Raw genomic sequence first — 55,394 nt, forward strand, 5'->3', positions numbered from 1 at the left:
GGTTCGCAGCAGGCCTGTATCACAGGCCGTTTGCATCTCAGCGCATCAGCACACCCCGGAGCAGGCGCGAGTATAGGTCAGATGCCGCGTTCGAGGATCAGCACGGCGAAGAAGACCCCCGCCGCGATCAGCGTCCACTTGAGGACGATGAAACCCAGCCGCTTGTAGCGCGCCTTGCCCGTGCCGGCGTAGAACGCGAAGCACAGCGCCGCCACGAACAGCAGCAGCATGACGAGCCAGCGGAACAGCAACATGGGCAGGCTACCAGGCGCGCGCGGGTTGCGCGAAACCGGCGGGCGCGAGGCGCTCGTTGTCGAAGGTCACGATCTCCCAGGCCTCGGGCCGGGCTTCGAGTTCGCGCAGCAGCAGGTTGTTGAGGGCATGGCCCGAGCGGAAGGCGCTGTAGGCCGCCAGCAGCGGCTTGCCCACGAGGTACAGGTCGCCCATGGCGTCGAGGATCTTGTGCTTGACGAATTCGTCGTCGTAGCGCAGGCCATCGGCGTTGAGCACCTTGTAGTCGTCCATGACGATGGCGTTGTCCAGCCCGCCGCCCAGCGCCAGGCCGCTCGAACGCATCATCTCCACGTCCTTGGTAAAACCGAAGGTGCGGGCACGCGCGATGTCGCGGCTGTAGCTGCCCGTGCCCAGGTCGAACTCGACGCATTGCCCCGTGGAGTCGACCGCCGGGTGGGCGAAATCGATCTCGAAGCGCAACTTGAAGCCATGGTAGGGATCGAGCCGCGCCCACTTGGCCTGCGCGCCCTCGCCCTGGCGCACCGCCACCGGCTGCTTGACGCGAATGAAGCGCCGGGGTGCGTTCTGCAGCACGATGCCTGCGCTCTGCAGCAGAAAGACGAACGAGGCCGAGGAGCCGTCGAGGATGGGCACTTCCTCGGCCGTGATGTCCACGTACAGGTTGTCCACCCCCAGACCGGCGCAGGCCGACATGAGGTGCTCGACCGTGTGCACGCGGGCGTTGCCCGTGGAAATGGTCGATGCCATGCGGGTGTCCGTCACCGCCAGGGTGGAGACCGGAATGTCCACCGGCTCGGGCAGGTCCACGCGCCGGAACACGATGCCGGTGTCGGGCTGCGCCGGCCGCAGGGTCAGCTCCACGCGCTGACCGCTGTGCAGGCCCACGCCCACCGCGCGGGTGAGGGACTTGAGGGTACGTTGCGCAAGCATCCTGCGATTTTAGTCGGCCAACCCCCAGGCCGCAGCACTAACGTCGCTATGGCCTTGATAGAAACAGCGACGTATGCACCGACGCGGCCCAGGCCAGCGACCGCCGCGCAAGGGCCGCCCCGCCGCGCTGGCGGTGCCCCCTTCCCGCGCTGCACAGCAGCGCGAGAGAAGGGGGGAGCGGCAAAGCCGCTCGGGGGGTTGTTCCCTATCAATCCGCCTGCTTGCGCAGGAAGGCAGGGATCTCCAGGTCGTCCATGCCGCCCGAGGACAGCGCGTCGACGCGCGCAGCCGCCTGCGTGCGGTTGGTGCGCCAGACGCTGGGCACGGCCATGTTGCCGTAGTCGGCCGCCGGGGCGGTCGTGGAACCCATCGCCGTGGCCACGCCCGTGCCGGCGCCCACCATGGGGTAGGCCATGTTGTCGGTGCCGGTGCGCAGGCCGCCCTGCACCACCGAGATGGGCTGGCGGCGCGCGTTGGCGCGCGACAGGCCGGTGGCCACCACGGTCACGCGGATTTCGTCACCCAGGGTGTCATCGTATGCAGCGCCGTAGATCACATGCGCGTCGGGCGAGGCATAGGCGTTGATGGTGCTCATGGCCAGGCGCGATTCGGACAGCTTCAGGCTGCCCTTGGCGGCCGTCACCAGCACCAGCACGCCCTTGGCGCCCGACAGGTCGATGCCTTCGAGCAGCGGGCAGGCCACGGCCTGCTCGGCGGCGATGCGCGCGCGGTCGGGGCCGCTGGCCGTGGCCGTTCCCATCATGGCCTTGCCGGGCTCGCCCATCACGGTGCGCACGTCCTCGAAGTCGACGTTCACGTGGCCGTACTCGTTGATGATCTCGGCGATGCCGCCCACGGCGTTCTTCAGCACGTCGTTGGCGTGCGCGAAGGCCTCGTCCTGGGTGATGTCGTCGCCCAGCACTTCGAGCAGCTTCTCGTTGAGCACCACGATCAGCGAATCGACGTTGGCTTCGAGCTCGGCCAGGCCGTTGTCGGCGTTCTGCATGCGGCGGCCGCCCTCCCAGTCGAAGGGCTTGGTGACCACGCCCACGGTGAGGATGCCCATTTCCTTGGCCACGCGCGCGATCACGGGCGCGGCGCCCGTGCCCGTGCCGCCGCCCATGCCGGCGGTGATGAACAGCATGTGCGCGCCGGCGATGGCTTCGCGGATGTCGTCCACGGCGGCCTCGGCGGCCTCGCGCGCCTTCTCGGGCTTGCTGCCGGCGCCCAGGCCGCTCTGGCCGAGCTGGATCACGCGGTGCGCCGCGCTGCGGGTGAGGGCCTGCGCATCGGTGTTGGCGCTGACGAACTCCACGCCCTGCACGTTGCGGGCAATCATGTGTTCGACGGCATTGCCGCCGCCGCCGCCCACACCGATCACCTTGATCTGGGTGCCCTGGTTGAATTCTTCGGCTTCGATCATTTCGATGGTCATGTTGGAGCTCCTCTTGCTAATTTGTCTGCGATGAATGGCGATGAATGGAAACGTGAATGGCGCCGGGCCATCGGTGCACGCGGGGTGGGCCGGTGCACCGCCATCGTTTTCGGGGCGGCGGGTGGGGAAGGACCAGGCTGAACATGGTCAGAAGTTCCCCACGATGAAATCCTTGAGGCGGCCGAAGGCGGACTGCACCGAGCCGCTCTTGTGCGCCACCTTGAAGCCGCGCATGCGCGCCAGGCGGGCTTCTTCGAGCAGGCCCATGACGGTGGCCGCGCGCGGCTGGGCCACCATGTCGGCCAGCGCGCTGGAATACTTCGGGATGCCGCGGCGCACGGGCTTGAGGAAGATGTCCTCGCCCAGTTCCACCATGCCCGGCATGACCACGCTGCCGCCCGTGAGCACGATGCCGGACGACAGCACTTCCTCGTAGCCCGACTCGCGGATGACCTGCTGCACGAGCGAGAAGATTTCCTCCACGCGCGGCTCGATCACGCCGGCCAGCGCCTGCTTGCTCAGCAGGCGCGGCCCGCGGTCGCCCAGGCCCGGCACTTCCACCTGGGCCTCGGGGTCGGCCAGCAGCTGCTTGGCATAGCCGCTCTCGACCTTGATGTCCTCGGCGTCCTTGGTGGGCGTGCGCAGCGCCATGGCGATGTCGCTGGTGATCAGGTCGCCGGCGATCGGAATCACGGCCGTGTGGCGGATCGCGCCGCCGGTGAAGATGGCCACGTCGGTGGTGCCCGCGCCGATGTCCACCACCACCACGCCCAGCTCGCGCTCGTCGTCGGTCAGCACGGCCTGGCTGCTGGCCAGCGGATTCAGCAGCAGTTGCTCCACTTCCAGCCCGCAGCGGCGCACGCACTTGATGATGTTCTCGGCCGCGCTCTGCGCGCCGGTCACGATGTGCACCTTGGCCTCCAGGCGGATGCCGCTCATGCCGATGGGCTCCTTCACGTCCTGCCCGTCGATCACGAATTCCTGCGGCTCCACGAGCAGCAGGCGCTGGTCGCTGGAGATGTTGATGGCCTTGGCCGTCTCGACCACGCGCGCCACGTCGGCGGCGGTGACTTCCTTGTCCTTCACGGCCACCATGCCGCTGGAGTTGAGGCCCCGGATGTGGCTGCCGGTGATGCCGGTGTAGACGCGCTGGATCTTGCAGTCGGCCATCAGCTCGGCCTCTTTCAGCGCCTGCTGGATGCTCTGCACCGTGGCGTCGATGTTCACCACCACGCCGCGCTTGAGGCCGTTGCTCGGCGCCACGCCCAGGCCGGCCAGCTTGAGTTCGCCGCCGGGCAGCACCTCGGCCACCACGGCCATGATCTTGGCCGTGCCGATGTCCAGCCCCACCACCACGTCTTTGTATTCTCTTGCCATATGCCAGTCCGTCCCTCGTATCTCTGAATGCCGCTCACCGGCGCGCGGGCGTGTCCGGGCCCGCCACCACCGTCGTCACGCCGCGCAGGCGCAGGGCATAGCCCCCGCTGTGGCGCAGATCGGCCGATTCCAGCGCGTCGGCGCGTCGCCCGTAATTCGCCGCCACCCTGGTGAGCGTGCGCACGAAGCGCTGCGTGCGCTGCAGCACCTCATCGGCCGTGCCGCCGCCCAGCTCCAGCCCGGCGCCGCTGTCGAGCGTCAGGCGCCAGCCGCCCCGCCCCGTCAGCTCCAGCTCCTGGGCCACCATGCCCAGCGGCTCGATCACCTCCTGCAGCTGCCGGTGCATCCGCAGCACCTGCGCCGACTGGCCCTCGGGCCCACCCAGCCGGGGCATGCCCTCGTATTCAGGCTCGTCGGCGTTGGCGTCGAACACCTCGCCCTCGCTGTTGACCATGGCCGTGCCCGATTCGGGACCCCAGTGCGCCACGGCGCGGTGCTCCTGCAGCACCACGCGCAGCGTGGCTGGGAACTCCCGCCGCACTTGAGCGCTGCGCACCCAGGGCACCTGCTCGAAGGCAGCCTGGGCCGCACGCAGGTTGATGGTGAAGAAATTGCCCGACAGGCGCGGCGCCACATTGGCGCGCAGCGTGACCGCGTTGTTGTGCACCAGATCGCCCTGCACCACGATGCGCCCGATGGCCAGCGCCGGATGGCGCAGTGCCCACCAGGCGCCCGCCGCCAGCACCAGCGCGACGCAGCCCACGAACAGGACCGACGCGGTCAGGTTCATGAGCTTGACGTCCAGCGGCGCGGGCAGCGTGGGGTTCATGCAGCCACTCCTCCCACGGCGCCCGGCGGCGTGTCCAGCGTGGCGCTGGCGAGCAGGCGCAGGCACAGGTCTTCGTAGCTGATGCCGGCCGCGCGCGCGGACATGGGCACCAGCGAGTGCCCGGTCATGCCGGGCGAGGTGTTGATCTCCAGCAGGAAAGGCTGGCGGTCGCTGGCGCGCACCATGATGTCGGCGCGCGACCAGCCCCGGCAGCCCAGCGTGCGGAAGGCCTGCACCACGAGACGCTGGATGGCCTCTTCCTCGGCCTGCGGCAAACCGCTCGGGCAGTGGTACTTGGTGTCGTCGGTGAAGTACTTGTGCTGGTAGTCGTAGTTGCCCTGCGGCGCCACGATGCGGATCACCGGCAATGCATGCGCGCCAGCACCCTCGCCCAGGATGGGGCAGGTGGTTTCGTCGCCCTCGATGAACTGCTCGCACAGCACCTCGAGGTCGTAGCGCGAGGCCAGCAGGTAGGCCTGGGCGCACTGCGCGGGGTCGGTCACCTTGGTCAGGCCGATGGTGGAGCCCTCGCGCGCGGGCTTGACGATCATGGGCGCGCCCAGCGCGGCCAGGGCGGCCTCGGTTTCCTCGCTGCTGGCCACCTGGCGCCAGTCGGGCGTGGGCAGGCCCTCGGCGCGCCAGATGCGCTTGGTCATGGTCTTGTCCATGGCGATGCTCGACGCCAGCACGCCCGGGCCGGTGTAGGGAATGCCCAGCAGCTCCAGCGCGCCCTGCACCGTGCCGTCCTCGCCATGGCGGCCGTGCAGCGCGATGAAGCAGCGCGCATAGCCGGCGCGCTTGAGTTCGCACAGCTCGCTCTGCGACGGGTCGAACGCATGGGCGTCGACACCGCGCGCGCGCAGCGCCTGCAGCACGCCGGCGCCCGACATCAGCGACACCTCGCGTTCGGCCGAAGAGCCGCCCATGAGCACCGCCACCTTGCCCAGCGCGCGCACATCGATGTTTTGATCTTTTTGGCCCATTACGCCCGCCCTCCTTGCGCTGCAAGCTCTTCTTTTTGTAGCATTTCAACCAATTTTCCAGGCACCGCGCCGATCGATCCGGCGCCCATGCACAGCACCACGTCGCCGTCCCGAGCGAGGTCGGCGATGGCCTGCGGCAGCGCGGCCACGTCGTCGACGAACACCGGCTCGACGCGGCCGGCCACGCGCAGCGCGCGCGCCAGCGAGCGGCCGTCGGCCGCCACCACGGGGGCCTCGCCAGCGGCATAGACCTCGGTCAGCAGCACGGCGTCGGCGCCGCCGATGACCTTGACGAAATCCTCGAAGCAGTCGCGCGTGCGGGTGTAGCGGTGTGGCTGGAAGGCCAGCACCAGGCGCCGCCCGGCGAACGCGCCGCGCGCCGCGGCCAGCGTGGCGGCCATCTCCACGGGGTGGTGGCCGTAGTCGTCGATCACGGTGAAGTGGCCACCGCCCTGGGCGGGCAGATCGCCATAGCCCTGGAAGCGCCGGCCCACGCCCTTGAACTGGGCCAGCGCGCGCAGCACGGCTGCGTCGGGGATGTTCAGCTCCACCGCCACGGCGATGGCCGAGAGCGCGTTGAGCACGTTGTGCTCGCCCGCCAGGTTCAGCACCACGTCGAGGTCGGGCAGCGTGACGCCGTTGCGCCGCTGCACGGTGAAGTGCATTTGCGCCCCCACGGCCCGCACGTTGACGGCGCGCACCTGCGCGTCTTCCGAAAAGCCGTAGCTGGTGATGGGGCAGGACACCTCGGGCACGATCTCGCGCACGGCCGGGTTGTCGATGCACAGGATCGCCGTGCCGTAGAACGGCATGCGGTGCAGAAAATCGATAAACGCCTTCTTGAGCCGGCCGAAGTCGTGGCCGTAGGTCTCCATGTGGTCGGCGTCGATGTTGGTGACGACGGCCATCACGGGCAGCAGGTTCAGGAAGGAGGCGTCGGACTCGTCGGCCTCGACCACGATGTAGTCGCCGCTGCCGAGCTTGGCGTTGGCGCCCGCGCTGTTGAGGCGCCCGCCGATCACGAAGGTCGGGTCCAGCGCGCCCTCGGCGAGCACGCTGGTGACCAGGCTGGTGGTGGTGGTCTTGCCGTGCGTGCCGGCGATGGCGATGCCCTGCTTGAGGCGCATCAGCTCGGCCAGCATGAGGGCGCGCGGCACCACGGGAATCTTCTTCGCGCGAGCGGCCAACACCTCGGGGTTGTCGGGCGTGACGGCCGTGGACGTGACCACAGCGTCGGCGCCGTCGATGTGCGCCGGGGCGTGGCCGGTGAAGGTCTGGATGCCCAGGCCCTGCAGGCGGCGCAGCGTGGCGCTGTCGCTGAGGTCCGAGCCGGAGATGCGGTAGCCCAGGTTGAACAGCACCTCGGCGATGCCGCTCATGCCCGCGCCCCCGATGCCGACGAAATGGATGTGGCGAATAGCGTGTTTCATGCGGCCAGCTCCTCGCACGCGGTCACCACCTCGCGGGTGGCGTTGATTTTTTGCATGTTTTTGGCCTTCAGCGCCCGTTCCATGAGCGCTGTACGCTCCGTATTTTGTAGCATTTCCGCCAGCGACTGCGGCGAAAGGTCACGTTGCTGCACCAGCCAGCCGCCCCCGGACTGCACCAGGAACCGCGCGTTGTGCGTCTGGTGGTCGTCCACGGCGGCCGGGAACGGCACGAAGACCGCGGCCGCGCCCACGGCGGCGATCTCGGTGACCGTGCTCGCCCCCGCGCGGCAGACGATGATGTCGGCCTGCGCGAAGGCGCTGGCCGTGTCCTCGATGAAGGGCGTCAGTTCGGCCTGCACGCCGGCGGCCTGGTAATTGGCGCGCAACTGTTCAATCTGCGCCGCGCCGCTCTGGTGCGTGACCACGGGACGCCGCTCCGGCGGGATCAGCGCCAGCGCCTGCGGCACGATCTCGTTGAGCGCGCGCGCGCCCAGGCTGCCCCCCACCACCAGCAGGCGCAGCGGCCCGACGCGGCCGGCGAACCGTTCGGCCGGGCCTTCCTGGCGCGTGAACGCAGCGCGCAGCGGATTGCCCACCCACTGTGCCTTCTTGAGCACATCGGGGAACGCGGTGAACACCCGGTCGGCCACGCCAGCCAGCACTTTGTTGGCCATGCCGGCAACCGAGTTCTGCTCGTGCAGCACCAGCGGGCAGCCGGCCAGAACGGCCATCATGCCGCCCGGGAAACTGATGTAGCCGCCCAGGCCCACCACCACGTCGGGCCGCACGCGGCGCACCACGCGCCAGGCCTGCCAGAAGGCGCGCAGCAGGCGCAGCGGCAGCAGGGCCAGCGTGGCCAGGCCCTTGCCGCGCACGCCCGAGAAATCAATGGTCTCCAGCGCGAAGCCCTGCGCCGGCACGATGCGCGACTCCATGCTGCCCGGCGCGCCCAGCCAATGCACGCGCCAGCCGCGCGCGCGCAGCTCCTCGGCCACGGCCAGGCCCGGGAAGATGTGGCCGCCGGTGCCGCCGGCCATGATGAGGGCGACCTTGTCGCGCGCGGTGCTCATGCCGCCCCTCCCCGCTGGCGCGTGGCCGGCATGCGGCCGCTGCCGCGCATCAGCAGCTTGTTCTCGTAATCCACGCGCAGCACCACGGCGATGGCGACCAGGTTCATGAGGATGGCCGAGCCGCCGTAGCTCATGAGCGGCAGCGTCAGGCCCTTGGTGGGCAGCGCCCCTAGGTTCACGCCCATGTTGATGAAGGCCTGGAAGCCCATCCAGATGGCCACGCCCTGCGCCACGAGGCCGGAGAACACGCGGTCGAGCGCGATGGCCTGGCGGCCGATGTGCATGATGCGGCGTGTCATCCACAGGAACAGCACGATCAGCACGAGCACGCCCACCAGGCCGAACTCCTCGCCGATCACGGCGAGCAGGAAGTCGGTGTGCGCCTCGGGCAGCCAGTGGAGCTTTTCCACGCTGCCGCCCAGGCCCACGCCGAAGATCTCGCCGCGCCCAAAGGCGATGAGCGAGTGCGAGAGCTGGTAGCCCTTGCCCAGCGCATGCTCTTCGCTGAACGGGTCGAGGTACGCGAACACCCGCTCGCGCCGCCACGGCGAGCTGGCGATCATCAGCGCGAACGCGGCCACCAGGATGCCGGTGATCAGGAAGAACATGCGGGCGTTCACGCCGCCCAGGAACAGGATGCCCATAGCGATCACGGCCACGACCATGAAGGCGCCCATGTCCGGCTCGGCCAGCAGCAGCACCCCCACGATGGCCACGGCGGCGCCCATGGGGATCACGGCGCGGAAGAAGTGCTCCTTCACGTCCATCTTGCGGCACATGTAGTCGGCCGCGTAGATCAGCACGGCGAACTTGGCCAGCTCGGACGGCTGGAAGTTCATCAGACCGAGCGACAGCCAGCGGCGCGCGCCGTTGACGGCCGTGCCCACATGCGGCACCAGCACCAGCACCAGCAGCACCAGTGCGAGCACGAACAGCGCGCGCGCCGAGCGCTCCCAGGTCGCCATGGACACCTGGAACGCCAGCAGCGCGCCGACGAAGGCCACCACCAGCGCGAACAGGTGGCGCACCAGGAAATGGGTCTGCGTGATCTTGCCGAAGCGCGGGTTGTCGGGCATGGCGATCGAGGCCGAATAGACCATCACCAGCCCCCAGGCCAGCAAGGCCACCACCACCCACAGCAGCGCCTGGTCGAAGCCCAGCACGCTGGCGGGCGTGGCCGTGGTCTGGCGGTACTCGGTACCACCCACGCGCACGGGCAGCACATCGGCGGCCTTGCCCGGCAGGCCGCCGAACCAGCCGGCCATGCGCTGCAGCACGCTGCTGGAAGAGGTGGCGCCGCTCATGCCGAGCCCTCCAGGTCCTGGCCCGCGTCCTGCGCGATCTGGCGCACGGTATCGACGAACACCTGCGCGCGGTGCGCATAGTCGCGGAACATGTCCAGGCTCGCGCAGGCGGGCGACATCAGCACCGCGTCGCCCTGCGAGGCGCGCTGCGCGGCCCACTGCACGGCCTCGGGCAGCGTGGCGGCGTCGTGCAGGGGCACGCCGGTGTCCTGCAGCGCGGCGCGGATCTGCGGCGCGTCGCGCCCGATCAGCACCACGGCGCGCGCATGGCGCGCGATCGGCGCCGCCAGCGGCGCAAAGTCCTGGCCCTTGCCATCGCCGCCGAGGATGACCACGAGGCGGCGGTCGGCCCCCAGGCCGGCCAGCGCGGCCACGGTGGCGCCCACGTTGGTGCCCTTGCTGTCGTCGAAATATTCGACCTCGTTGACGATGCCCACCGGCTCCACGCGGTGCGGTTCGCCCCGGTATTCGCGCAGGCCGTAGAGCATGGCGCCGAGCGGACAACCCGCCGCCGTGGCCAGCGCCAGCGCGGCCAGGGCGTTCACGGCGTTGTGGCGGCCCCGGATGCGCAAGGCATCGGCCGGCATGAGGCGCTGGATGTGCAGCTCTTCTTCGTGCAGCTTGGAGCGCTTGACGGTTTCGTCGGCCTCCTGCGCGCGCACCAACCAGGCCATGCCGTTGACGACCTCGATGCCGAAGTCGCCCGGGCGCTGCGGCAGGTCGCCGCCGAAGGTGGCGTGGGCGCGCAGTTGCGGCCTCTGCAGCTTCACGCGCACCGGCTCGGGCAGCATGCCCATCACGGCGCCGTCCTCGCGGTTGAGCACCATGAGGCCCTTGGCACCGAAGATACGCGCCTTGGCGGCTGCGTAGGCACGCATGTCGCCATGCCAGTCCAGGTGGTCCTGCGTGACGTTGAGCACCGCGGCCGCCGTGGGCTCGAAGCCCGCCACGCCGTCAAGCTGGAAGCTCGACAGCTCCAGCACCCAGACTTCGGGCAGCTCGCCCGCGTCGATGCGCGCCGACAGCGTGTCGAGCAGCGTGGGGCCGATGTTGCCAGCCACGGCCACCGTCTTGCCAGCCTGCTCCACCAGCCGGCCGGTGAGCGAGGTGACCGTGGTCTTGCCGTTGGTGCCCGTGATGGCCAGCACCGCAGGGGCATAGCCGTGCGCCTCGCGCAGCATGCGCAATGCCGTGGAATACAGATCCAATTCACCGCCAACGCTGATCTGGTGTGCGCTGGCAGCTTCGAAAACAGGAGCAACCACGGCCGGGCTCAGGCCCGGCGAGCGGTACACCGCCGCAAGACCCTGGCCCTCCACCAGCGCGGCACCAAAGGCGCCCGCCACGAAGCGCACCAGGGGCAGTTCCTGTCGCAGCAAGTCCAGTTGCGGCGGCGCCGTGCGCGTGTCGGCCACGGTGACCTGCGCGCCGCAGCGCACGCACCAGCGCGCCATGGCCAGGCCCGAAGCGCCCAGGCCCAGGATGAGGATGTGCTGGCCCTGCAGCGGCTGCGCGCCCTCCAGCGGCCAGCCGGCCGGCACGGGGGTGGGTGCGGCGGCCTCGTGCGCCGCCTCGGGCGCGGCTGCGGCCTGCGCTTCTGCGGCGGGCTCGGCCGGGCCGGCATCGGCGAAGATTTTCGCCACGAAGGCGGCCGCGTCCTGCGCGGCCGTGAGGTTGTGCGGTACCTCCGGCAGCGCCCGGGGCGCGGCCGTCTCCTGCGGCGCCGCTGGCTGCTGCGCCGCCGGCTCCGGGGGAAGGGGATGGAGGTCGTCGTCCGGTGTCATCGCAGCTTCAGGGTGGACAGACCGATGAGGCACAGCAGCATGGTGATGATCCAGAAACGCACGACCACCTGCGTCTCCTTCCAGCCGCTCTTCTCGAAATGGTGGTGCAGCGGCGCCATCTTCAGCAGGCGCCGGCCTTCGCCGTACTTGCGCTTGGTGTACTTGAACCAGGTCACCTGCAGCATCACCGACAGCGCCTCGACGACGAAGATGCCGCCCATGATGGCCAGCACGATCTCCTGACGCACGATCACGGCGATGGTGCCCAGGGCACCGCCGAGCGCCAGCGCGCCCACGTCGCCCATGAACACCTGGGCCGGATGCGTGTTGAACCACAGGAAGGCCAGGCCCGCGCCGGCCATGGCGGCGCAGAAGATCAGCAGCTCGCCCGCGCCCGGGATGTGCGGGAAGAACAGGTACTTGGAGTACACCGAGCTGCCCGCCACGTAGGCGAAGATGCCCAGCGCCGAGCCCACCATCACCACCGGCATGATGGCCAGGCCGTCGAGGCCGTCGGTCAGGTTCACCGCGTTGCTCGAACCGACGATGACGAGGTAGGTCAGGATGACGAAGCCGAGCACGCCCAGCGGGTAGCTCACCTCCTTGAAGAACGGCAGCAGCAGGCCGGCCTTCGGGGGCAGGTTCACGTCGAAGCCCGAGCGCACCCAGGAGATGAACAGCTCCAGCACCTTGAGGTTGGAGCTTTCCGAGATGCTGAACACCAGGTAGAGCGCCGCCACCAGGCCAATGACCGACTGCCACAGGTACTTCTCGCGCGAGGGCATGCCGTTGGGATCCTTGTAGACCACCTTGCGCCAGTCATCGGCCCAGCCGATGGCGCCAAAGCCCAGCGTGACGATGAGCACGATCCAGACGAAGCGGTTGGACAGGTCGGCCCACAGCAGGGTCGAGAGCGCAATGGCCAGCAGGATCAGCACGCCGCCCATGGTCGGCGTACCGCTCTTGACGTGGTGCGTCTCCATGCCGTTGGTGCGGATGGGCTGGCCGATCTTGAGTTCGGTCAGGCGCCGGATCACGCGCGGCCCGGCGAACAGGCCGATGAGCAGCGCCGTCATGGCGCCCAGCACCGCGCGCAGCGTGAGGTACTGGAACACGCGCAGGAAGCCGAGGTCCGGCGACAGGCCTTGCAGCCATTGGGCGAGCCACATCAGCATGGCGCACCCCCAGAAATGTTGCGGTCAACGCGTCGTGCCATGGCCTGCCTTCTGCGCTGCTGCGGTTTGCTCCGCGGTGGCGGCAATCGCCTCCACCACCTGTTCCATCTTCATGAACCTCGATCCCTTCACCAGCACGCTGCCCACGGCGGGCAGCGCCTCGCGCACCGCTGCCTGCAGCGATGCCATGTCATTGAAATGCCGGGCGCCACCGAAGGCCGCCACGGCGTGGGCCGCCTGCGCGCCCAGCGCGTACAGCTGCTCGATGCCGCGTGCCCGCGCATGGGCACCCGCCTCGGCATGGAACTGCGGCCCCTGGTCGCCCACCTCGCCCATGTCGCCCAGCACCAGCAGGCGCGGCGCGGGCAGCTCGGCCAGCACGTCGATGGCGGCGCGCATGGAATCGGGGTTGGCGTTGTAGCTGTCGTCCACCACGGTGATGGCGCGCGCGCCGCTGGGCACGCTGAAGGCGCGCGAGCGCCCCTTGACCGGCGTGAACGCCGACAGGCCGCGTGCGATGGCTTCCAGCGGCACGCCCGCCGCGAGCGCGCAGGCCGTGGCGGCCAGCGCGTTGGTCACGTTGTGGCGGCCGGCGATGTGGAGCAGGCATTCCAGCGCGCCCTGGGGCGTGGCGATCCGCACCTGCCAGGCGCCCTCGCCCCAGTCGGCCTGGGTGCAGCGCACATCGCCCCCCTCGCCACCGAAGGTCAGGCCGCGGCGCGCGCCGGCCAGGCCCCGCCACAGCGGCGTGTAGGCATCGCCCGCCGGGAAGACGGCCACGCCGTCCTGCGGCAGCGCCGCGAAGACACTGCCGTTTTCCTCGGCCACGGCCTGCACCGTGTGCATGAATTCCAGGTGCTCGCGCTGCGCGTTGTTCACCAGGGCCACGGTGGGCCGGGTAATGCCGGCGAGGTAGGCGATCTCGCCGGGGTGGTTCATGCCCAACTCGACCACGCCGACGCGGTGCGCGGCGGTCAGGCGCAGCAAGGTTTGCGGCACGCCGATGGCGTTGTTCAGGTTGCCCTGGGTCGAGAAGGCGGCCTCCCGCGCATGGGCGAGCAGGATGGCGGCGATCATTTGCGTCACCGTGGTCTTGCCGTTGCTGCCGGTCACGGCGATCAACGGCAGCGCGAACTGCGCGCGCCAGCCGGCGGCAAGCAGGCCCAGGGCCTGCAGGCTGTCGGGCACCTCGATGCCAGGCAGGCCGGCCTCGGCCAATCCGCCGTGGGCGATGGCGGCCACGGCGCCAGCGGCGCGCGCCTGCGCGAGGAACTGGTTGGCGTCGTAACGCTCGCCCTTGAGGGCCACGAACAGGTCGCCGGCCGCCAGCGTGCGGGTGTCGGTGTGCACGCGCCCGGCGGCCACGGCGCCGTCGCCCACGAGCCGGGCCCGGGGTTCGTGCGGCGCGATCCAGGCCAAGGCCTGCTGCAGGCTCATCATTGCCATGTGCTGGCCCCCCGGCGCTGCAGCGCTTCGCGCGCCTGCGCCATGTCGGAGAACGGCCGGCGCACGCCGGCGGTTTCCTGGTAGTCCTCGTGGCCCTTGCCGGCGATCAGCACCACGTCCCGTGCATCGGCCTCCTGCAGCGCCAGCGCGATGGCGGCGGCGCGGTCGGGCTCGGCGCGCACGGTTTCGCCCGCGATGGTGCCCAGCAGGATCTGATGGATGATGTCCGCCGGCTGCTCGCTGCGCGGGTTGTCGCTGGTGACCACCACCCAGTCGGCATGGCGCTGCGCGCTGGCGCCCATGAGCGGACGCTTGCCCGCGTCGCGGTCGCCGCCGCAGCCGAACACGCACCAGAGCTGGCCGCCGCGCGCGCGCGCCAACGGCAGCAGGGCCAGCAGGGCCTTGTCGAGCGCGTCGGGCGTGTGGGCGTAGTCCACGGCCACCAGCGGCTGCCCGGGCGCCACCAGGCGCTCCATGCGACCGGGCACGGGCGCGAGCTGCGCGCAGGCCTGCACGGCCTCCGGCAGCGGCACGCCCAAGGCGCGCAGCCCGGCGATCACGCCGAGTAGGTTGGACACGTTGTAATCGCCGATCATGGCCGTCTGCAGCACCTGCTGCTGCGCGCCCTCGGCCACGGTGAAGCGCAGGCCGCCCTCGCCCCAGCCCACATCACGGGCACGCAGGCGCGCGTCCTGCTGCATGGAAACGCTCCACAGGTCCAGCCCGCGCCCCCGCAACGACTGGTGCAGTTGAGCGCCGTGCGGGTCGTCGATGTTGACCACGGCGGCCCGCAGGCCCGGCCAGTCGAACAACGCCAGCTTGGCCTGCCAGTAGGCATCCATGCTGGCGTGGTAGTCCAGGTGGTCCTGGGTGAAGTTGGTGAACAGGGCCACGCGGATGCGCGTGCCCGCCAGACGGTGCTCGGCCAGGCCGATCGACGAGGCCTCGATGGCACAGGTGCGCACGCCCGCATCGGCGAACTGGCGGAACGCGCGCTGCAGCCGCACCGGGTCGGGCGTGGTCATGCCGGTGGCCTCCAGCGCGTCCGGCATGCCCATGCCCAAAGTGCCCACCAGGGCGCACGGGGAAAGCGCCTCATGCTTCAAATTCGATAGCGCATGCGCGAACCACCAGGCGGTGCTGGTCTTGCCGTTGGTGCCGGTCACGGCAATCACGTCGAGCGCGTCGGTGGGCGCGCCAAACCACTCGGCGGCGATCAGGCCCGTGGCGGCCTTGAGCCGGGGCAGCGCTGCGATTTCGTCGCCACCGAAGCCGAAAGGCTGCACGCCCTCGTGCTCGACCAGGCAGGCGGTGGCGCCGCGCACCAGGGCGTCGCGCACATGGGCGCGGCCGTCGACGGCCGCTCCGGGCCAGGCGATGAAGGCGTCGCCCGGTTCGACCTGGCGGCTGTCGGTGCGCAGCGTGCCGGTGACGCGCGCGCGCAGCCACTGCACGGCCTGGGGAGCGTTCTGCAGGATCTGCATCACAGCGGCTCCTCCGCGGCGTTGGCCACGATCTGCGGCTTGACGGCCATGTCGGGCTGCGCGCCCATCATGCGCAGCGTCTGCTGCACCACCTCGCTGAAAACGGGTGCCGCCACGGCACCGCCGTAGTAAACGCCGTTGCTCGGCTCATCGACCATCACGGCGACGATGATGCGCGGCTTGTCGATGGGGGCCATGCCGGTGAACCAGGCGCGGTACTTGCCGCTGGAATAGCTCTTGCCCACCTGCTTGCGCGCCGTGCCGGACTTGCCGCCGACCGAGTAGCCCAGCGTCTGCGCCTTCTGGCCCGTGCCGCCGGGGCCGGCGGCCATCTGCAGCATCTTGCGCACTGCGTCGGCGGTCTGCGGCGAAAAGACCGGCACGCCCACGGCCGGCTCGCTGCTCTTGAGCATGGTGGCCGGAATGATCTGGCCGTTGTGCGCGAACACGGTGTACGAGCGCGCCATCTGGAACAGGCTGGCCGACAGGCCGTAGCCGTAGGACATGGTGGCCTGCTCGATCGGGCGCCAGGTCTTGTAGGGCCGCAGACGGCCACCCACGGCGCCGGGGAAACCGATCTGCGGCTTCTGGCCGAAGCCGGCGGCCGAGAACGTTTCCCACATCTCTCGCGCGGGCATCTGCATGGCCAGCTTGGTGGTTCCGACGTTGCTGGACTTCTGGATCACGCCCTCGACCGTGAGCACGCCGTAGTTGTGCGTGTCGGAAATGGTGGAGCCGGTGATGGTCAGGCGCCCCGGCGTGGTGTCCACCATGGTGCCCGGGCGCACGCGGCCGGATTCGAGCGCCAAGCCGATGGTGAACGGCTTCATGGTCGAGCCTGGCTCGAAGGTGTCGGTGATGGCGCGGTTGCGCAGCTGCTCGCCGGTCAGGTTCTGGCGCTTGTCGGGCACATAGCTGGGGTAGTTGGCCAGCGCCAGCACCTCGCCGGTGATGGCGTCGAGCACCACCACGCTGCCGCCCTTGGCCTTGTGCGCCTGCACCTGGTCGCGCAGCTTCTGGTAGGCGAAGAACTGCACCTTGCTGTCGATGGACAGCTGCATGTCGCGCCCGTCCACCGGCGGGATCACCTCGCCCACGCCCTCGACGACGCGGCCCAGGCGGTCCTTGATGACGCGGCGCGAGCCGCTCTTGCCCGCGAGCAGATCGTTGAAGGCCAGCTCCATGCCCTCCTGGCCCTTGTCCTCGACGTTGGTGAAGCCCACCACATGCGCGGCCGCCTCGCCCTCGGGATACTGGCGCTTGTACTCCTTGCGCAGGTAGATGCCCTTGACCCCGAGCGCGACGATCTGCTGGCCCACGTCCCAGTCGAGCTGGCGCTTGATCCAGACGAAGGTCTTGTCCTCGTCGGCCAGCTTGGCGTTCAGCGCCGCCAGCGGCATGTCCATGAGGCGCGCCAGTTCCTTGAGCTTGGCGCGCACCTCGGGCTTGTCCTGCTCCACATCCTCGGGAATGGCCCAGATGCTGGCCGCCGGCACGCTGGAGGCCAGGATCAGGCCGTTGCGGTCGAGGATCTTGCCGCGGTTGGCCGGCAGCTCCAGCGTGCGCGCGAAGCGCACCTCGCCCTGGCGCTGGAAAAAGTCGTTGCCAAACACCTGCACATAGGCCGCGCGCACCCCCAGGCCGATGAAGCCCAGCGCGATCACGGCCACGATGAACTTGCTGCGCCACACCGGCGTCTTGCTCGCCAGCAGGGGGCTCATGGTGTAGAGCACGCTGCGCGTCATGGCTTGCCCTCCGAGGCGGGCAGCGGGTCGGACACGTACTGCGTGATGGCGGGCGTGGCCGTGCGCATCTGCAACCGCGCGCGCGCCAGCTGCTCCACGCGCAGCGGAGTGGCCTGGGCGCGCTTCTCCACCTGCAGGCGCTCGTGCTCGGTCTCCAGGCGGCGCGCCTCGGCCACCGCGCGGTCCAGCTCGGTATAGAGCAGGCGCGATTCGTACTGCGTGCGCACCAGGTACATGGCGCTGGCCACCACGGCCAGCAGCAGCACGATGTTGAGGCGCGTCATGCGGGCACCTCGGTGCGTTCGGCCACGCGCATGACGGCGCTGCGCGCGCGCGGGTTGGCGGCCACTTCGGCGGCACCGGGCTTGACACGATCGAGCGCCTTGAGCCGCATGGGCTGGGGCGCCGCGAAGGGCGCGCGGCGGTCGTAGACCTCCTTGGAGTGCTGCGCGATGAACTGCTTGACGATGCGGTCCTCCAGCGAGTGGAAGCTGATGACCACCAGCCGCCCGCCGGGCCGCAGCACCGACAGGCTGGCCTCTAGCGCCTGTTGCAGCTCTTCAAGCTCGGCGTTGATGAAAATCCGAAGAGCCTGAAATGTGCGCGTTGCAGGGTTCTGGCCCGGCTCGCGGGTCTTGACCGCGCCAGCCACGAGATCGGCCAGCTCTGCGGTGGTTGCGAGAGGGCTGCCTTCCTGCCGCCGAGCAACAATCGCCTTTGCAATGGGGCCAGCAAACCGTTCTTCACCGTATTCACGTATCACCTCCGCAATCTGCCCGACATCGGCACTGGCCAGCCATTCGGCCACGCTCTGGCCGCGCGTGGTGTCCATGCGCATGTCCAGCGGGCCGTCGAAACGGAAACTGAACCCCCGTTCGGGGGTGTCGATCTGGGGCGAGCTCACGCCCAGGTCCATCAGCACGCCGGCCGCGCTGCCGGGCGGCAGGTCGGCCAGGTGGCGGAAACCTTCGTGTCGGATGGAAAAACGCGCATCCTGGATGCGCGCTGCTTCTTGAATGGCCTCGGGGTCCTTGTCGAACGCCAGCAGGCGCCCCTGCGGCGAGAGCCGTGAGAGGATGCGCCGCGCATGCCCTCCCCGGCCGAAGGTGCCGTCGATCCAGGTGCCCGACGGCGCCTCCCCGGCGCCCGCGAGCAGCGCATCGACCGCCTCGTCGAGCAGCACGGTGGTATGGGGTGTGGTGGGTTCCGTCACGCCGCGCCTCAGAAGGAGAAATCCTTGAACGCCTCGGGCATCTCGCCCTGCATGGCGGCGGCCTCCTGGGCCTCGTAGGCGGCCTTGTCCCACAGTTCAAGGTGGTTGCCCATGCCCAGCAGGATGGCGTCCTTGGTCAGGCCAGCGGCCTCGCGCAGCTCGGGCGAGACCAGCACGCGGCCGGTGGCGTCCATCTCGACGTCCATGGCATAGCCCATGAAGATGCGCTTCCAGCCCTGGGCCGACATGGGCAGTTGGGCGATGCGCTCGCGGAACTTCTCCCATTCGGGGCGCGGGAAGACCATCAGGCAGCCGTGCGGATGGCGGGTGATGGTGAGCTGGCCGGCGGCTTGCGCGCTCAGGGCGTCACGGTGCCGGGTCGGCACGGAAAGCCGACCCTTCGCATCCAGACTGAGCGAAGAAGCCCCTTGAAACACTGACCCACCCCTTGCTGTTGGTTGGCGCCGCACCTTCTCGGACAGGAAGGTTTTGGCACTTTTCACCACTTAATTGCACTTTTTTGCACTGTAGCAGGAAAAGCACCGCCAGCAAGGGGGGCTGCAACATCTTCTTGCAATGAAATCAAGGACTTAGGCGCGATTTCGCACCCAGCCGACACGCAAAAACCGTTACAGGGGAAGCAGTTAGAAAGCCCTGTGAAAGTAACACCTGAGGCTTGATCCATGGCAAAAAAATCCCCGCCGGAGCGGGGTCCCGGCCGAGCGCAGGGGCTCAGAGGATGAAGCGCGAGAGGTCTTCGTCCTGGCTCAGGGCCTGCAGGCGTTCGTCCACATAGGCGGCGTCCACGGTCACGGTCTGGCCGGCGCGGTGCGCGGCATCGAAGCTGACTTCGTCGAGGAGGCGCTCCATCACGGTGGACAGGCGGCGCGCGCCGATGTTCTCGGTGCGCTCGTTGACCTCGTAGGCGATGCGCGCCAGCCGCGTGATGCCCTCGGGCGTGAACTCCAGCGCCACGCCCTCGGTGGCCAGCAGGGCCTGGTACTGGCGCACGAGCGAAGCGTGCGTCTGCGTGAGGATGGCCTCGAAGTCCTGCACGGACAGCGAGCCCAGTTCCACGCGGATCGGGAAGCGCCCCTGCAGTTCGGGGATCAGGTCGCTGGGCTTGGCGAGGTGGAAGGCGCCCGAGGCGATGAACAGGATGTGGTCGGTCTTGACCATGCCGTACTTGGTGGACACGGTGGTGCCCTCCACCAGCGGCAGCAGGTCGCGCTGCACGCCCTGGCGCGAAACGTCGGCGCCGCTGGTTTCCTGGCGCGCCGCCACCTTGTCGATCTCGTCGATGAAGACAATGCCGTTCTGCTCGGCGTTCTGAATGGCGCGCAGCTTGATCTCTTCCTCGTTCACCAGCTTGCCCGCCTCTTCCTCGACAAGCTGCTTGCGCGCCTCGGCGATGGTCAGCTTGCGCGTCTTGCGCCGCTCCTGGCCCATCTGGCTGAACACGCCACGCAACTGCTCGGCCATGTCCTCCATGCCTGCGGGGCCCATGATCTCCAGCTGGGGGCGGCTTTCGGCCAGGTCGATCTCGATCTCCTTGGCGTCGAGCTGGCCCTCGCGCAGCTTCTTGCGGAACACCTGGCGCGCCGTGCTGTCGGCGGGCGCCTCGCCCGTGCGCGCGCTGGGAATCAGCACATCGAGGATGCGCTCCTCGGCCGCGTCCTCGGCGCGGGTGCGCATCTTCCTCATCTCGGCCTCGCGCGTCTGCTTGACGGCCATCTCGGCCAGGTCGCGGATGATGGCATCCACGTCCTTGCCCACGTAGCCCACCTCGGTGAACTTGGTGGCCTCGACCTTGATGAAGGGCGCATCGGCCAGGCGCGCCAGGCGGCGCGCGATCTCGGTCTTGCCCACGCCGGTGGGGCCGATCATGAGGATGTTCTTGGGCGTGATCTCGTGGCGCAGCGCCTCGGGCACCTGCTGGCGGCGCCAGCGGTTGCGCAGTGCGATGGCCACGGCACGCTTGGCGCCGGCCTGGCCGACGATGTGGCGGTCGAGTTCGGAAACGATTTCCTGGGGGGTCATGGACGACATGGGAAATTCCAATAAAAACAGCCTGCAGCGCCCATTCAACAAGCGCTATTAGCTATAAAACAAATAGCATTCGAGGCCGCTCAGAGCGTCTCGATGGTGTGGTGCATATTGGTGTAAATGCACAGCTCGCCCGCGATCGCCAGTGACTTGCGCACGATCTCCTCGGCCGACAGCTCGGTGTGGTTCAGCAGCGCCTTGGCCGCCGAATGGGCGTAGGCGCCACCCGATCCGATGGCGACGATCCCCTGTTCCGGCTCCAGCACATCGCCATTGCCGGTGATGATGAGCGAGGTTTCGTGGTCGGCGACGGCCAGCATGGCTTCGAGGCGGCGCAGCACGCGGTCGGTGCGCCAGTCCTTGGTCAGCTCGATGGCGGCGCGCGCCAGATGGCCCTGGTGCTTTTCCAGCTTGGCCTCGAAGCGCTCGAACAGCGTGAAGGCGTCGGCCGTGGCGCCGGCGAAGCCGGCCAGCACCTTGCCGTGGTGGAGCTTGCGCACCTTGCGCGCCGAGCCCTTGACGACGATGTTGCCCAGGGTGACCTGGCCATCGCCGCCGATGGCGACCTGCACGCCGTCGGCCGTCTGGCGGCGCACGCTGAGGATGGTGGTTCCATGGAACACCGGTGTGTCGTGTGAGGAGGAGTTCATAGCAGCGGCAGATGGGGGCGAGCCCCTGGTTTTGCAAGCACGCGCCCGAACTGGCGCGGCCCAGGCCAGCGACCGCCGCGCAAGGGCCGCCCCGCCGCGCTGGCGGCGTCTCCCTTCCCGCGTCGCGCGGCGAGGCGAGAGAAGGGGGAAGCGGCGCAGCCGCTCAGGGGGTTGTCCTAATTCTTGCGCGGCACCACCCAGGCGTGCTCGTTGATGCCGACCACGTTGAAGAACACCGCCACCAGGCGGTGCAGGTTCTGGAACTGGATCACGCGGCCATGGGCCTGCTGCTCGGCCGCCCAGTTGAGCACCGAGCCGGCGGCGGAAAAATCGATGCGGACCAGCAGGTCGCAGGGGATCAGCAGCGGCTGCCCCGCCGGTACATGGCCCTCCAGGGCGGTCAGCATGGGGGTGGCGTCGCCCTCGATATGGCCCGACAGCCCGGAGGCCGCCAAGGAGGCCGGCGCGCTCGGTTCCAGGGGGGCGGGCGTGGTCGAATCCTTCCAGTGCGGCCGCGCCACCAGGTCCTGCACCGGCGCGGGCGCGGAAACGGGCTCGGCGTTGACCGAGCCATCGCTGTAGCCGCAGCGCGGCTGCGCCCACGATGGCGGCGACACCTCGTAGGTCACGCAGTAGTCCAGCGCCACCATCTCGAATTCGTCCGGCCGGCCCATGAAGCGCAGGGCCGCCATGCGCAGGCGCCACCACTCGGGGTTCACGCCCCGGTCCCCGGACGGGGCACTCGCCTCCATCAGCGCCTGCAGGGTGTCGGCCCCGACGAAGACGATCTGGGTGTCCAAATCGGCCCAGCGCGTGAATTCGTTGGCCAGCGCCGTCAGGGCCGCGTCGTCGATGCTGGTGATACGCGACCAGGTCAGCGTCCAGGGCGAGGACGCCCGCGCCAGGGAGGCCTGCAGTGCCGCCACCGACTGCAGGGTGAGCGCCGGGGGCGCGTTCCAGCTGAAATCGCGCCGTGCAGGCACGGGGGTGTCCTGCACCACGGTGGCCAGCCCCAGCTGCTCGGGCATGGAGAACCACAGCGGCGCGGAGCGCGAGAAACGGGCGGCGAAATCGATGGCCAGGGCGTCGAAACGGTCTTGCTGGCCGGTGGCCCGGTACAGGTCGAACAGCGTCATCCAGATGTCGAACTGCTGGTCCGGGTCGTCCTGTGCATGCCGCGTCAGCACGTCGAGCAGGCCGGCCTCGGCCCCGGCATGGTCGCCGTTGGCGAAGCGGATGGCTGCCTCTTCGAGGTCGGGTTCGTGCACGAATTCCTCCATTACGGGTGCGGGCTCGGCCGCCGGCCGCGGCGCACCCGCCGCGGATGGCTGCGCGGACCGTCCTGTCAGCGCCTGCGACGCCGTCGCGCCGAAACCCTCGATGGGCATGCTGTCGTCCGCGAACAGGGGCTCGGCCGCGGGCTGCGGCGCCAGTGGCATGTGCAACGGCAGCGGCGCCGTGGGCGCATAGGCGCGCGCGGCCGTCTGGGCATCGTCCGCCGCGCCCTCGGCGCCCGGCGGCTCGCCCTGCACGGTGGCATCGCCATTCTGCTTGCTCTTCCACCACTGCATCGACATCTGCGCCTCGATCTCGTCGATCTTCTTGATCGTCCCGGCGCGGTCATCGGGCGAGGTGAGGCTGCTCTGGAAGAACGAGGGGCGGGCCGCGGGGTCTTCGGTACGCTGGCCCGTCAGGGCGTCGCGCTGCCGCAGCTTGCGCAACTGGTCGAACTCCCGGCGGCGCACGAAGTCGTTGCGCCGCTTGCGCTCGATCATCTCCTTGAGCATCTGCTTGCTGTACTGGCTCTCCCGGTCCTCCTGGATGGAGTCGAGATCGGACCAGTTGACGGTGGGGTTGCGCACGAACCGCACCATCTTGGACAGGAGGCCGCCGTCGGAGGAGGGGGAGTCTTCCTTGCTCATGAGGGTGCTTCGTCAGGGGTGCCGCAGCTGCACGGATGCCGGAAGGAGATCAGTCGCCGAACATCTTCTGCTTGAGTTCGCGGCGCTGCTGCGCTTCGAGCGACAGGGTGGCCGTGGGGCGCGCCAGCAGGCGGCCGACGCCGATGGGCTCGCCGGTTTCGTCGCAGTAGCCGTAGTCGCCCGCGTCGATGCGCGCGATGGACTGCTCGATCTTCTTGAGCAGCTTGCGCTCACGGTCGCGCGTGCGCAGTTCCAGGGCGTGCTCTTCCTCGATGGTGGCGCGGTCGGCCGGATCGGGCACGACCACGGTGTCCTCGCGCAGGTGCTCGGTGGTCTCGCCAGCGTTGTTGTGCATGTCCTGCTTGAGCAGCACCAGCTTGTGGCGGAAGAACGCCATCTGCTTGTCGTTCATGTACTCGCTGTCGGGCATGGCCAGCACCTCGGCGTCGGTCAGCTCTTCAACGGACTTGGTCTTCCAGTTGTTCGCCAGCTTGGCGTCTTTCTTGGGGGAGGCGATGGGGGGCGACACTTGCAGGGTGGTGGGCATGGTATTGGTATAGCTCGCTTTGGCAGCGGTCGAGGCAACCGACTGCGCCATGGATGGTACGGTCAATTGGGTCAGGCGGGAAGAAGGCCGAGTGCTGCGCACCGGTACCTGCTGGGTGACCGCTGGCGACGCGGGGGCGGCCGTCTTGGCAGTCGCCTTGGCGGCGCCTGCTTTCGTGGCGGCCGAAGGGGCCTTGGTGGCCGCCTTGGGTTTGCTGGTTTCGGCTTTCACTTCCTGTCTCCTCGCGGTTCGGGCGGACCCGCGCAGCGGGTGGGGGACGCTGGCGGGAGGGTGAATGAATAGTATGCCCTTGTCTTCACCGGGGCGCGATTGTATCGACACCCGCTGACAGGGACGGAAGCGTTGCGAATTGCCCACAACCCCGCCGTTCCACGCGCGGTCCCGGGGTCAGGCCAGGCACTGGTCCAGTCCCTGCATCAGGATGTCGCGCGGCAGTTCGATGCCGATGAACACCATCTTGCTCTGGCGCGTCTCGCCCGCGGCCCACTCGGGACCCAGGTCGCTGCCCATGAGCTGGTGCACCCCCTGGAAGATGACCTTGCGCTCGGTGCCCTTCATGTGCAGCACGCCCTTGTAGCGCAGCATGCGCGGGCCATAGATATTGACGATGGCACCCAGGAAATCCTCCAGCTTGGCCGGATCGAAGGGGCGCTCGGCGCGGTAGACGAAGCTCTTGACGTCGTCGTCATGGTGGTGGTGGCGGCCATGCTGGTGCGAGGGATGGTCGCAATGCTCGCCATGCGCATGGCCGTGGTGGTGGTGCCCGTGGTCATGGTCGTGGTCGCAGTGGCCGTGCGCATGGTCACAGTGGCTGTGGTCGTCCGCGCCCTCCTCCTTGAGGAAATCGGGATCGATGTCGAGTTTGGTGTTGAGGTTGAAGCCGCGCAGGTCCAGCACCTCGTTCAGCGGCACCTCGCCGAAATGCACGGCCTTGATCGGCGCGCGCGGGTTCATGTGCTTGAGGCGGTGGACCAGGGCGTCCTGCTCGTCGGGCGTCACCAGGTCGGCCTTGGACAGGAAGATCTGGTCGGCGAAGCCCACCTGGCGGCGCGCCTCCTGGCGGTCGTCGAGCTGCTGGTGCGCGTGCTTGGCATCCACCAGCGTGATGATGGAGTCGATGAGGTAGGTCTCGGCGATCTCCTCGTCCATGAAGAAGGTCTGCGCCACCGGGCCGGGGTCGGCCAGGCCGGTGGTCTCGATGACCACGCGGTCGAAGGCCAGCAGGCCCTTGCGGCGCTTGGCGGCCAGCAGCTGCAGCGTCTCGCGCAGGTCTTCGCGGATGGTGCAGCAGATGCAGCCGTTGCTCATCTGGATGATCTGCTCCTTCGTGTCGGCCACGAGGATGTCGTTGTCGATGTTCTCTTCGCCGAATTCGTTCTCGATGACGGCGATCTTCTGGCCGTGGGCCTCGGAGAGCAGGCGCTTGAGCAGCGTGGTCTTGCCCGAGCCCAGGAAGCCGGTCAGGATGGTGGCGGGAATGAGGGACATGGAGAGCCTTGGGAAATGCGGTGGCGCCGGCACCGTGGGGCGTCGGCGGGGTATCGGGTTCAGGGATGGGAGCAGTTTAGCGGGGCTGTCAAGCTGCGCTGGCGGTGCGGCCTTCTGGTATTCAAAGCTTTTTCATGCCGTGGTACGCATGGTTATTGCGCTACAAGCTATATTTTCAATAGCAAACCAACCTGCACTTCACGGCTTGCGCATGACGGCCAGCCCCTTGAGGTACTCGCCCTCGGGGAATTCCAGCGTCATGGGGTGGTCGGGCGCGCCGCCCAGGCGCTCCAGGATGTAGCCGTCCACGCCCGCGTCGGCGCCGGCCGAGGCCACGATCTTGTGGAACAGGTCGGCGCTGATGCCGCCCGAGCACGAGAAGGTGTAGAGCACCCCGCCCGGCTCCAGCAGCTGCAGCGCCAGGCGGTTGATGTCCTTGTAGGCGCGCGCGGCGCGCTCGGCGTGCGCGGCCGTGGGGGCGAACTTCGGCGGGTCGAGCACGATGGCGTCGAAGCGGCGCCCGTCCTTGAGAAACTGGCGCAGCGAGGCGTTCACGTCGGCGTCCAGGAAGGTGGCGCGCGCCGCGTCGAAGCCGTTGAGAGCCACATGCGCCCGGGCGCGTTCCAGCGCCGGGCCCGACGAATCGATGGAGGTCACCTCGCCGTCCAGCACCCCGGCCGCGCGCTGGCCCGCCAGCGCCGCCACCGAGAAGCCCCCGGTGTAGCAATAGCAGTTGAGCACGCGGCGCAGGCCCAGGCGCTGCACGCTGTCGGCGAAGCGCTTGCGGCTGTCGCGCTGGTCGAGGTAGAAGCCGGTCTTGTGGCCCTCGGCGATGTTGAGCGTCAGGCGCCACTGGTGCTCGTGGATCTCCAGCTCCAGCGGCGGCGCCTCGCCGCCGTCCGCCGGGCCGCCGCGCAGCCAGCCGGTGCTGCTCTCCAGCCCTTCGAGCTGGCGCACGCTGGCGTCCGAGCGTTCGTACAGGCGCGTGAGGCCCGTTTCCTTGAGCAGCGCGTCGGCCAGCACGGCCTTCCAGCGCTCGGTGCCGGCGCTGGTGAACTGCGCCACCAGCGTGTCGCCGTAGCGGTCCACGATGAGCCCGGGCAGGCCGTCGGATTCGCCGTGCACCAGGCGCACGCCGTTGCTTTTGATATCAAATCGGGCTCTAGCCCTTATGGCGCGAGCGCAAGCAGCTTCGAAAAACGGAGCATCGATGCGCTGCTTTTCGTCGAAGCTCCACACCCGCGCGCGGATGCGCGACTGCGGGCTGAACGCCGCCCAGGCCAGGAACTGGCCCTCGTGCGATTCCACGCGCACCGTCTCGCCGCTGTCGCCGCCGCCCTTGGCGATGGCGCTGTCAAAGATCCAGGGGTGGCGGCGCTGCAGCGAGCGCTCCTTGCCGGGTCGAAGTCGAATCGTTTTCATGCCCGGGATTGTCGCCTGCCCGGGCCCGTGGCTACTTCTTCCGGGCGCGCGGGTGGGCCTGGTCGTACACCTGGGCCAGGTGCTGGTAATCGAGCCGGGTGTAGACCTGCGTGGTGGTGATGTTGGCGTGGCCCAGCAGCTCCTGCACGGCGCGCAGGTCGCCGCTGGACTGCAGCAGGTGGCTGGCGAACGAGTGGCGCAGCATGTGCGGGTGCACCGGCGTGGTCAGCCCGGCCAGTTGGCTGCGCTGGCGCAGGCGCAGCCAGATGGACTGCGCCGTGAGCCGCGCGCCACGCTGGCCGACGAACAGCGCCCCATCCAGCCTGCCGGGCGCGAACGGCGTGGCGCGCAGCTGCAGCCAGGCCTGCAGCGCCTGCAGCGCGGCCGCGCCCACGGGCAGGCTGCGGCGCTTGCTGCCCTTGCCCAGCACATGGGCCTCGGCGGCCTGCAGGTCGATCCAGCCCCGGCCCAGGCGCTCGGTATCGGGGCCAGGCGCCACGTCCAGGCCGGCCAGTTCGCCCACGCGCAGGCCGCAGCCGTAGAGCAGTTCGACCATGGCGGCGTCGCGCGCCTCCAGCCAGGGGTCGGCCCCGTCGTGGCTGAATTCGGCCAGGCGCACCGCGTCGTCCACGCCCAGCGCCTTGGGCAGCGGCTTGGGCGCGCGCGGCGCGCGCACGCCCTGCACCGGATTGCTGGGCACCAGGCCCTGCGCCGCCGCCCAGGCAAAGAAGCCGCGCCAGCCCGAGAGAATGAGCGCGATGCCGCGCCCGCCCCGCCCGCTGCCGTGCATCAGCGCCACGAAGCGGCGGATGTGCGCCGTCTGCAGACGCAGCAAGGGCACCTCCACCTGCGCGGAGAAACGGGCGAGCTTTTCCAGGTCGAGCGTGTAGAGGGTGACGGTGCGCGCGGCCAGCCGCTTTTCCACGCGCACATGCTCCAGGTAGCGCAGGGCTTCGGGCGGCAGTGGCGCAGGCGTGGTCATGCGTGGGCCGCTTTGCGCACCACCCACAGCCCATGAAACCGGCGCGGCCCAGGCCAGCGGCCACCGCGCAAGGGCCGCCCCGCCGCGCTGGTGGCGTCCCCCTGCCCGCATCGCCCAGCGATGCGAGAGCGGGGGGAAGGCGCAAAGCGCCACAGGGGGGTGGTCACATCACCTCAAGCGCATCAGCGCGGCGCTGGCGAGTTCCGCCATGCGCGCCAGGAAGTCGGTGCCCATGGTGGCATCGAAGCGCTGCGGGTCGGGCGAGCCCAGCACCAGCAGGCCGAAGGCCGGCGTGGCGCTGTCGATGGCGCCCACGCGCAGCGGCAGCAGGGCGATGGACTGCGCCTGCGCGCCCTCGGGCGCGGACTCCAGCCAGCCGGCCGGCTCGAAGCCCAGGTTGGGGCCGCAGAACGGCATGGTGAGCGAACTGGCGAAGGCCTGGGCGTCCTCGCTGGCGCCCAGGGCGAAGTCGCAGTCGATGTAGGCGCCCGAGACGCCCCACACGCGCACGGCGGCCTGCGGCACGTCGAACAGCGCGCGCACGCCCTCGGCCACCGCCGAGGGCAGGTCGATCGGGTCGCGCACCTGCAGCAGCGAGCCCGTCCAGTGGTGCACCTTCTGCGCGATGGCCTCGTTTTCGTGGCTGTTGCGCACCATCTCCATCACGCGCTGCTCCAGGCCCTTGATCTTCTCGCGCAGCATCTCGGCCTGGCGCTCCTGCAGGCTCACGGCGCGCTGGCCGTGCGGGCTGGTGAGCTGCACGCCGGCCAGCACCTCGGCGTGGCGCTCGAAGAAGCCGGGGGTGCGCAGCAGGAATTCGGCGATGTCGTCTTCGGTGATGGGAGGGATGGTGTTGCTGGAGTTCATGGTGCGTCGGGGAGGTCGATCTGGCCTTCGAAAACGGTGGTGGCCGGGCCGGTCATGAAAACGGAGTCGGCCTCCTGGCCGCTCCAGGCGATGGTGAGCAGGCCGCCACGGGTGCGCACATCCACGCGCGCATCGAGCAGCCCGAGGCGGATGCCGGCCGCCACGGCCGCGCAGGCGCCCGTGCCGCAGGCCAGCGTCTCGCCCGCGCCGCGCTCGTACACGCGCAGGCGCACCTGGCCACGGTCCACGATCTGCAGGAAGCCGGCGTTCACGCGCTGCGGAAAGCGCGCGTGGCGCTCGACCAGCGCGCCCACCTGGGCCACGGGAGCGGTGTCCACGTCATCGACCAATTGCACGGCGTGCGGGTTTCCCATGGACACGACCGCTACCAAAACCGTAGCTACTGGCGCTTTATCCTCCAGTGCCAGAGGCCATTTTTGCCCTGAACCCTGGGGCACGGGAGTCAGGCCCGAGGCGTCGAAGGGCACGCGCGCCGGGTCGAACCACGGCCGGCCCATGTCCACGGTGACGCGGCCGTCGGGCGTGAGCTGGGGCGCGATCACGCCCGCGAGCGTCTGCACCCGGATGGTGTCTTTCTGCGTGAGGCCCTTGTCGCGCACATAGCGCGCGAAGCAGCGCGCGCCGTTGCCGCACTGCTCCACCTCGCCGCCGTCGGCGTTGTGGATCACGTATTCGAAGTCCAGGCCCGGCGCCGGCGCGGGGCGCACGGTGAGGATCTGGTCGGCCCCCACGCCGAAATGGCGGTCGGCCAGGAAGCGGTACTGCGCCGCCGTGAGCCCCAGGCGGCCCTGGGTCTCGTCGAGCACGACGAAGTCGTTGCCCGCGCCCTGCATCTTGGTGAAACGGATCTGCATGCCGCAGATTATCGCAATGCCCCCGGCCTGCGGCGGTTATGCCGACGCATTAGGCTCCGGTTTTTTTGGGGCCGCATGCCCTGCTTGAAGGATTTCCATGGCCGATCTCTCCGACTTTCCCATCACCCGCAAATGGCCAGCGCGCCACCCCGAACGCCTCCAGCTCTACTCCCTGCCCACGCCCAACGGCGTGAAGGCGGCGATCCTGCTGGAGGAAACCGGCCTGCCTTACGAGCCGCACCTGGTGAGCTTCGACACCAACGACCAGTTCACGCCCGAATTCCTCTCGCTCAACCCCAACAACAAGATCCCCGCCATCATCGACCCGCAGGGCCCGGGCGGCCAGCCGCTGGCGCTGTTCGAGTCGGGCGCCATCCTCTGGTACCTGGCCGAGAAGACCGGGCGCTTCCTGCCACAGGATGCCGCCGCGCGCTACGAGACGCTGCAGTGGCTGATGTGGCAGGTGGGCGGCGTGGGGCCGATGTTCGGCCAGGTCGGCTTCTTCTACAAGTTCGCCGGCAAGGACTACGAGGACAAGCGCCCGCGCGACCGCTACGTGGCCGAATCCAAGCGCCTGCTCGGCGTGCTGGAGCAGCGCCTGACGGGCCGCCGCTGGGTCATGGGCGAGGACTACACCATCGCCGACATCGCCATCTTCCCCTGGGTGCGCAACCTCGTGGGCTATTACGCTGCGGGCGACCTGGTGGAGTTCAGCCGGTTCCCGCAGGTGCAGCGCGCGCTGGCGGCCTTCGTGGAGCGCCCGGCAGTGCAGCGCGGGCTGGCCATTCCTGCGCGCGACTGATTCGTCATCCGCTGCGCCGACGCACCATCAGCGGCCTGTGGCACAGGCGCGCCCCCAGACCAGGGCTCCCGCGCAAGGGCCGCCCCGCCGCGCCGGGAGCGTCCCCCTGCCCGCAGCGCTGCGAGAGCGGGGGGAAGCGGCGCAGCCGCTCAGGGGGGTGCTCATATCTTGGGGTGCTCATAATGCAGCCATGACTCGCCCCAGCCAGCTCCTGCACCCGCCCCGCCCGCCCGTCCCCACCTTGAACGCCGCCACCGTGCTGCTGCTGCGCGATGGCGCACAGGGGCTGGAGGTGCTGATGACGCGCCGCTCGACGAAAGCCAGCTTCGCGCCCGGTGCTTACGTGTTCCCCGGCGGCGGCATCGACGCGCTGGACGCGCAATCCCACGGCGCCGCCGCGCGCCGCAGCGCGCAAGGCGACGAACAGCTCACCCAGGCCATCGCCGCCATCCGCGAGAGCTTCGAGGAGCTGGGCGTGCTGCTGGCACGCCATGCCGACGGCCGCTGGGCCGGCGCCGACGACATCGCTGCGCTGGACCGCCACGCCCCCTTCGCCGCGCAGTGCCAGGCGCTGGGCCTGCGGCTGGCGGCCGACGGCGTGTTCACCCTGGCGCGCTGGATCACCGACCGCGACCTGCCCAAGCGCTTCGACGTGCCCTTCCTCGTGGCGCGCATGCCCGAGGGCCAGACCCCCGTGGCCGACGAGGCCGAGCAGTTCGAGCCCCAGTGGGTACGCCCGCAAGACGCCCTGGAGCGCTACGCCGCCGGCGGCTTCTTCATGATCTTCCCGACCATCCGCACGCTGCAGCGCCTGGCGCAGTTTGCGCGCGTGGACGATGTGCTGGCCGCCTGCGCCGTGAGCGAAGCCCCGCTGTGGACGAGCTGCCCGCGCGCCGGCCTGCTGGCCGGCAAGGAAGCGCGCTACATGGAGGACGAAATGCCCTTCGGCGAGCTGGCCCTGGTCTGCCCCGACGGGCAGATCGCCCACCCGCTCGATTGGCAGAGCGAGCGCGCCGTGCCGCTGCTGAAGAACGTGCAGCGCCTGACCGCCCCCAACCCCGGCGTGATGACCGGCCCTGGCACCAACAGCTACCTCGTGGGCGACCCGGCCACGGGCTACATCGCCATCGACCCCGGCCCGGCGGACACCGAGCACCTGGAACGCCTGTGGCGCGCGGCGGGCGGCGACCTGCGCATGATCGTGTGCACACATTCGCACCCCGACCACTCCCCCGGCGCTCTGCCGCTGCAGCAGATGTGCCAGCGCGCGGGCCGCGCCACGCCGCCCATCCTGGGCCTGCCCTCGGCCCCCACGGCACGCGCCGACAGTGCGTTCACGCCCGACCGGACGCTATCGAATGATGAGCTGCTCACGCTCACCGGCAAAGGGCTGGATGGCGAAATCACCCATACCCTGCGGGTGGTGCACACGCCCGGCCATGCGGCCAACCATGTGTGCCTGCTGCTGGTGGAAGACGGCCTGCTGTTCTCCGGCGACCACATCCTCAACGGCAGCACCACCATCATCAACCCGCCCGACGGCAACATGGCCGACTACCTTGATGCGCTCGACCGGCTCGATGCGCTCTGCGCCGAACACGGCGTGGAGTTCATCCTGCCCGCGCACGGCCATGTGCTGGGCGAGGCACGCGCCGCCATCGCCCAGCTCAAGGGCCACCGCCTGGCACGCGAGGCCAAGGTCATCGCCGCCATGCGGCAACTGCCCGAGGGCACGGTGGAACAGTGGGTGGAACTGGCCTACGCCGACGTGCCGCCGCGCATGTGGCCGCTGGCCCAGCGCTCGCTGATCGCGCATGTGGAGCGCATCCGCGCCATGGAGCCTGGCAATGACTGAGCCCCGCGACAACACCGTGCGCCTGGCCAAGCGCCTGGCGGTCGAGCTGGGCCTCTCGCGCGGCACCGCCGAGCAGTACATCGAGGGCGGCTGGGTCAGCGTCGACGGCCGCGTCGTCGAGCTGCCTGGCGCGCGCGTCGCGCCGCAGCAGCGCGTGGAACTGGCGCCGGACGCCAGCCTGCTGGAACTGACCCCCGTCACCCTGCTGCTGCACAAGCCGCCGGGCTTTGAAGCCGGGCTGGGGCTGGAGGCGGGCGCGGCCGCGCATGGCAGCCGCAGCCAGGGCGCGCCGTCCGCCCTGACGCTGCTGAACGCGCAGAGCCACCTGCCCGAGGACGCCGCCGGCATCCGCGTGCTGCTGCGCCATTTCAAGCAGCTGGAATGCTTCACGCCGCTGCCCACGCCGGCCAGCGGTCTCGTGGTCTACACGCAGGACAAACGCATCGCGCGCAAGCTGCAGGAAGACATCGAGACGCTGGAGCAGGAATGCATCGTCGAGGTGGCGGGCCAGATCGCTGAGAACGGCCTGAAGAAGCTCTGCCATGGCCTGAGCTTCAACGGCCGGCCGCTGCCGCCCATCAAGGTGAGCTGGCAGAACGAAACGCGCCTGCGCTTCGCGCTCAAGGGCATCCGGCCTGGCCAGATCCCGGCCATGTGCGAGGCCGTGGGCCTGCAGGTGCGGGCCATCAAGCGCATCCGCATCGGCCGCGTGCCGCTGGCCAAGGTGCCCGAGGGGCAGTGGCGCTATCTGCAACCCTGGGAGAAGTTCTGACACCCCCCTGAGTCGCCTTCGGCGCCTTCCCCCCGCTCTCGCTGCGCTGCGCGCTGCGGGCAGGGGGACGCTCCCAGCGCGGCGGGGCGGCCCTTGCGCGGGAGCCCTGGTCTGGGCCGCGCCCGTGTCATGCGATTCGGGTGATGCACGGCTCCATGGATAACGGGCATCAAAAACCATAGCTGCCTGCGCAGCATGTATGCGCCGCGAAGGCATTTTTGACTTAAAAACCTGCCCTCCACTGCTACACTGCCCAGCCACCCTGGAGGGAGACCATGGACCAACGCAACAGCAGCAGCAGCGCCCCGGCGAATGCCGCACCGATGATCGACGCCCACCCTCTGGCATTCACCGGCAGCGGCGGCGAGTATTTCCGGGTCTGGATCGTCAACGTGCTGCTGAGCATCGTCACCCTGGGCCTGTACACCCCCTGGGCGCGGCGGCGCACGGCGCAGTATTTCTACGGCCACACGCAGGTGGCCGGCAGCCCGCTCGAATTCACCGCGCCGCAGGGCAAGATGGTCAAGGGCTTCGTGCTGCTGGTGCTGATCACGCTAGCCTACAACATCGCCGCCAACACCGGGCAGGACACGGCCGTGGCCCTGTTCCTGCTCGCGGGCGCGGTGCTCGCTCCCTACATCTGGGCCAGCGCCATGCGCTTTCGCCTGTCGGCCACGCGCTGGCGGGGTCTGCGCCTGCAGTTCGCCGCGAGCTGGCGCGAGGTCTACACCGCGAGCTGGCCGGTGTTCGCCCTGGCCCTGGTGTGGATGGGGGTGGTGTTCGGCCTGCAGGCCCTGGCACCGGAAACAGCGGCCGCTGCGCAGGAGCTGGCGGGCGACGAAGCTTCTCCACGCATGCCACACATCACGGCGCCCATGGTGGGGCTGGTGTTGCTGGGCCTGGTGCTGTCCGTGCTGTGCTTCATCCGCCTCGAATACAACTACAAGAGCCTGCTGGTGCTGCGCACCCATCTGGGCGCCGAGCCGGGCCGTTGGAAGCCGGTGTACCTGGATTTCGTCAAGGTCTGGCTGGCCACGGTGGCGGTGTTCCTGCTGTGCGTGCTGGGCATCGGGGTGCTGGTGGCGGTGCTGGCGGGCGGCTCGGCCGCGCTGCTGAAGGGCCAGGGCGAGCGTGCGGGCCTGTGGATCTTCTTCGCCATCCTGGCCGGGCTGTTCACGCTGTTCTTCCTGCTGCTCCTGGCCTCGGCCCCGGCCCGCGCCTACCGCGAGGCGCGCATGTTCCAACTGCTGTGGAACAACATCGGCCTGAGCCAGGTGGCGCGCTTCAAGTGCGGCCTGGGCACGCGCGGCTATGTGGGGCTGCGCATCCGCAACCTGCTGTTCACGCTGCTCACGCTGGGCCTGTACCGGCCGTTCGCCCGCGTCAGCGAATACCGCATGAAGCTCGAATCGGTCACGCTGCACGTCAAGGGCGGCGCGGACCAGGTGGCCGGTACCCTGGCACGCCAGCAGGAAGGCGGCCTGGGCGACGCGCTGGCCGATGCGGCCGGGTTGGATCTGATCGGGTGATGAGGAACACCCCCCTGAGCGGCTACGCCGCTTCCCCCCGCTCTCGCATCGCTGCGCGATGCGGGCAGGGGGACGCCCCCAGCGCGGCGGGGCGGCCCTTGCGCGGGGGCCGCTGGGCTGGGCCTCGCCAGTTTTGGCATCCCGTGCGCCTCGGCTTTGTTGAGGAGGCAACCCGGTGAACACCTCTCCAGAAACCACTGGCGCACCCGGCGATCTGCTGCCGGGGCGCTGGTTCGACGGGCGCAGCAGCCAGGCGCGGCCGGTGCTGGTGGGGCTGCGACCCACGGCGCGGGGGCCGTCGCTGCACCTGCATCCGCTGTCGGCGCCGGGCACGGCGCCGGTGGTGTTTGCCCACCAGGACGTGGGCTGGCCCGAGGCCTGGAACGCGCGCCGCCCCCAGGCGCGGGTGGTGGTGGACCTGCGCGGGCATGGCAGCCTGGAGATCGACGCCGTGCCCGCCTGGCACGCGGCCCTGGCCGCCGCCGGCGCGCGCCCCGGCCTGGCCCAGCACATGCAAACGCGCTGGAGCGTGCTGCTGGCCGTGCTGCTGGCCGCCGCCATCGGCCTGACGCTGTTCTACCGCCACGGCACGCCGTGGATGGCCACGCAGCTCACGCGCTGGGTGCCCCTGGCCTGGGAGAGCACGATGGCCGAACAGGGCCTGCAGCAGATGGACGATGGCCTGCTCAAACCCAGCAAACTGCCGCCCGAACGCCAGGACCAGTTGCGCGCGCGTTTTGATGCGCTCGCAGCGCAGATCCCGCCCGCGCTGCAGCGCTACCCCGGCTACGCGCCGCGGCTGCGGCTGGAGTTCCGCGCCGGCCTGGGCGCCAACGCCTTCGCCCTCCCAGGCGGGCAGGTGGTGATGACCGATGGCCTGGTGCAGGCGGCCGCCAAGCAGGGCCTCGCCGACGACGCGCTGGTGGGCGTGCTGGCGCACGAAATCGGCCATGTGGTGCACCGCCACACCACGCGCATGCTGGTGGAACAGGGTGTGCTGCAAATGGGCCTGGGGCTGGCGCTGGGCGATGTGTCGGGCGTGCTCTCCACGGGCGGCGCGCTGCTCACCGGGCTGCACTACCGGCGCAACCATGAGCGCGAGGCCGACTGCTTCGCCATCGGCCTGATGCGCCACGCCGCCCTGCCCACGGCGCCCATGGGCACGCTGCTGCTGGCGATCGCGCGCGACGAGGACGAGGCAGAAGATGGCAAGAAACCCGGCGCCAGCCAACCCGCGCCCCGAAAACAGGGCCACGCCGAGGCCGCTCACCCGGTCTGGTCGCTGCTGAGCAGCCACCCCGACACGGTGGAGCGCGCCAGCGCGCTGCAGCAGGGGCAGGCAGCGCACTGCGCCACGCCGTGAGACATCAAAAATGAGAGCTGCTCGCGCTTTCCCCAAGCGCCTTGGGGCCATTTTTGACCTGAAAAAGTGTGAAGCGCGCCGATAAGCCGGATTCTGTGCGCCCGGTTGCCCGGGCGTGACCGCCATTACTCTGGGCCGGGGGTCGCCCACCCGGCTCGGTGCTACCTACCCGCCAGCTCTGCGGAACCACATCAACGCTGGCCTACTTGGTATTGCTGCGCGTAGAGATTGCCCGTTTCACCCCCAGTGGTTTACCTTGCGGTACGCCCCCGGGACTCGTCTCTGTTGCTCTGATCCTCACCTCACGGTGGGCAGCCGTTAGCTGCTACGCTGTCCTGTGCAGTCCGGACGTTCCTCCAGTGCCTGGTTTCCCAGATTGCACCAGCGGCGGTCTGGCGTGCTTCACGGGCGTGATTATCCCAGACCGGCAGGGCTCCACGGCACCTGGCAGATACTTGCACCATGACCGCAGGCCCCGCACCCTCCCACTTCGACACCGCCGCCCGCGACTGGGACCAGCGCCCCATGTCCCAGCAACTGGCCGCCGTGCCTCCGCGCCTGCTGGCGCAACTGCCCCTGGCGCCCACCGACCAGGTGCTGGACTTCGGCGCCGGCACCGGCCTGCTGGCCACGCAGATCGCGCCGCGGGTGGCGCAGGTCACGGCGCTGGACATGTCCGGCGCCATGCTGCAGGTGCTGGCCGACAAGGGCTTCGCCAACATCACACCGCACCAGGGCAACATCTTCGATGGCCTGCCCGGGCGCTACCACGCCATCGTCAGCTGCATGGCCCTGCACCACGTGGCCGACACCGCCGCGCTGATGCAGGCCTTTGCCAGCGCCCTGCACCCCGGCGGGCGCGTGGCCCTGGTCGATCTGTACGAAGAAGACGGCAGCTTTCACGGCGACAACGAAGCCAAGGGCGTACACCACTTCGGCTTTGCACCCCAAGCCCTGCAGGCACAGGCCGAGCGCGCGGGCCTGCAAGGCGTGGCGTTCACCGAAATCCTGCGCATGCAGCACCGCAATGGGCGGTCTTATCCGCTGTTCCTGATGATCGCCCACCACCCGTGAAACCATCTCGATCGCACAAAGCGCTTGCAGGATCAGCATTGCAAGCATGTTGCCGTCCAAGAATGGCGGTGTGCCGGCCACGCCGCAGGCGATGCCCCTGCGCAGGGCATATCCATATGGCCAGGGCGCAGAACAACTGGTTCAGAATGTGCGCCATCCCGCCTTTTTCCCCATCCACTGAGGAGACGCCATGAAAGTCGACAACATCCTGCAAACCATCGGCAACACCCCGCACGTGCGCATCAACCGGCTGTTCGGCCCGGCCGCCAACGTGTGGGTGAAGTCCGAGCGCGGCAACCCCGGCGGCTCCATCAAGGACCGCATCGCGCTGTCGATGGTGGAGGACGCCGAGAAGTCCGGCGCCCTGCAGCCCGGCGGCACCATCATCGAGCCCACCTCGGGCAACACGGGCATCGGCCTGGCGCTGGTGGCGGCCGTCAAGGGCTACAAGCTCGTCCTCGTGATGCCCGACAGCATGAGCATCGAGCGCCGCCGCCTCATGCTGGCCTACGGCGCGCAGTTCGACCTGACGCCACGCGAGAAGGGCATGAAGGGCGCCATCGCGCGCGCCGAGGAGCTGCGCCAGCAGACGCCCGGCGCCTGGATTCCGCAGCAGTTCGAGAACCCGGCCAACGTGGACGTGCATGTGCGCACCACGGCGCAGGAAATCCTGGCCGACTTTCCCGACGGCCTGGACGTGCTCATCACCGGCGTGGGCACGGGGGGCCACCTCACGGGCGTCTCGCGCGTGCTCAAGGCCAAGTATCCGCAACTCAAAGTGTTCGCGGTGGAGCCCTCGCAATCGCCCGTGATCTCGGGCGGCCAGCCCGCGCCCCACCCGATCCAGGGCATCGGTGCCGGCTTCATCCCGAAGAACCTCGACACCAGCCTGCTCGACGGCGTGATCCAGATCGACGCCGAGCCCGCGCGCGAATACGCCCGCCGCTGCGCGCGCGAGGAAGGCATGCTCGTCGGCATTTCCTCCGGCGCCACGCTGGCCGCCATCGCCCTGAAGCTACCCGAGCTGCCCGCGGGCGCGAAGGTGCTGGGCTTCAACTACGACACGGGCGAACGCTACCTGTCGGTGGAAGGCTTCTTGCCCGCTTGAGAGCCCCCTTTGGCGCGGCGGCCCTTGCGCGGGGGGCCGCCGGCCTGGGCCGCGCCGGCTGCATGCCGCGCACCCACGGAATGCCCTGGCCGGTAAAATCCGTTCCCCCTGCATTGCCCTGCCCGATCACCACGGGCCCGCATGACCATGATCCGCATCTCCGAAATCCGGCTGCCGCTGGCCTCGCTGCCGTCCGACCCCGACACCCACCCCGAGGCCGCGCTGCACGCCGCCGCCGCCCAGGCCCTGGGCATCGCACTTGCCGACATCGCGCGCGTCCACGTCTTCAAGCGCAGCTTCGACGCGCGCAAGGCCGATCTGCTGGCCGTCTACATCGTCGACACCACCCTCGCCGAGCCGGCCGGGGAAGCCGCTCTGCTGGCGCGGCACGCGGGCAACCCCCACATCCAGCCCACCCCCGACATGACCTGGCGCCCGGTGGGGCAGGCCCCAGCCAGTTTGCGCGAGCGCCCGGTGGTGGTGGGCTTCGGGCCCTGCGGCATCTTCGCGGCGCTGGTGCTGGCGCAGATGGGGCTGCGGCCCATCGTGCTGGAGCGCGGCAAGACGGTGCGCGAGCGCACCAAGGACACCTGGGGCCTGTGGCGCAAGCGCGAGCTGAACCCCGAGAGCAATGTGCAGTTCGGCGAAGGCGGCGCGGGCACCTTCTCCGACGGCAAGCTCTACAGCCAGATCAAGGACCCGCGCCACCTGGGCCGCAAGGTGATGGAGGAGTTCGTGCAGGCCGGCGCGCCGCCCGAGATCCTGTACGTGGCGCACCCGCACATCGGCACCTTCAAGCTCGTCAAGGTGGTCGAGACGCTGCGCGAACAGATCATCGCGCTGGGCGGTGAGGTGCGCTTCCAGCAGCGCGTGACCGACGTGCTCATCGAGCAGGACAGCGCCGGCCAGCGCCAGCTGCGCGGCCTGCGCGTGCTCGACCAGGCCACGGGCCAGACCCACGAGCTGGAGGCGCGCCATGTGGTCATGGCGCTGGGCCACAGCTCGCGCGACACCTTCGCCATGCTGCATGAGCGCGGCGTGCACATGCAGGCCAAGCCGTTCTCGGTGGGTTTCCGCATCGAGCACCCGCAGGGCGTGATCGACCGCGCGCGCTGGGGCCGCCACGCCGGCCACCCGCTGCTGGGCGCGGCCGACTACAAGCTGGTGCACCACGCCAGCAACGGCCGCGCGGCCTACAGCTTCTGCATGTGCCCCGGCGGCACCGTGGTGGCAGCGACCAGCGAGCCCGGCCGCGTGGTGACCAACGGCATGAGCCAGTATTCGCGCAACGAGCGCAATGCCAACGCCGGCATGGTGGTGGGCATCGATCCTCGGGACTATCCCACCGACCCGGCCGCGTTCGAGGCCCAGCTTGGCGCCACGCACGGCGTGGAGGCCTTGAAGGACGGTGAGCACCACCCGCTCGCGGGCATCGTGCTGCAACGCCAGCTGGAATCGAATGCGTATGTGCTGGGCGGCGGCAACTACAACGCGCCGGGCCAGCTCGTGGGCGACTTCATCGCGGGTCGCGCCTCCAAGGCGCTGGGCAGCGTGGAGCCCTCGTACAAGCCCGGCGTGACGCCCTGCGACCTGCGCGAGGCCCTGCCCGGCTACGCCACCGAGGCGCTGCGCGAGGCGCTGCCGGCGTTCGGCCGCAAGATCAAGGGCTTCGACATGCACGACGCCGTGCTCACCGGCGTGGAGACGCGCACCTCGTCGCCGCTCAAGATCGGCCGGGGCGAGGACTTCCAGAGCCTCAACACCGCCGGCCTGTACCCGGCGGGCGAAGGCGCCAGCTACGCCGGCGGCATTCTCTCGGCGGGCGTGGATGGCATCAAGGTGGGCGAAGCGGTGGCCCGGAGTATTCTGACAACCCCCTGAGGCGCTGTGCGCCTTCCCCCTTGCGCGGCGCCGCTGGCCTGGGCGGTGCACATTGCATGCGGTGCGGGTCGTGCGCGGCGCCATGCAAACGGCCACCGGGCTACTGGCGCCGCAGGAAGTCCACCGCCAGCGCGGCCAGGCTGCGCGCGCCCGTGGGAAGCTGGTCCTCGTCGATGTCGAACAGCGGCGAGTGGTTGGGCGGGGCCTTGTTGAAATCCACGCCCTTGGGCGGCGCGCCCAGGAAGTAGAAGAAGCCGGGCACCACCTTCTGGAACTCCGAGAAGTCCTCCGAGCCGCTGACCTTCGGGATCACCATGGCCTTGCCGCCCATGGCCAGCTTGAGCGCGGGCAGCGAGGCCTCGGTGAGCGCGGCCGGGTTGGTGGTGACCGGGTAGGCCACGGGCCCGAAGCGCACCTTGGCCTTGGCGCCGCTGGAGGCGGCGATGGATTCGGCCGTGGTGGCGATGCGCTTGAGCGCGTCCTGGCGCATGTCCTCGTCGAAGGTGCGCAGCGTGCCCAGCAACTCCACGTTGTCGGGGATGATGTTGTAGCGCGTGCCGCCCTGGATGGAGCCGATGGTGATGACCGCGGGCTCCTTGCTGATGTTGAGCTGGCGGCTCACCACCGTCTGCAGGCCCAGCACCACCTGGCTGGCGGCCACCACCGGGTCGATGGCGCTCCAGGGCGAGGAGCCGTGGCCGCCCTTGCCCTCCACGTGGATGGTGATGCTGTCCGAGCCCGCCATCAGCGGCCCGCTGCGGTAACCCACCATGCCCGAAGGCAGGTTGGCCGTGATGTGCAGGCCGTAGAGGGCCTGCACATCCTTGAGCACGCCCGCCTCCACCATGGCCTTGGCACCGAAGCTCGGCACCTTGCCGTGCTCGTCGGCCTCCACGGGCGCGCCCTCCTCGGCCGGCTGGAAGATGAACTTGACGGTGCCGGGCAGTTGCGCGCGCAGGCCCGCCAGCGCCTCGGCCGCGCCCATCAGCATGGCCACATGGGCATCGTGGCCGCAGGAATGCGCCACCGGCACCTCCTTGCCCAGGTAGCTGGCCTTGGCCTTGGAGGCGAATGGCAGACCCGTCTTCTCGGGCATGGGCAGGGCATCCATGTCGGCGCGCAGCGCCACCACCTTGCCCGGCAATCCGCCACGCAGCGTGCCGACGACGCCCGTGCCGCCCACGCCGGTCTGCACCTCCATCCCCAGGCGGCGCAGGTGCTCGGCCACCAGTTGCGCGGTGCGCACCTCCTGGCCCGACAGTTCCGGATGGGCATGGATATCGCGGCGCCACTGCACCATCTTCGGCGCGACGGCGGACACGGCGGCATCGATGGCCTGCAGGCCAGTGGCATCGAGCGCCTGTGCGTGGGCACCAGAGACACCGGCCGCGAGGCCGGCGGCGAGCGAGAGAGCGGTCAGGGAATTACGCATGGCAAGGCGGAAAGAAAGTGGACGAAGGCCCCATGCTAAGAGCGGCATCCCGCAGACAAAGAGGTCAAAATGGCCATTCAAAAAGCCACTATCGCCATGCCTCCCTGCCTCGCCATCGACATCCCCGTGTTGCCCGAAACCGCCCTGGGCCACGCGCTGCAGTTCGTGGAGCTGCTGCGCACGGCCAACCTGCTGGCCGGTCTGCGCCATGGCGCGCAGGCGCCGCGCATCGGCTGGCGCCTGACCGATGCCCAGGGCCTGCCCCTGCGCATCGCCGACGGCCCCTTGCTGCCCTGCCTCCGCGCGGGGGCCTTCGAGGGGCCGGCCACGGACCTGTTCATCGCGCCGCTGCACTGCCCCGACATCCCGGCCGTGCGCCTCGCCGTGGACCAATACCCCGCGCTGGCACGCCGGATCGGCGTGGCCGTGGACCAGGGCCTGCGCATCTGCACGCAGGGCAGCGGCGCCTGGCTGGCGGCGCGCAGCGGGCGGCTGGACGGCCGCCGCGTGGCGCTGCCGTGGTACTACATCGGCGGTTTCGGGCGCGACTTTCCGGGCATCTCCATCGCCACGGAGCAAGACTTCCACGAAGACGGCCCCTGGCTCAGCGCGGCCCTGTCCACGGGCATGGTGGACATGGCCGCCGCGCTGGCGCAGCGGGCCATGGGCCCCGAGCTGGCCCAGGCACTGCGCTCGGTGCTGCGCCCCGACCCGGAGCGCGGCCGCGCCGCGCTGGAAGCGCTGCAGGCCCGGCACATTCCGAGCACCCGCGACAGCACCCTGGCGCGCGCCATCGCGTGGATGGAGCAGCACCTGGACCAGCCCTACCAGCTCGGCGCCGTGGCCGCCGCCGCGTCGGTGAGCCCGCGCACGCTGCTGCGGCATTTCCGTGAGGAGCTGGGACATTCGCCGCTCGACCACCTGCACGGGCTGCGCTGCGCCCGCGCGCGCGTGCTGCTGGAGATCACGCTGGAGAGCATCCCCACCATCGCCCAGGCCTGCGGCTATGCCGACCCGGCGGCCTTCCGGCGGGTGTTCGCGCGGCACACCGGTCTCTCGCCCACGGCCTATCGCCAGCGCCACACCCTGCGCGCGCCCCGGCGGCGCTGGCGCGTTGGGGAGGCCCCCAGCGTGGACGCGGTGATCGGCGCGCTGCGTTCGGCGGCGAAGATGTAAAAAAAAACCGCCAGGGGCCTGCGCGCCCTGGCGGTTGACGGAAGGACGCGCGGTGCGTGCTCAGCCGTTGTTCTGCGCGTTCTGCAGCGCGGCGATGCGCTGTTCGATCGGCGGGTGGGTGCTGAACAGCTGGCCGATGCCGCCGGCGATGCCCATGGCGGCCATGCTCTTGGGCAGCTCCTGCGTGTGCACGCCGCCCAGGCGGGCCAGGGCGTTGATCATGGGCTGGCGGCGGCCCATGAGCTGGGCGGCGCCGGCGTCGGCGCGGAATTCGCGCTGGCGCGAGAACCAGGCCACGATGATGGCGGCCAGGAAGCCCAGGACGATGTCGAGCACGATGGTGGTGACCATGTAGCCGATGCCGGGGCCGGAGCTTTCCTCGTCGTTCCTGCGCAGGAAGCTGTCCACGGCATAGCCGATGGCGCGCGAGAGGAAGACCACGAAGGTGTTCATCACGCCCTGGATCAGCGTCATGGTGACCATGTCGCCGTTGGCGATGTGCGCCACCTCGTGGCCGATCACGGCCTCGACCTCTTCGTGCGTCATGCTCTGCAGCAGGCCGGTGGAGACGGCCACCAGGGCCGAGTTCTTGAAGGCGCCGGTGGCGAAGGCGTTGGGCTCGCCCTCGAAGATGCCGACCTCGGGCATGCCAATGCCGGCCTTGTCGGCGAACTTGCGCACGGTCTCGACGATCCAGGCCTCATCCTGGTTGCGCGGCTGCTCGATGATCTGCACGCCCGCGCTCCACTTGGCCATGGGCTTGCTGATGAGCAACGAGATGATGGCGCCGCCAAAGCCCATGACGAAGGCGAAACCCAGCAGCGCGCCCAGGTTCAGCCCGTTGGCGGTGAGGAAGCGGTTCACGCCGAGCAGGCTGGCCACGACGCCGAGCACGGCCACGACGGCGATGTTGGTCAACAGGAACAGGACGATGCGTTTCATGGCTCTCCACGGAAAGGTGGTTGGTCAGGATGGGGACGGATTACATGGGGCTACCCACGCACTCCTTCAAGCCGCCCGCCCCTGCAAACCCGGGCGCGCGGCGGTATACGAAAGAGTCATCATAGAAGGAAAAGTTCGTCCAGCAGGCCTGCGGGCAACAAGCCCGGCGCCGGCACATGCTATTTATTCAATAGCTTGAAGCGCTTGCTGTAAGCGCTCTTCAACGGGTTTTTCCTTCAAACTTCCGACGACCTAGACCAGCCGCCACGGCAGCGCCTCGCCGGCCCGCAGGGGCTTGAGCTCGGCCTCGCCGAAGGCAAAGCTGTCGGGCGGCGTCCAGGCCTCGCGGCGCAGGGTGATGGTGCCGCCGTTGCGCGGCAGGCCGTAGAAGGCCGGGCCGTGGAAGCTGGCGAAGGCTTCGAGCTTGTCGAGCGCGCCCGCGTTGTCGAAGGCCTCGGCATACAGCTCCATGGCCGCGTGGGCGGTGTAGCAGCCGGCGCAGCCCGTGGCGTGCTCCTTGAGGTGGGCCGGGTGCGGCGCGCTGTCGGTGCCGAGGAAGAACTTGGGGCTGCCGCTGGTGGCCGCCTGCACCAGCGCCTGGCGGTGCGTCTCGCGCTTGAGCACGGGCAGGCAGTAGTAATGCGTGCGGATGCCGCCGGTGAAGATGGCGTTGCGGTTGTAGAGCAGGTGGTGCGCGGTGATGGTGGCGGCCGTGTGGGCGTCGGCCTCCTGCACGTACTGCGCGGCTTCCTGGGTGGTGATGTGCTCGAACACGATCTTCAGTTCGGGGAAGTCGCGGCGCAGCGGGATGAGCTGCTGCTCGATGAACACGGCCTCGCGGTCGAACAGGTCGATGTCGGGGCTGGTCACCTCGCCATGCACCAGCAGCAGCAGGCCGGCCTTCTGCATGGCCTCCAGGGTCTTGTAGGTCTTGCGCAGGTCGGTCACGCCCGCGTCGCTGTTCGTCGTGGCGCCGGCCGGGTAGAGCTTGGCGGCCACCACGCCGGCCTCCTTGGCGCGCGCGATTTCCTCGGGCGGCAGGTTGTCGGTGAGGTACAGCGTCATCAGCGGCTCGAACGCCACGCCGGCCGGCACGGCGGCGAGGATGCGCTGCTTGTAGGCCAGGGCCTGGGCCGCCGTGGTCACGGGCGGGCGCAGGTTGGGCATGATGATGGCGCGGCCGAACTGGGCGGCGGTGTGCGGCACGACGGTGTGCAGCGGGTCGCCGTCGCGCACATGCAAGTGCCAGTCGTCGGGGCGGGTGATCGTGAGGGTGTCTTGGGCGGCGGTCATGGCCGCCATTGTCCCATCACTCCCCAGGGAGGGGTCGCAGGCTTACTGGGGATCGAAGCCCGCCAGATCCAGGGCTTCGCGCAACGAATCGAGCGCATCGCGCACGAGGAAGGTTTCCGCATCGTCACGGGAGCATGCGCGGATCGCCTCATGGCTGATGTGCTTGACGAACTGTGCCAGCGCCTGGGCATTCTCGGGCGTGAGTTCGGCAGTGATAACCACGGGTTGTTTCATGTTCAAGGTCTCGTGCGTAAGATGCGTGCCATGCCGGGGGATTCCGGCCAGGGCATCTTACCGGCGGGAAGGAACGCCTGGCACGGGCGCCCTGCCCGGAAAGCACAACGGCACCCGCAGGTGCCGCTGTGTACCCGTGCCAAGCGATCAGTGCTGCAGGATCTTGTTGAGGAAGTCCTTGGTGCGCGGCTGGCGGGCATCGGGGTTGCCGAAGAACTCGTCGCGCGAGCAGTCTTCCAGGATCTTGCCGCCCACGTCCATGAAGATCACGCGGTTGCTGACCTTCTTGGCGAAGCCCATTTCGTGCGTCACGCACATCATGGTCATGCCCTCGTTGGCCAGGCCCACCATCACGTCGAGCACCTCGCCCACCATCTCGGGGTCGAGCGCCGAGGTGGGTTCGTCGAACAGCATGACGATGGGGTCCATGGACAGCGCGCGCGCGATGGCCACGCGCTGCTGCTGGCCACCCGAGAGCTGGCCGGGGAACTTGTCCTTGTGCGCGGTCAGGCCCACGCGTTCGAGCATCTTCAGGCCGCGCTTCTTGGCGTCTTCGGGGTTGCGCCCCAGCACCTTGATCTGCGCGATGGTGAGGTTTTCCGTCACCGACAGGTGCGGGAACAGCTCGAAGTGCTGGAACACCATGCCGACATGGCTGCGCAGCTTGGGCAGGTCGGTCTTGGGATCGTGCACGGGCACGCCATCGACCCAGATCTCGCCCTTCTGGATGGGTTCGAGCGCGTTGATGGTCTTGATGAGCGTGGACTTGCCCGAGCCCGACGGGCCGCACACCACCACCACTTCGCCCTTGTTGATGCTGGTGGAGCAATCGTTGAGCACCTGGAAGGTGCCGTACCACTTGGAAACGTTTTTGAGTTCGATCATTTCTGGTTCCTCTGTCTCTGTGCTTCAGCGGATGATGGCGATCTTCTGGTGCAGGCGCTTGACCATCCAGGAGAGGGCGTAGCACATGACGAAATAGAGCACCGCCGCGGCCAGGTAGGCCTCGATGGGGCGGCCGAAGTTCTTGCCCGCGACCTCGAAGCCCTTGAGCATGTCGTAGGCGCCGATGGCGTAGACCAGCGAGGTGTCCTGGAACAGGATGATGGTCTGCGTGAGCAGCACCGGCAGCATGTTGCGGAAGGCCTGCGGCAGGATCACATAGCGCATGTTCTGGCCATACGTCATGCCCACGGCCTGGCCGGCGAAGACCTGGCCGCGTGGAATGGACTGGATGCCCGCGCGCATGATTTCGCTGAAGTAGGCCGCCTCGAAGGCGATGAAGGTGACCACGGCCGACACCTCGGCGCCGATGGGGCGGCCGATGATGGCGGGCACGAGCAGGAAGAACCACAGGATCACCATCACCAGCGGAATGCTGCGCATGCCGTTGACGTAGATGGTGGCGGGCACGTCCAGCCATTTCCGGCCCGACAGGCGCATGAGCGCCAGCAGCGTTCCGAACAGGATGCCGCCGATCGTGGCCACCACCGTGAGCATGAGGCTGAAGTACAGCCCCTTGAGCACGAAGTTGGAGATCAGGTCCCAGTTGTAAAACGAGAAATCGAGTGCGATGTTCATGTCAGTGCCCTCCCGATCCGCCGGCCACGATGAGGCCCGGCACGCGCGCGCGCTTCTCGATGAAGGCCATGATGCGGTTGATGGCGAAGGCCGAGACGATGTAGCAGGCCGTCACGGCCAGGTACACCTCGATGCCGCGCGAGGTCTCTTCCTGCGCCTGCATGGCGAACATGGTCAGCTCGGCCACCGACACGGCGAAGGCCACCGACGAGTTCTTGAAGATGTTCATGGTCTCGCTGGTCAGCGGCGGGATGATGATGCGGAACGCCATGGGCAGCAGCACATAGCGGTAGGTCTGGAAGGTGGTGAATCCCACGGCCAGACCCGCGTAGCGCTGGCCTCTCGGCAACGCCTGGATGCCCGAGCGCACCTGCTCGGCGATACGTGCCGAGGTGAAGAAGCCCAGCGCCAGCACCACCAGCACGAAACCGGGCACGCTCTTCATGGCCGGGAAGATGGTGGGCACCACGTGGTACCACAGAAAAATTTGCACCAGCAGCGGAATGTTGCGGAACAGCTCGACCCAGGCATTGCCCAGGCGCACGATGCCCGGGCGGTCCTGCAGGGTGCGCAGCGTGCCGATGAACGAACCGAGCGCCAACGCCAGCAGCAGCGCCAGCAACGCGACAGACACCGTCCAGCCCCAGGCCGACAGCATCCAGTCCAGATAGGTGATGTCGCCGCCCTTGCCAAAGCAGCCCTGCACCACCTGCCGTTCCATGGTGTCCTCGCAGAACACCTGCCAATCCCAGCTCATAGGATTGCTCCTTCTTCAAACGGAGGGGTTGGACGCCGCCGCCGGCGGTGCCCAACAAAAAAGCCCCTTCAAACCCGCGGTCCGAAGGGGCGGTTCATGCCTGTGAATTACTTCTTGGCGTAGTCTTCCATGGGCTTGTCGTTGGGGTTGGCCCAAGCGGCCTTGGTGGCTTCCGACAGCGGCAGGCCGATCTTGGTGTTGGTCGGCGGCACGGGCTGCATGAACCACTTGTCGTACAGCTTGGCCAGCGAGCCGTCGGCGATCTGGCGCTTGATGCTGTCGTCCACGGCCTTCTTGAACGCCGTGTCGTCCTTGCGCAGCATGCAGGCGATGGGCTCCACGCTCAGCACTTCACCGACGATCTTGTAGTCGGCGGGGTTCTTGGACTTGGAGATGTTCGCGGCCAGGATGGAACCGTCCATCACGAAGGCGTCGGCACGGCCGGTTTCGAGCATCAGGAAGCTGTCGGCGTGGTCCTTGCCATAGACTTCCTTGAAGTCGATGCCGCCAGCGCGCTCGTTCTTGCGCAGGGTCTGCACCGAGGTCGTGCCCGTGGTGGTGGCCACGCTCTTGCCGTTGAGGTCCTTGATGGAGTTGATGCCGGAGTTGGCCTTGACGGCGATGCGCACTTCTTCCACGTAGGTGGTGACGGCGAAGGCCACGTCCTTCTGGCGCGCGGCGTTGTTGGTGGTGGAGCCGCACTCCAGGTCCACGGTACCGTTGGTCACCAGCGGGATGCGGTTCTGCGAGGTGACGGGCTGGTACTTGGTTTCCAGCGCGCTCATGCCCAGCTGCTTGCGGATGTCAGCGATGATGATCTCGGCCATCTCGGTGTGGAAACCCACGTACTTGCCGCCACCCAGGGTATAGGACAGGCCCGAGGACTCGCGCACGCCCAGCGTGATGCTGCCCGAGGACTTGATCTTGGCCAGCGTGTCGCCGGCCTGCGCGAAAGCGCTGCCCGCGGCCAGAACGGTAATGGCGGCTGCCAGCAATTGTTTTTTCATGGTCATCTCCTTGTGGGTGAAACGGCAAAAGGGTGGATTCTAGGGATTCGCGCGCCCAACGCTGACGCCTGGCTGAAACCCCTGGAACCCTGGCATTGTGCAGCGGATGGCTCCGCCACTCAAAACGGCACCTGGTCGGTGGGGTACTTCCAGAAGTCCCGCAGCAGGTAACTGACCGGCAGATTGAGCACCGTGTTGCCCGGCGGTATGGGCCGGGCGAACCACTTGTCGTAGATCGGGTAGATCTCGCGGCTGGTGATGAGCCGGCGCATCTCCTCGTCGACCAGTTTCTTGAACCCAGGGTCATTCTTGGGCAGCATGATGGCCAGGGGCTCGGTGGTCATGAAACGCCCCACGACCTTGAGGGCCTTGGGGTCGGGGCGGCCGGCCGCCAGGCCGTAGAGCAGCACGTCGTCCATCACGAAGGCGTCGGCCTCGCCCTTCTCCACCATCTCCAGGGCGCGCGCATGGTCGGGCGCCTCGACGAGGGTGATGCCCAGCAGCCGCTCGCGGTTGGCCTGCTCCGCCGCCTTGAGCGGCGTGGTGCCCTTGGTGGAGACCAGCGTCTTGCCCACCAGGTCTTCCACGCGGTCGATGGGGCTCGCTGCCTTGACCAGCAGGCGTGCGCCGGTGATGAAGTGCGGGACGGTGAACGCCACCTTCTGGCGGCGCTCGGCGTTGTTGGTGGTGGAGCCACATTCCAGGTCGGCCTTGCCCTGCTCGATCACGGTGATGCGGTTGGCCGGCGTGACCTGCAGGAATTCGACCGGCATGTCCTTCATGCCGGTCTTCTTGCGCACCACCTCGGCCAGGCGCAGGCACAGGTCCACGGCGTAGCCCACGGGCTTGCCGGTCTGCGGGTCCACATAGGAAAAAGGCACCGAGGATTCGCGGTGCGCGATGACCAGCTTGCCGCCCGCCGCGACGCGTTCGAGCACCGTCTCGGCACTGGCCAGGCCGGCATGGCAGGCCACGGCGATGCAGCAGGCTAGTCTCCAAAGTGTTGTCATGCGGGTTCTCGGCAAGTCCACGGGAGGGATGAATCGGGTGCGGCCGGCGGTGGCGGCACGCTGCGGACGCCTGTTCCATATGCCGGAAAACAGGCTTCAAGGCGCGGAATGGTACGTTTCGAGTCCCGGCATTTCCAATGCCGAATGCGCGCAGGGTTATGCGGAATATTTATGACCCAGCGCGGCCGCCGCCGCGACCCAGGGCAAACCCTGAGAGGGTTTCAGACCAGCATTCCGTCGGGGTGCGCGCCGGCCTGCGCCAGCAGGTAGTCCCACAGCGCCTGCGCCGTCCCCTTGGCGGCATCCTTGGCCGTGGGCTTCTCGCGGTAGACGCGCACATCCATCACCATCTGCAGGTCTTCCGAGCCCGGCGGCGCGGCGCTGACCAGGCGGCGCGCGCGCAGGTCCTTCTTCACGGCGCTGTGCGGCAGGAAGGCCACGCCCTGGCCCTCCAGCGCCATGGCCTTGAGGCCCTCGGCCATGTCGGTCTCGTACACACGCTCCAGGTGGATGGGCGTGCCCGACTGCTTGAGGATCAGCTCGGTCACGCGCCCCAGGTACGCGCCTGGCGCGTAGCCCAGATAAGGCAGCGGCTGGCCCGGCTTGCCCGGCAGGCAGTGCAGGGGCTGGCCCGAGGCGTCGGGCTTGCTGTAGGGCGAGAGCACCTCCTTGCCCAGGCTGACCATCTCGTAGCGGTCGGCGTCGATCTGGAACGGCTGGGAGTCGTGGTGGTAGGTGATGAGCAGGTCGCAGCTGCCCTCCACCAGGCGCATCAGCGCATCGTGCACGTTGAGCGCGATGAGACGGCTCTTGAACGGGCCGAACTTGGTGCGCAGGCTCGACACCCAGGCGGGAAAGAAGGTGAAGGCCAGCGTGTGCGGCACGGCGAACTCGATCATGTCCTGGCTCGACGTGCTGTGCGCGCGCAGCATGGCGCGCGTGTTCTGCAGCGCCTGCAGCACCTCCAGCGACTGGTCGTAGAGCGTCTTGCCGGCCGTGGTCAGGCGCGTGGGGTAGGAGCTGCGGTCCACCAGGTCGGTGCCCGCCCAGGCCTCCAGCGCCTGGATGCGGCGCGAGAACGCGGGCTGCGTGACGTGGCGCAGCTGCGCCGACCGGCTGAAGCTGCGCGTTTCGGCCAGGCTGACAAAATCTTCGAGCCACTTGGTTTCCATGGCGCGATTATCCGCGCGCCCAAACCCGACAGGCCCGCCCGCCCATGCGCAGCGATGCTGTGCGTGCATATCAACCCGCCGCATAATGCAACGCTGCGCCCACCGCGCGCACCCAGCGCACCCCACGCCGCCGAAACATGGCCGGTCGCGGCTGCGCCCTCTCGCCGTGCTCTCCCCGACCTTCCAACACCATGTCCACCACACCCTCTTCCGGGCCTGATAACGCCGCGCCGACCACGGACACCCCCGGGTGCAGCGAGCCCCGCTCGCTGCGCATCGAGGACTGGCTCACCGTCATCGTGATGGCGCTGCTGGCCCTCATCACCTTCGCCAACGTGCTGGTGCGCTACTTCACCAATTCCTCGTTCGCCTGGACGGAGGAGATTTCCGTCTTCCTGATGATCGTGCTGGCCCTGGTGGCCGGCTCGGCCGCCGTGGCGCGCGACATGCACATCCGCATCGAATGGTTCGCCGAGGGCGGTTCGTTCGCGCGCCGCCGTGCCCTGGCGCGCTTTGGCGCGCTGATGGTGGCGCTGCTGTTCGGCGCCATCGCCGTGCTGAGCGTGCGCGTGGTGTGGGACGACTACCGCTTCGAGGAGACCTCCCCCGGCATCGGCGTGCCGCAATGGTGGTACTCGGCCTGGCTGCCGGTGTTCTCGGCGCTCATCACCTGGCGCGCCCTCGGCCTGTTCTGGCGGCGCGGCAAGGTGCCGGACGTGGAATTCCTGGACACCTCCCGCCCTGCCGGGCCAGAGGAGCGCCAGCCATGATTGCCACCCTGCTGTTCGTGGCCTTCCTGGCCATGATGTTCGTGGGCGTGCCCATCGGCGCCGCCCTGGGCCTGGCGGGCGCGGCCGCCATCGCGCTGGCCAATGCCGAGACGCAGTGGTTCGGCCTGCTGGCCGTGCCGCAGAACTTCTACGCCGGCCTGGGCAAATACCCGCTGCTGGCCATCCCCATGTTCGTGCTCGTGGGCTCCATCTTCGACCGCTCGGGCGTGGCGCTGCGCCTGGTGAACTTCGCCGTGGCCCTGGTCGGACGCGGCCCGGGCATGCTGCCGCTGGTGGCGATCGCCGTCGCCATGTTCCTGGGCGGCATCTCGGGCTCGGGGCCGGCCAACGCGGCCGCCGTGGGCGGGGTGATGATCGCCGCCATGTCGCGCGCGGGCTACCCCGGCAGCTTCTCGGCCAGCGTGGTGGGCGCGGCGGCGGCCACCGACATCCTGATCCCGCCCTCGGTGGCCTTCATCATCTACTCGGTGCTGGTGCCGGGCGCCTCGGTGCCCGCGCTGTTCGCCGCCGGCATGGTGCCGGGCGTGCTGGCCGGCGTGGCGCTGATCGTGCCCGCCGTGTGGATGGCGCGCAAGCACGGCATGGGCGCGCTGGAGGCCGACATGCCGCGCCCGCCGTTCTGGAAGAGCCTGCGCGAGGCGCTGTGGGGCCTGGCCGCGCCGGTGCTGATCCTCGGCGGCATGCGCGCGGGCTGGTTCACGCCCACCGAGGCCGCCGTGGTGGCCGTGTTCTACGGCCTGTTCGTGGGCATGGTGATCCACCGCACGATCACGCTGCGCGACCTGTTCCCCATCCTGCGCGAATCGGGCGAGCTTTCGGCGGTGATCCTCATCGTGGTGTCGCTCGCGGGCATCTTCGCGTTCTCGCTGTCCACGCTGGGCGTGATCGATCCGGTGGCCGCAGCCATCGTGAACTCGGGCCTGGGCGAATACGGCGTGCTGGCGCTGCTGATCTTGCTGCTCATCACCGTGGGCATGTTCCTCGACGGCATTTCCATCTTCCTGATCTTCGTGCCGCTCTTGCTGCCCATCATGCAGCACTACCAGTGGGACCCGGTGTGGTTCGGCGTGATCCTCACGCTCAAGGTGGCGCTGGGCCAGTTCACGCCGCCGCTGGCCGTGAACCTGATGGTGTCGTGCCGCATCGCCGGCGTGCGCATGGAGTCCACCGTGCGCTGGGTCGGGCCCATGCTGCTGGCCATGTTCCTCGTGATGGTGGCCGTGATCGCCTTCCCGCAGCTCGCGCTGTGGCTGCCCGCCCGACTGGGCTACTGATTTTTTCCAAGGAGACTGACCGATGAAACTGCGCACCTTCCTGACCTCCGCCGTGGCCGCCGCCGCCACCCTGGCCTTCACCGCCCCCGCCGCCCTGGCGCAGACGGCGTACAAGAGCGAGTACCGCATGTCGCTCGTGCTGGGCACGGCCTTCCCCTGGGGCAAGGGCGGCGAGCTGTGGGCCCACAAGGTCCGCGAAAAGACCCAGGGCCGCATCAACATCAAGCTCTACCCCGGCGTGTCGCTGATCCAGGGCGACCAGACGCGCGAGTTCTCGGCGCTGCGCCAGGGCGTGATCGACATGGCCATCGGCTCGACCATCAACTGGTCGCCGCAGGTCAAGCAGCTCAACCTGTTCTCGCTGCCCTTCCTGTTCCCCGACTACGCCGCCGTGGACGCCGTGACCCAGGGCGAGGTGGGCAAGAGCATCTTCCAGACGCTGGAGAAGGCCGGCGTGGTGCCCCTGGCCTGGGGCGAGAACGGCTACCGCGAGATCTCCAACTCCAAGAAGCAGATCAAGAGCCCCGCCGACCTCAAGGGCCTGAAGATCCGCGTCGTCGGCTCGCCGCTGTTCCTCGACACCTTCACCGCGCTGGGCGCCAACCCCACGCAGATGAGCTGGGCCGATGCGCAGCCGGCCTTCGCCAGCGGCGCCGTGGACGGCCAGGAGAACCCCATCGCCGTCTACCAGGCCGCCAAGCTGCACACGGTGGCGCAGAAGCACGTCACCATGTGGGGCTACGTGAACGATCCGCTGGTCTTCGTGGTGAACAAGGAGATCTGGAACAGCTGGACGCCGGCCGACCGCGAAGCCGTGCGCCAGGCTGCCATCGAGGCCGGCAAGGAAGAGATCGCCATCGCGCGCAAGGGCATGGTCGAGGCCGACAAGCCACTGCTCAAGGACATCGCCGCCAATGGCGTGACCGTGACCCAGCTCAGCCCCGCCGAGCGCGAGGAGTTCGTCAAGGCCACGCGCCCGGTGTACGCCAAGTGGAAGGGCCAGATCGGCGCCGACCTCGTGAATGCCGCCGAGAAGGCCATCGCCGCGCGCAAGCCCTGAGCCCCGCGCTTCGGCAAAAAGCCCCGCACAGCGGGGCTTTTTTATTCGCTACATTTTCGATAGCTAGCAGCGCTTACCAGTCGGGCGCCAGAGGCCAAAAACACTTCAAGCCTCCACCGCCTCGCCCGACTGCTGCAGCGCCCACATGCGCGCATAGCGCCCGCCCGCGGCAAGCAGCTCGGCGTGCGTGCCGCGCTCGGCGATGCGGCCGGCGTCCATGACCAGGATCTCGTGCGCGTCGACCACGGTGGACAGCCGGTGCGCGATCACCAGCGTGGTCTTGCCCTGGGCCACCTGGCGCAGCTCGGCCTGGATGGCGCGTTCGTTGGCCGAATCCAGCGCCGAGGTGGCCTCGTCGAAGATCAGGATGGGCGGGTTCTTGAGCAGCGTGCGCGCGATGGCCACGCGCTGCTTCTCGCCGCCCGAGAGCTTGAGCCCGCGCTCGCCCACCATGGTGGCGTAGCCCTTGGGCGTGGCGGCGATGAAGCCGTGGATGTGCGCCGCGCGCGCCGCCTGCTCCACCTCGCCCTGCGTGGCGCCGGGACGCCCGTAGGCGATGTTGTAGGCCACGGTGTCGTTGAACAGCACGGTGTCCTGCGGCACGATACCGATGGCCTGGCGCACGCTGGCCTGCGTCACCTCGCGCAGCTCCTGCCCGGCGATGGTGATGCGGCCCTGCTGGATGTCGTAGAAGCGGTAGAGCAGGCGCGAAAGCGTGCTCTTGCCCGCGCCCGAGGGGCCGACCACGGCCACCGTCTTGCCGGCCGGGATCTCGAAGCTCACGCCCTGCAGGATGGGGCGGCCGCTCTCGTAGGCGAAGTGCACGTCCTCGAAGCGCACCGTGGGCCGGTCCAGCCCCAGCAGCGGCACGGCGTCCGGCGCGTCGGCCACCTCGCGTTCGCGGTCCATGAGCGTGAACATCTTGTCCAGGTCGGTCAGGCTCTGCTTGATCTCGCGGTAGATCACGCCGAGGAAGTTCAGCGGGATGTAGATCTGGATCATGAAGGCATTGACCATGACCAGGTCGCCCAGCGTCATGCGCCCGTCGGCCACGCCCTGGGTGGCGCGCCAGAGCATGGCCACCAGCCCGGCGGCAATGATGAGCTGCTGTCCCGTGTTGAGCATGGACAGCGTGCTCTGGCTCTTGAGCCGCGCGCGGCGCAGGCGCTCCAGGCTCTCGTCGTAGCGCCGCGCCTCGAACTGCTCGTTGTTGAAGTACTTGACGGTCTCGTAGTTGAGCAGCGAGTCCACCGCCTTGGTGTGCGCGGCCGAGTCGAACTCGTTGGCCTCGCGCCGGAACTGCGTGCGCCATTCGGTCACCAGCACGGTGTAGGTGATGTAGAGCGCCAGCGCGGCCAGCGTGATGCCGGCGAACCAGGCGTCGAACTTCGTCGCCAGGATGACGAGCACCAGCGCCACCTCGATCAGCGTGGCGAAGATGTTGAACAGCGTGAACGACACCAGAGACTCGATGCCGCGCACGCCGCGCTCGATGTCGCGCGTCATGCCGCCGGTCTGGCGCTCCAGGTGAAAGCGCAGGCTCAGCGAGTGCAGGTGCTCGAAGGTCTGCAGCGCGATGCTGCGCGCCGCGCCGTGCGTGGCCTTGGCGAACACCAGCTCGCGCAGCTCGGTGAACAGCGAGGTCGAGAGGCGCAGCATCCCGTAGGCCACCAGCAGGCCCACCGGCACCACCAGCAGCGCGGTGGTGCCGCCGGGCGGCACATCCATGGTGTCCACGAGCTGCTTGAGCAGCAGCGGCACGCTGACGTTGGCGAGTTTCGCGCCCACCATGAAGGAGATGGCCGCGACCACGCGCCATTTGTACTGCCACAGGTAGGGCAGGAGGCGGCCGAGCGTGGCCCAGTCGGAATGCGTGCGCGCGTTGGCGCCGGGGGAATTGGAGGGGGCGGTTTCGCCGTGGCGGCGCATGGAGCAGAATCCCGGTTGCTGTACCACTACCGATTGTGCCTATGTCCCAGGAATCAAGCCGCCCCGCCACCA

The 55,394-nt window shown here is 69.0% G+C and carries 50 protein-coding genes, 1 other RNA gene and 1 riboswitch (2 of these 52 running past the window's edge); of the genes, 13 read left to right on the forward strand and 38 right to left on the reverse strand.

Going from position 1 to position 55,394, the window contains the following annotated elements; genetic code table 11:
• Nucleotides 1–68: riboswitch (TPP riboswitch) on the reverse strand (it extends 52 nt beyond the left edge of the window).
• A gap of 9 nt (nucleotides 69–77) precedes the next feature.
• The 26 genes from D8S75_RS17575 to dapF form a co-directional block, all read right to left on the reverse strand.
• The gene (locus D8S75_RS17575; RefSeq protein ID WP_198673132.1) at nucleotides 78–254 is read right to left on the reverse strand and encodes a hypothetical protein; all 177 of its coding nucleotides are present in this window, start codon (nucleotides 252–254) and stop codon (nucleotides 78–80) included.
• Between the two features lie 7 nt (nucleotides 255–261).
• Nucleotides 262–1,185: a UDP-3-O-acyl-N-acetylglucosamine deacetylase gene (gene lpxC, locus D8S75_RS03115; RefSeq protein WP_119964492.1), complete on the reverse strand. Its 924-nt coding sequence runs from the start codon at nucleotides 1,183–1,185 to the stop codon at nucleotides 262–264.
• Nucleotides 1,186–1,393: 208 nt separating this feature from the next.
• Entirely contained in the window at nucleotides 1,394–2,620 is a 1,227-nt protein-coding gene (ftsZ, locus tag D8S75_RS03120) for a cell division protein FtsZ (protein ID WP_119964493.1), read from the reverse strand.
• A 147-nt stretch (nucleotides 2,621–2,767) separates the two neighbouring features.
• A complete protein-coding gene (gene ftsA / locus D8S75_RS03125; RefSeq protein WP_119964494.1) occupies nucleotides 2,768–3,997 on the reverse strand; it encodes a cell division protein FtsA in 1,230 nt (409 codons plus the stop codon).
• A gap of 34 nt (nucleotides 3,998–4,031) precedes the next feature.
• Nucleotides 4,032–4,826, reverse strand: coding sequence for a cell division protein FtsQ/DivIB (locus tag D8S75_RS03130; protein WP_119964495.1), 795 nt, complete (start codon nucleotides 4,824–4,826; stop codon nucleotides 4,032–4,034).
• On the reverse strand, nucleotides 4,823–5,809 hold the full coding sequence (locus tag D8S75_RS03135; RefSeq protein ID WP_119964496.1) for a D-alanine--D-alanine ligase: 987 nt from the start codon (nucleotides 5,807–5,809) through the stop codon (nucleotides 4,823–4,825). Before D8S75_RS03135 ends, D8S75_RS03130 begins: the two co-directional genes overlap by 4 nt.
• Nucleotides 5,809–7,239, reverse strand: coding sequence for a UDP-N-acetylmuramate--L-alanine ligase (gene murC, locus D8S75_RS03140; RefSeq protein WP_119964497.1), 1,431 nt, complete (start codon nucleotides 7,237–7,239; stop codon nucleotides 5,809–5,811). The genes D8S75_RS03135 and murC overlap by 1 nt, the downstream gene beginning before the upstream one ends.
• Nucleotides 7,236–8,309 carry an undecaprenyldiphospho-muramoylpentapeptide beta-N-acetylglucosaminyltransferase gene (gene murG / locus D8S75_RS03145; RefSeq protein WP_119964498.1) on the reverse strand — a complete coding sequence of 358 codons (1,074 nt, stop codon included), beginning with the start codon at nucleotides 8,307–8,309 and terminating at the stop codon, nucleotides 7,236–7,238. The genes murC and murG overlap by 4 nt, the downstream gene beginning before the upstream one ends.
• Entirely contained in the window at nucleotides 8,306–9,613 is a 1,308-nt protein-coding gene (gene ftsW, locus D8S75_RS03150; RefSeq protein WP_119964499.1) for a putative lipid II flippase FtsW, read from the reverse strand. The genes murG and ftsW overlap by 4 nt, the downstream gene beginning before the upstream one ends.
• Nucleotides 9,610–11,397 carry a UDP-N-acetylmuramoyl-L-alanine--D-glutamate ligase gene (gene murD, locus D8S75_RS03155; RefSeq protein WP_119964500.1) on the reverse strand — a complete coding sequence of 596 codons (1,788 nt, stop codon included), beginning with the start codon at nucleotides 11,395–11,397 and terminating at the stop codon, nucleotides 9,610–9,612. The genes ftsW and murD overlap by 4 nt, the downstream gene beginning before the upstream one ends.
• Nucleotides 11,394–12,572, reverse strand: a complete 1,179-nt coding sequence (gene mraY / locus D8S75_RS03160) for a phospho-N-acetylmuramoyl-pentapeptide-transferase (protein WP_119964501.1) — start codon at nucleotides 12,570–12,572, stop codon at nucleotides 11,394–11,396. Before mraY ends, murD begins: the two co-directional genes overlap by 4 nt.
• A 24-nt stretch (nucleotides 12,573–12,596) precedes the next feature.
• The gene (locus D8S75_RS03165; protein WP_232828862.1) at nucleotides 12,597–14,018 is read right to left on the reverse strand and encodes a UDP-N-acetylmuramoyl-tripeptide--D-alanyl-D-alanine ligase; all 1,422 of its coding nucleotides are present in this window, start codon (nucleotides 14,016–14,018) and stop codon (nucleotides 12,597–12,599) included.
• Nucleotides 14,009–15,502, reverse strand: a complete 1,494-nt coding sequence (locus D8S75_RS03170) for a UDP-N-acetylmuramoyl-L-alanyl-D-glutamate--2,6-diaminopimelate ligase (RefSeq protein ID WP_119964503.1) — start codon at nucleotides 15,500–15,502, stop codon at nucleotides 14,009–14,011. Before D8S75_RS03170 ends, D8S75_RS03165 begins: the two co-directional genes overlap by 10 nt.
• Nucleotides 15,502–17,247 carry a peptidoglycan D,D-transpeptidase FtsI family protein gene (locus tag D8S75_RS03175; RefSeq protein WP_119964504.1) on the reverse strand — a complete coding sequence of 582 codons (1,746 nt, stop codon included), beginning with the start codon at nucleotides 17,245–17,247 and terminating at the stop codon, nucleotides 15,502–15,504. The genes D8S75_RS03170 and D8S75_RS03175 overlap by 1 nt, the downstream gene beginning before the upstream one ends.
• Entirely contained in the window at nucleotides 17,244–17,531 is a 288-nt protein-coding gene (gene ftsL, locus D8S75_RS03180; RefSeq protein ID WP_119964505.1) for a cell division protein FtsL, read from the reverse strand. Before ftsL ends, D8S75_RS03175 begins: the two co-directional genes overlap by 4 nt.
• Nucleotides 17,528–18,460 (reverse strand): 16S rRNA (cytosine(1402)-N(4))-methyltransferase RsmH, encoded by a 933-nt coding sequence (gene rsmH, locus D8S75_RS03185; RefSeq protein WP_119964506.1) that lies wholly within the window; start codon nucleotides 18,458–18,460, stop codon nucleotides 17,528–17,530. Before rsmH ends, ftsL begins: the two co-directional genes overlap by 4 nt.
• 8 nt (nucleotides 18,461–18,468) lie before the next feature.
• A complete protein-coding gene (gene mraZ / locus D8S75_RS03190) occupies nucleotides 18,469–18,897 on the reverse strand; it encodes a division/cell wall cluster transcriptional repressor MraZ (RefSeq protein ID WP_119964507.1) in 429 nt (142 codons plus the stop codon).
• A 295-nt stretch (nucleotides 18,898–19,192) separates the two neighbouring features.
• Entirely contained in the window at nucleotides 19,193–20,509 is a 1,317-nt protein-coding gene (gene hslU / locus D8S75_RS03195; RefSeq protein ID WP_119964508.1) for an ATP-dependent protease ATPase subunit HslU, read from the reverse strand.
• 80 nt (nucleotides 20,510–20,589) lie between these two features.
• On the reverse strand, nucleotides 20,590–21,156 hold the full coding sequence (hslV, locus tag D8S75_RS03200; RefSeq protein ID WP_119964509.1) for an ATP-dependent protease subunit HslV: 567 nt from the start codon (nucleotides 21,154–21,156) through the stop codon (nucleotides 20,590–20,592).
• A 176-nt stretch (nucleotides 21,157–21,332) separates the two neighbouring features.
• Nucleotides 21,333–23,078 (reverse strand): STAS domain-containing protein, encoded by a 1,746-nt coding sequence (locus D8S75_RS03205; RefSeq protein WP_119964510.1) that lies wholly within the window; start codon nucleotides 23,076–23,078, stop codon nucleotides 21,333–21,335.
• A 49-nt stretch (nucleotides 23,079–23,127) separates the two neighbouring features.
• Nucleotides 23,128–23,856, reverse strand: a complete 729-nt coding sequence (dksA, locus tag D8S75_RS03210) for an RNA polymerase-binding protein DksA (protein WP_119964511.1) — start codon at nucleotides 23,854–23,856, stop codon at nucleotides 23,128–23,130.
• Between the two features lie 177 nt (nucleotides 23,857–24,033).
• Nucleotides 24,034–25,134, reverse strand: a complete 1,101-nt coding sequence (locus D8S75_RS03215; protein ID WP_119964512.1) for a CobW family GTP-binding protein — start codon at nucleotides 25,132–25,134, stop codon at nucleotides 24,034–24,036.
• 198 nt (nucleotides 25,135–25,332) lie between these two features.
• Nucleotides 25,333–26,556, reverse strand: coding sequence for a class I SAM-dependent rRNA methyltransferase (locus D8S75_RS03220; protein ID WP_119964513.1), 1,224 nt, complete (start codon nucleotides 26,554–26,556; stop codon nucleotides 25,333–25,335).
• A 31-nt stretch (nucleotides 26,557–26,587) separates the two neighbouring features.
• Nucleotides 26,588–27,538: a tyrosine recombinase XerC gene (locus tag D8S75_RS03225; protein WP_119964514.1), complete on the reverse strand. Its 951-nt coding sequence runs from the start codon at nucleotides 27,536–27,538 to the stop codon at nucleotides 26,588–26,590.
• Between the two features lie 168 nt (nucleotides 27,539–27,706).
• On the reverse strand, nucleotides 27,707–28,405 hold the full coding sequence (locus D8S75_RS03230; RefSeq protein WP_119964515.1) for a DUF484 family protein: 699 nt from the start codon (nucleotides 28,403–28,405) through the stop codon (nucleotides 27,707–27,709).
• On the reverse strand, nucleotides 28,402–29,280 hold the full coding sequence (dapF, locus tag D8S75_RS03235; protein ID WP_119964516.1) for a diaminopimelate epimerase: 879 nt from the start codon (nucleotides 29,278–29,280) through the stop codon (nucleotides 28,402–28,404). The genes D8S75_RS03230 and dapF overlap by 4 nt, the downstream gene beginning before the upstream one ends.
• 97 nt (nucleotides 29,281–29,377) lie before the next feature.
• On the opposite strand from dapF, the gene D8S75_RS03240 reads away from it, so the two are divergent.
• From D8S75_RS03240 to D8S75_RS03265, 5 genes are all read left to right on the forward strand, one after another.
• Nucleotides 29,378–30,082 carry a glutathione S-transferase N-terminal domain-containing protein gene (locus D8S75_RS03240; RefSeq protein ID WP_119964517.1) on the forward strand — a complete coding sequence of 235 codons (705 nt, stop codon included), beginning with the start codon at nucleotides 29,378–29,380 and terminating at the stop codon, nucleotides 30,080–30,082.
• A 190-nt stretch (nucleotides 30,083–30,272) separates the two neighbouring features.
• Nucleotides 30,273–31,937, forward strand: coding sequence for an MBL fold metallo-hydrolase (locus D8S75_RS03245; protein WP_119964518.1), 1,665 nt, complete (start codon nucleotides 30,273–30,275; stop codon nucleotides 31,935–31,937).
• A complete protein-coding gene (locus D8S75_RS03250; RefSeq protein ID WP_119964519.1) occupies nucleotides 31,930–32,709 on the forward strand; it encodes an rRNA pseudouridine synthase in 780 nt (259 codons plus the stop codon). Before D8S75_RS03245 ends, D8S75_RS03250 begins: the two co-directional genes overlap by 8 nt.
• A gap of 275 nt (nucleotides 32,710–32,984) precedes the next feature.
• A complete protein-coding gene (locus D8S75_RS03255) occupies nucleotides 32,985–34,238 on the forward strand; it encodes a YjgN family protein (protein ID WP_119964520.1) in 1,254 nt (417 codons plus the stop codon).
• A gap of 175 nt (nucleotides 34,239–34,413) precedes the next feature.
• The gene (locus D8S75_RS03265; protein WP_232828863.1) at nucleotides 34,414–35,601 is read left to right on the forward strand and encodes a M48 family metallopeptidase; all 1,188 of its coding nucleotides are present in this window, start codon (nucleotides 34,414–34,416) and stop codon (nucleotides 35,599–35,601) included.
• Nucleotides 35,602–35,667: 66 nt separating this feature from the next.
• Here D8S75_RS03265 and rnpB read toward each other — a convergent pair.
• An RNA gene (gene rnpB / locus D8S75_RS03270) (RNase P RNA component class A) lies at nucleotides 35,668–36,005 on the reverse strand.
• Nucleotides 36,006–36,063: 58 nt separating this feature from the next.
• Here rnpB and D8S75_RS03275 point away from each other — a divergent pair.
• From D8S75_RS03275 to D8S75_RS03285, 3 genes are all read left to right on the forward strand, one after another.
• Entirely contained in the window at nucleotides 36,064–36,675 is a 612-nt protein-coding gene (locus D8S75_RS03275) for a class I SAM-dependent DNA methyltransferase (protein WP_119964521.1), read from the forward strand.
• A 190-nt stretch (nucleotides 36,676–36,865) separates the two neighbouring features.
• Nucleotides 36,866–37,783: a cysteine synthase A gene (cysK, locus tag D8S75_RS03280; RefSeq protein ID WP_119964522.1), complete on the forward strand. Its 918-nt coding sequence runs from the start codon at nucleotides 36,866–36,868 to the stop codon at nucleotides 37,781–37,783.
• A 147-nt stretch (nucleotides 37,784–37,930) separates the two neighbouring features.
• A complete protein-coding gene (locus D8S75_RS03285) occupies nucleotides 37,931–39,664 on the forward strand; it encodes an NAD(P)/FAD-dependent oxidoreductase (protein ID WP_119964760.1) in 1,734 nt (577 codons plus the stop codon).
• 100 nt (nucleotides 39,665–39,764) lie between these two features.
• Here D8S75_RS03285 and D8S75_RS03290 read toward each other — a convergent pair whose 3' ends face one another.
• Nucleotides 39,765–41,096 carry an amidohydrolase gene (locus tag D8S75_RS03290; protein WP_119964523.1) on the reverse strand — a complete coding sequence of 444 codons (1,332 nt, stop codon included), beginning with the start codon at nucleotides 41,094–41,096 and terminating at the stop codon, nucleotides 39,765–39,767.
• 96 nt (nucleotides 41,097–41,192) lie between these two features.
• On the opposite strand from D8S75_RS03290, the gene D8S75_RS03295 reads away from it, so the two are divergent.
• Complete coding sequence (locus tag D8S75_RS03295; protein ID WP_119964524.1) at nucleotides 41,193–42,272, forward strand: GlxA family transcriptional regulator; 1,080 nt, start codon at nucleotides 41,193–41,195, stop codon at nucleotides 42,270–42,272.
• A gap of 60 nt (nucleotides 42,273–42,332) precedes the next feature.
• On the opposite strand, the gene htpX is transcribed toward D8S75_RS03295, so the two are convergent.
• The 9 genes from htpX to D8S75_RS03340 all read right to left on the reverse strand — a co-directional run bounded on the left by htpX (nucleotide 42,333) and on the right by D8S75_RS03340 (nucleotide 50,268).
• On the reverse strand, nucleotides 42,333–43,214 hold the full coding sequence (gene htpX, locus D8S75_RS03300) for a protease HtpX (RefSeq protein ID WP_119964525.1): 882 nt from the start codon (nucleotides 43,212–43,214) through the stop codon (nucleotides 42,333–42,335).
• 252 nt (nucleotides 43,215–43,466) lie between these two features.
• On the reverse strand, nucleotides 43,467–44,507 hold the full coding sequence (pyrC, locus tag D8S75_RS03305; RefSeq protein WP_119964761.1) for a dihydroorotase: 1,041 nt from the start codon (nucleotides 44,505–44,507) through the stop codon (nucleotides 43,467–43,469).
• 42 nt (nucleotides 44,508–44,549) lie between these two features.
• Complete coding sequence (locus tag D8S75_RS03310; protein ID WP_119964526.1) at nucleotides 44,550–44,741, reverse strand: DUF7706 family protein; 192 nt, start codon at nucleotides 44,739–44,741, stop codon at nucleotides 44,550–44,552.
• A 147-nt stretch (nucleotides 44,742–44,888) separates the two neighbouring features.
• On the reverse strand, nucleotides 44,889–45,626 hold the full coding sequence (locus tag D8S75_RS03315; protein ID WP_119964527.1) for an amino acid ABC transporter ATP-binding protein: 738 nt from the start codon (nucleotides 45,624–45,626) through the stop codon (nucleotides 44,889–44,891).
• A 24-nt stretch (nucleotides 45,627–45,650) separates the two neighbouring features.
• Complete coding sequence (locus D8S75_RS03320) at nucleotides 45,651–46,322, reverse strand: amino acid ABC transporter permease (protein WP_119964528.1); 672 nt, start codon at nucleotides 46,320–46,322, stop codon at nucleotides 45,651–45,653.
• A gap of 1 nt (nucleotide 46,323) precedes the next feature.
• On the reverse strand, nucleotides 46,324–47,079 hold the full coding sequence (locus D8S75_RS03325) for an amino acid ABC transporter permease (RefSeq protein ID WP_119964529.1): 756 nt from the start codon (nucleotides 47,077–47,079) through the stop codon (nucleotides 46,324–46,326).
• Between the two features lie 107 nt (nucleotides 47,080–47,186).
• A complete protein-coding gene (locus D8S75_RS03330) occupies nucleotides 47,187–48,086 on the reverse strand; it encodes an amino acid ABC transporter substrate-binding protein (protein ID WP_119964530.1) in 900 nt (299 codons plus the stop codon).
• 119 nt (nucleotides 48,087–48,205) lie between these two features.
• Nucleotides 48,206–49,096 (reverse strand): amino acid ABC transporter substrate-binding protein, encoded by an 891-nt coding sequence (locus tag D8S75_RS03335; RefSeq protein ID WP_119964531.1) that lies wholly within the window; start codon nucleotides 49,094–49,096, stop codon nucleotides 48,206–48,208.
• 221 nt (nucleotides 49,097–49,317) lie between these two features.
• Entirely contained in the window at nucleotides 49,318–50,268 is a 951-nt protein-coding gene (locus D8S75_RS03340; RefSeq protein WP_119964532.1) for a LysR family transcriptional regulator, read from the reverse strand.
• A 191-nt stretch (nucleotides 50,269–50,459) separates the two neighbouring features.
• On the opposite strand from D8S75_RS03340, the gene D8S75_RS03345 reads away from it, so the two are divergent.
• From D8S75_RS03345 to D8S75_RS03355, 3 genes are read left to right on the forward strand one after another with little or no spacing between them, the layout of a single operon-like run.
• Nucleotides 50,460–51,038, forward strand: a complete 579-nt coding sequence (locus D8S75_RS03345) for a TRAP transporter small permease (RefSeq protein ID WP_119964533.1) — start codon at nucleotides 50,460–50,462, stop codon at nucleotides 51,036–51,038.
• On the forward strand, nucleotides 51,035–52,333 hold the full coding sequence (locus tag D8S75_RS03350; RefSeq protein ID WP_119964534.1) for a TRAP transporter large permease: 1,299 nt from the start codon (nucleotides 51,035–51,037) through the stop codon (nucleotides 52,331–52,333). The genes D8S75_RS03345 and D8S75_RS03350 overlap by 4 nt, the downstream gene beginning before the upstream one ends.
• A 22-nt stretch (nucleotides 52,334–52,355) precedes the next feature.
• Nucleotides 52,356–53,393 carry a DctP family TRAP transporter solute-binding subunit gene (locus D8S75_RS03355; RefSeq protein ID WP_119964535.1) on the forward strand — a complete coding sequence of 346 codons (1,038 nt, stop codon included), beginning with the start codon at nucleotides 52,356–52,358 and terminating at the stop codon, nucleotides 53,391–53,393.
• Between the two features lie 105 nt (nucleotides 53,394–53,498).
• Here D8S75_RS03355 and D8S75_RS03360 read toward each other — a convergent pair whose 3' ends face one another.
• Complete coding sequence (locus D8S75_RS03360; protein ID WP_119964536.1) at nucleotides 53,499–55,322, reverse strand: ABCB family ABC transporter ATP-binding protein/permease; 1,824 nt, start codon at nucleotides 55,320–55,322, stop codon at nucleotides 53,499–53,501.
• 41 nt (nucleotides 55,323–55,363) lie between these two features.
• Between D8S75_RS03360 and D8S75_RS03365 the strand changes: the two genes are divergently transcribed.
• A protein-coding gene (locus D8S75_RS03365) for an acyl-CoA thioesterase (RefSeq protein WP_119964537.1) crosses the window boundary here: on the forward strand, nucleotides 55,364–55,394 show its 5' end (the start). Its footprint extends 395 nt past the window's final position; only the first 31 of its 426 coding nucleotides appear in the window; it begins with the start codon at nucleotides 55,364–55,366; the stop codon falls past the right edge of the window.

This window comes from Simplicispira lacusdiani (assembly GCF_003604195.1).
Lineage (GTDB): Bacteria > Pseudomonadota > Gammaproteobacteria > Burkholderiales > Burkholderiaceae_C > Simplicispira > Simplicispira lacusdiani.

Excerpts from the sequence above, each read along its gene's own strand:
- D8S75_RS03350 (WP_119964534.1), top strand. The coding sequence starts at position 51,035 with ATGATTGCCACCCTGCTGTTCGTGGCCTTCCTGGCCATGATGTTCGTG.
- hslV (WP_119964509.1), bottom strand. The coding sequence starts at position 21,156 with ATGAACTCCTCCTCACACGACACACCGGTGTTCCATGGAACCACCATC.
- htpX (WP_119964525.1), bottom strand. The coding sequence starts at position 43,214 with ATGAAACGCATCGTCCTGTTCCTGTTGACCAACATCGCCGTCGTGGCC.
- mraY (WP_119964501.1), bottom strand. The coding sequence starts at position 12,572 with ATGCTGATGTGGCTCGCCCAATGGCTGCAAGGCCTGTCGCCGGACCTC.
- D8S75_RS03220 (WP_119964513.1), bottom strand. The coding sequence starts at position 26,556 with ATGAAAACGATTCGACTTCGACCCGGCAAGGAGCGCTCGCTGCAGCGC.
- D8S75_RS03240 (WP_119964517.1), top strand. The coding sequence starts at position 29,378 with ATGGCCGATCTCTCCGACTTTCCCATCACCCGCAAATGGCCAGCGCGC.
- D8S75_RS03360 (WP_119964536.1), bottom strand. The coding sequence starts at position 55,322 with ATGCGCCGCCACGGCGAAACCGCCCCCTCCAATTCCCCCGGCGCCAAC.
- D8S75_RS03315 (WP_119964527.1), bottom strand. The coding sequence starts at position 45,626 with ATGATCGAACTCAAAAACGTTTCCAAGTGGTACGGCACCTTCCAGGTG.
- D8S75_RS03330 (WP_119964530.1), bottom strand. The coding sequence starts at position 48,086 with ATGAAAAAACAATTGCTGGCAGCCGCCATTACCGTTCTGGCCGCGGGC.
- D8S75_RS03130 (WP_119964495.1), bottom strand. The coding sequence starts at position 4,826 with ATGAACCCCACGCTGCCCGCGCCGCTGGACGTCAAGCTCATGAACCTG.
- D8S75_RS03325 (WP_119964529.1), bottom strand. The coding sequence starts at position 47,079 with ATGAGCTGGGATTGGCAGGTGTTCTGCGAGGACACCATGGAACGGCAG.
- D8S75_RS03175 (WP_119964504.1), bottom strand. The coding sequence starts at position 17,247 with ATGACGCGCAGCGTGCTCTACACCATGAGCCCCCTGCTGGCGAGCAAG.
- hslU (WP_119964508.1), bottom strand. The coding sequence starts at position 20,509 with ATGTCGTCCATGACCCCCCAGGAAATCGTTTCCGAACTCGACCGCCAC.
- D8S75_RS03170 (WP_119964503.1), bottom strand. The coding sequence starts at position 15,502 with ATGCAGATCCTGCAGAACGCTCCCCAGGCCGTGCAGTGGCTGCGCGCG.
- D8S75_RS03225 (WP_119964514.1), bottom strand. The coding sequence starts at position 27,538 with ATGACCACGCCTGCGCCACTGCCGCCCGAAGCCCTGCGCTACCTGGAG.
- ftsW (WP_119964499.1), bottom strand. The coding sequence starts at position 9,613 with ATGAGCGGCGCCACCTCTTCCAGCAGCGTGCTGCAGCGCATGGCCGGC.
- ftsZ (WP_119964493.1), bottom strand. The coding sequence starts at position 2,620 with ATGACCATCGAAATGATCGAAGCCGAAGAATTCAACCAGGGCACCCAG.
- pyrC (WP_119964761.1), bottom strand. The coding sequence starts at position 44,507 with ATGACCGCCGCCCAAGACACCCTCACGATCACCCGCCCCGACGACTGG.
- D8S75_RS03355 (WP_119964535.1), top strand. The coding sequence starts at position 52,356 with ATGAAACTGCGCACCTTCCTGACCTCCGCCGTGGCCGCCGCCGCCACC.
- ftsL (WP_119964505.1), bottom strand. The coding sequence starts at position 17,531 with ATGACGCGCCTCAACATCGTGCTGCTGCTGGCCGTGGTGGCCAGCGCC.
- murG (WP_119964498.1), bottom strand. The coding sequence starts at position 8,309 with ATGAGCACCGCGCGCGACAAGGTCGCCCTCATCATGGCCGGCGGCACC.
- D8S75_RS03285 (WP_119964760.1), top strand. The coding sequence starts at position 37,931 with ATGATCCGCATCTCCGAAATCCGGCTGCCGCTGGCCTCGCTGCCGTCC.
- lpxC (WP_119964492.1), bottom strand. The coding sequence starts at position 1,185 with ATGCTTGCGCAACGTACCCTCAAGTCCCTCACCCGCGCGGTGGGCGTG.
- D8S75_RS03215 (WP_119964512.1), bottom strand. The coding sequence starts at position 25,134 with ATGTCCCTCATTCCCGCCACCATCCTGACCGGCTTCCTGGGCTCGGGC.
- D8S75_RS03245 (WP_119964518.1), top strand. The coding sequence starts at position 30,273 with ATGACTCGCCCCAGCCAGCTCCTGCACCCGCCCCGCCCGCCCGTCCCC.
- D8S75_RS03320 (WP_119964528.1), bottom strand. The coding sequence starts at position 46,322 with ATGAACATCGCACTCGATTTCTCGTTTTACAACTGGGACCTGATCTCC.
- D8S75_RS03290 (WP_119964523.1), bottom strand. The coding sequence starts at position 41,096 with ATGCGTAATTCCCTGACCGCTCTCTCGCTCGCCGCCGGCCTCGCGGCC.
- D8S75_RS03295 (WP_119964524.1), top strand. The coding sequence starts at position 41,193 with ATGCCTCCCTGCCTCGCCATCGACATCCCCGTGTTGCCCGAAACCGCC.
- cysK (WP_119964522.1), top strand. The coding sequence starts at position 36,866 with ATGAAAGTCGACAACATCCTGCAAACCATCGGCAACACCCCGCACGTG.
- murD (WP_119964500.1), bottom strand. The coding sequence starts at position 11,397 with ATGACACCGGACGACGACCTCCATCCCCTTCCCCCGGAGCCGGCGGCG.
- murC (WP_119964497.1), bottom strand. The coding sequence starts at position 7,239 with ATGAAACACGCTATTCGCCACATCCATTTCGTCGGCATCGGGGGCGCG.
- D8S75_RS03310 (WP_119964526.1), bottom strand. The coding sequence starts at position 44,741 with ATGAAACAACCCGTGGTTATCACTGCCGAACTCACGCCCGAGAATGCC.
- dapF (WP_119964516.1), bottom strand. The coding sequence starts at position 29,280 with ATGCAGATCCGTTTCACCAAGATGCAGGGCGCGGGCAACGACTTCGTC.
- ftsA (WP_119964494.1), bottom strand. The coding sequence starts at position 3,997 with ATGGCAAGAGAATACAAAGACGTGGTGGTGGGGCTGGACATCGGCACG.
- D8S75_RS03230 (WP_119964515.1), bottom strand. The coding sequence starts at position 28,405 with ATGAACTCCAGCAACACCATCCCTCCCATCACCGAAGACGACATCGCC.
- D8S75_RS03250 (WP_119964519.1), top strand. The coding sequence starts at position 31,930 with ATGACTGAGCCCCGCGACAACACCGTGCGCCTGGCCAAGCGCCTGGCG.
- D8S75_RS03335 (WP_119964531.1), bottom strand. The coding sequence starts at position 49,096 with ATGACAACACTTTGGAGACTAGCCTGCTGCATCGCCGTGGCCTGCCAT.
- D8S75_RS03340 (WP_119964532.1), bottom strand. The coding sequence starts at position 50,268 with ATGGAAACCAAGTGGCTCGAAGATTTTGTCAGCCTGGCCGAAACGCGC.
- D8S75_RS03165 (WP_232828862.1), bottom strand. The coding sequence starts at position 14,018 with ATGGCAATGATGAGCCTGCAGCAGGCCTTGGCCTGGATCGCGCCGCAC.
- D8S75_RS17575 (WP_198673132.1), bottom strand. The coding sequence starts at position 254 with ATGTTGCTGTTCCGCTGGCTCGTCATGCTGCTGCTGTTCGTGGCGGCG.
- D8S75_RS03255 (WP_119964520.1), top strand. The coding sequence starts at position 32,985 with ATGGACCAACGCAACAGCAGCAGCAGCGCCCCGGCGAATGCCGCACCG.
- D8S75_RS03345 (WP_119964533.1), top strand. The coding sequence starts at position 50,460 with ATGTCCACCACACCCTCTTCCGGGCCTGATAACGCCGCGCCGACCACG.
- D8S75_RS03275 (WP_119964521.1), top strand. The coding sequence starts at position 36,064 with ATGACCGCAGGCCCCGCACCCTCCCACTTCGACACCGCCGCCCGCGAC.
- D8S75_RS03135 (WP_119964496.1), bottom strand. The coding sequence starts at position 5,809 with ATGGGCCAAAAAGATCAAAACATCGATGTGCGCGCGCTGGGCAAGGTG.
- D8S75_RS03205 (WP_119964510.1), bottom strand. The coding sequence starts at position 23,078 with ATGAGCAAGGAAGACTCCCCCTCCTCCGACGGCGGCCTCCTGTCCAAG.